This window comes from Lentzea sp. NPDC060358 (assembly GCF_042725365.1).
Lineage (GTDB): Bacteria > Actinomycetota > Actinomycetes > Mycobacteriales > Pseudonocardiaceae > Lentzea.
Map to the genome: position 1 here is coordinate 1 of NZ_JBHXCW010000004.1, position 55,072 is coordinate 55,072.

At 72.7% G+C, this 55,072-nt stretch carries 54 protein-coding genes (1 of these 54 cut by a window edge); 34 read left to right on the plus strand and 20 right to left on the minus strand.

Annotation, left to right across the window (positions count from 1 at the left end):
- Nucleotides 1–163: 163 nt before the first annotated feature.
- From ACFWGZ_RS01525 to ACFWGZ_RS01540, 4 genes are read left to right on the plus strand one after another with little or no spacing between them, the layout of a single operon-like run.
- Entirely contained in the window at nt 164–1,681 is a 1,518-nt protein-coding gene (locus ACFWGZ_RS01525; protein ID WP_382449485.1) for an FAD-dependent oxidoreductase, read from the plus strand.
- Nucleotides 1,678–2,505, plus strand: a complete 828-nt coding sequence (locus ACFWGZ_RS01530) for a carotenoid biosynthesis protein (protein WP_382449486.1) — start codon at nt 1,678–1,680, stop codon at nt 2,503–2,505. The genes ACFWGZ_RS01525 and ACFWGZ_RS01530 overlap by 4 nt, the downstream gene beginning before the upstream one ends.
- Nucleotides 2,502–3,620 (plus strand): glycosyltransferase, encoded by a 1,119-nt coding sequence (locus ACFWGZ_RS01535; RefSeq protein WP_382449487.1) that lies wholly within the window; start codon nt 2,502–2,504, stop codon nt 3,618–3,620. The genes ACFWGZ_RS01530 and ACFWGZ_RS01535 overlap by 4 nt, the downstream gene beginning before the upstream one ends.
- 1 nt (nt 3,621) lies before the next feature.
- A complete protein-coding gene (locus ACFWGZ_RS01540; protein ID WP_382449488.1) occupies nt 3,622–5,094 on the plus strand; it encodes a phytoene desaturase family protein in 1,473 nt (490 codons plus the stop codon).
- Here the strand turns inward: ACFWGZ_RS01540 and ACFWGZ_RS01545 are convergent.
- Nucleotides 5,056–5,778: a CDP-alcohol phosphatidyltransferase family protein gene (locus ACFWGZ_RS01545; protein ID WP_382449489.1), complete on the minus strand. Its 723-nt coding sequence runs from the start codon at nt 5,776–5,778 to the stop codon at nt 5,056–5,058. The genes ACFWGZ_RS01540 and ACFWGZ_RS01545 overlap by 39 nt on opposite strands.
- A 22-nt stretch (nt 5,779–5,800) precedes the next feature.
- On the opposite strand from ACFWGZ_RS01545, the gene ACFWGZ_RS01550 reads away from it, so the two are divergent.
- The 4 genes from ACFWGZ_RS01550 (at nt 5,801) to ACFWGZ_RS01565 (ending at nt 9,700) form a co-directional block, all read left to right on the plus strand.
- On the plus strand, nt 5,801–6,640 hold the full coding sequence (locus ACFWGZ_RS01550; protein ID WP_382449490.1) for a YhjD/YihY/BrkB family envelope integrity protein: 840 nt from the start codon (nt 5,801–5,803) through the stop codon (nt 6,638–6,640).
- A 21-nt stretch (nt 6,641–6,661) separates the two neighbouring features.
- A complete protein-coding gene (locus tag ACFWGZ_RS01555) occupies nt 6,662–7,813 on the plus strand; it encodes a sensor histidine kinase (protein ID WP_382449491.1) in 1,152 nt (383 codons plus the stop codon).
- Complete coding sequence (locus ACFWGZ_RS01560) at nt 7,810–8,469, plus strand: response regulator (RefSeq protein ID WP_382449492.1); 660 nt, start codon at nt 7,810–7,812, stop codon at nt 8,467–8,469. Before ACFWGZ_RS01555 ends, ACFWGZ_RS01560 begins: the two co-directional genes overlap by 4 nt.
- 100 nt (nt 8,470–8,569) lie before the next feature.
- Nucleotides 8,570–9,700: a glycosyltransferase 87 family protein gene (locus tag ACFWGZ_RS01565; RefSeq protein ID WP_382449493.1), complete on the plus strand. Its 1,131-nt coding sequence runs from the start codon at nt 8,570–8,572 to the stop codon at nt 9,698–9,700.
- Nucleotides 9,701–9,739: 39 nt separating this feature from the next.
- Here the strand turns inward: ACFWGZ_RS01565 and ACFWGZ_RS01570 are convergent, their stop codons facing one another.
- Genes ACFWGZ_RS01570 through ACFWGZ_RS01580 form a run of 3 tightly spaced genes read right to left on the minus strand, consistent with a single transcriptional unit; the run spans nt 9,740 to nt 13,374 of the window.
- Nucleotides 9,740–10,618: an HpcH/HpaI aldolase/citrate lyase family protein gene (locus tag ACFWGZ_RS01570; RefSeq protein ID WP_382449494.1), complete on the minus strand. Its 879-nt coding sequence runs from the start codon at nt 10,616–10,618 to the stop codon at nt 9,740–9,742.
- Between the two features lie 14 nt (nt 10,619–10,632).
- Nucleotides 10,633–11,385 (minus strand): IclR family transcriptional regulator, encoded by a 753-nt coding sequence (locus ACFWGZ_RS01575; protein ID WP_382449495.1) that lies wholly within the window; start codon nt 11,383–11,385, stop codon nt 10,633–10,635.
- A 21-nt stretch (nt 11,386–11,406) separates the two neighbouring features.
- On the minus strand, nt 11,407–13,374 hold the full coding sequence (locus tag ACFWGZ_RS01580) for an FAD-dependent oxidoreductase (RefSeq protein WP_382449496.1): 1,968 nt from the start codon (nt 13,372–13,374) through the stop codon (nt 11,407–11,409).
- Between the two features lie 232 nt (nt 13,375–13,606).
- On the opposite strand from ACFWGZ_RS01580, the gene ACFWGZ_RS01585 reads away from it, so the two are divergent.
- The 20 genes from ACFWGZ_RS01585 (at nt 13,607) to ACFWGZ_RS01680 (ending at nt 34,416) form a co-directional block, all read left to right on the plus strand.
- Nucleotides 13,607–15,211, plus strand: a complete 1,605-nt coding sequence (locus tag ACFWGZ_RS01585; protein ID WP_382449497.1) for an ABC transporter substrate-binding protein — start codon at nt 13,607–13,609, stop codon at nt 15,209–15,211.
- Between the two features lie 6 nt (nt 15,212–15,217).
- A complete protein-coding gene (locus ACFWGZ_RS01590; protein ID WP_382449498.1) occupies nt 15,218–17,206 on the plus strand; it encodes an FAD-dependent oxidoreductase in 1,989 nt (662 codons plus the stop codon).
- Between the two features lie 2 nt (nt 17,207–17,208).
- The gene (locus ACFWGZ_RS01595) at nt 17,209–17,589 is read left to right on the plus strand and encodes a carboxymuconolactone decarboxylase family protein (protein WP_382449499.1); all 381 of its coding nucleotides are present in this window, start codon (nt 17,209–17,211) and stop codon (nt 17,587–17,589) included.
- 78 nt (nt 17,590–17,667) lie between these two features.
- Complete coding sequence (locus ACFWGZ_RS01600; RefSeq protein ID WP_382449500.1) at nt 17,668–18,396, plus strand: DUF2848 family protein; 729 nt, start codon at nt 17,668–17,670, stop codon at nt 18,394–18,396.
- The gene (locus ACFWGZ_RS01605; protein WP_382449501.1) at nt 18,396–19,169 is read left to right on the plus strand and encodes a hypothetical protein; all 774 of its coding nucleotides are present in this window, start codon (nt 18,396–18,398) and stop codon (nt 19,167–19,169) included. The genes ACFWGZ_RS01600 and ACFWGZ_RS01605 overlap by 1 nt, the downstream gene beginning before the upstream one ends.
- Complete coding sequence (locus ACFWGZ_RS01610) at nt 19,162–19,881, plus strand: SDR family NAD(P)-dependent oxidoreductase (protein WP_382449502.1); 720 nt, start codon at nt 19,162–19,164, stop codon at nt 19,879–19,881. The genes ACFWGZ_RS01605 and ACFWGZ_RS01610 overlap by 8 nt, the downstream gene beginning before the upstream one ends.
- Nucleotides 19,882–19,895: 14 nt before the next feature.
- Entirely contained in the window at nt 19,896–20,951 is a 1,056-nt protein-coding gene (locus ACFWGZ_RS01615; protein WP_382449503.1) for an ABC transporter permease, read from the plus strand.
- The gene (locus tag ACFWGZ_RS01620) at nt 20,944–21,804 is read left to right on the plus strand and encodes an ABC transporter permease (protein WP_382449504.1); all 861 of its coding nucleotides are present in this window, start codon (nt 20,944–20,946) and stop codon (nt 21,802–21,804) included. The genes ACFWGZ_RS01615 and ACFWGZ_RS01620 overlap by 8 nt, the downstream gene beginning before the upstream one ends.
- Nucleotides 21,804–22,625, plus strand: coding sequence for an ABC transporter ATP-binding protein (locus ACFWGZ_RS01625; RefSeq protein ID WP_382449505.1), 822 nt, complete (start codon nt 21,804–21,806; stop codon nt 22,623–22,625). The genes ACFWGZ_RS01620 and ACFWGZ_RS01625 overlap by 1 nt, the downstream gene beginning before the upstream one ends.
- A complete protein-coding gene (locus ACFWGZ_RS01630; RefSeq protein WP_382449506.1) occupies nt 22,625–23,605 on the plus strand; it encodes an ABC transporter ATP-binding protein in 981 nt (326 codons plus the stop codon). Before ACFWGZ_RS01625 ends, ACFWGZ_RS01630 begins: the two co-directional genes overlap by 1 nt.
- Nucleotides 23,602–24,426: an alpha/beta fold hydrolase gene (locus ACFWGZ_RS01635; RefSeq protein ID WP_382449507.1), complete on the plus strand. Its 825-nt coding sequence runs from the start codon at nt 23,602–23,604 to the stop codon at nt 24,424–24,426. The genes ACFWGZ_RS01630 and ACFWGZ_RS01635 overlap by 4 nt, the downstream gene beginning before the upstream one ends.
- Nucleotides 24,423–25,643: a CaiB/BaiF CoA transferase family protein gene (locus ACFWGZ_RS01640; RefSeq protein ID WP_382449508.1), complete on the plus strand. Its 1,221-nt coding sequence runs from the start codon at nt 24,423–24,425 to the stop codon at nt 25,641–25,643. Before ACFWGZ_RS01635 ends, ACFWGZ_RS01640 begins: the two co-directional genes overlap by 4 nt.
- On the plus strand, nt 25,640–26,494 hold the full coding sequence (locus ACFWGZ_RS01645) for a cyclase family protein (RefSeq protein ID WP_382449509.1): 855 nt from the start codon (nt 25,640–25,642) through the stop codon (nt 26,492–26,494). The genes ACFWGZ_RS01640 and ACFWGZ_RS01645 overlap by 4 nt, the downstream gene beginning before the upstream one ends.
- Nucleotides 26,491–27,927, plus strand: coding sequence for an MmgE/PrpD family protein (locus ACFWGZ_RS01650; protein ID WP_382449510.1), 1,437 nt, complete (start codon nt 26,491–26,493; stop codon nt 27,925–27,927). The genes ACFWGZ_RS01645 and ACFWGZ_RS01650 overlap by 4 nt, the downstream gene beginning before the upstream one ends.
- Nucleotides 27,924–29,402: a dihydroorotase family protein gene (locus ACFWGZ_RS01655; RefSeq protein ID WP_382449511.1), complete on the plus strand. Its 1,479-nt coding sequence runs from the start codon at nt 27,924–27,926 to the stop codon at nt 29,400–29,402. The genes ACFWGZ_RS01650 and ACFWGZ_RS01655 overlap by 4 nt, the downstream gene beginning before the upstream one ends.
- A 69-nt stretch (nt 29,403–29,471) precedes the next feature.
- Nucleotides 29,472–30,101: a TetR/AcrR family transcriptional regulator gene (locus tag ACFWGZ_RS01660; protein WP_382449512.1), complete on the plus strand. Its 630-nt coding sequence runs from the start codon at nt 29,472–29,474 to the stop codon at nt 30,099–30,101.
- A gap of 11 nt (nt 30,102–30,112) precedes the next feature.
- Nucleotides 30,113–30,505: a PPOX class F420-dependent oxidoreductase gene (locus ACFWGZ_RS01665; RefSeq protein WP_382449513.1), complete on the plus strand. Its 393-nt coding sequence runs from the start codon at nt 30,113–30,115 to the stop codon at nt 30,503–30,505.
- Nucleotides 30,506–30,594: 89 nt separating this feature from the next.
- On the plus strand, nt 30,595–31,413 hold the full coding sequence (locus ACFWGZ_RS01670) for an ABC transporter ATP-binding protein (protein WP_382449514.1): 819 nt from the start codon (nt 30,595–30,597) through the stop codon (nt 31,411–31,413).
- 25 nt (nt 31,414–31,438) lie between these two features.
- Nucleotides 31,439–32,392 carry an iron-siderophore ABC transporter substrate-binding protein gene (locus ACFWGZ_RS01675; protein WP_382449515.1) on the plus strand — a complete coding sequence of 318 codons (954 nt, stop codon included), beginning with the start codon at nt 31,439–31,441 and terminating at the stop codon, nt 32,390–32,392.
- 2 nt (nt 32,393–32,394) lie between these two features.
- The gene (locus ACFWGZ_RS01680) at nt 32,395–34,416 is read left to right on the plus strand and encodes an iron ABC transporter permease (protein ID WP_382449516.1); all 2,022 of its coding nucleotides are present in this window, start codon (nt 32,395–32,397) and stop codon (nt 34,414–34,416) included.
- Here the strand turns inward: ACFWGZ_RS01680 and ACFWGZ_RS01685 are convergent.
- From ACFWGZ_RS01685 to ACFWGZ_RS01695, 3 genes are all read right to left on the minus strand, one after another.
- Nucleotides 34,371–35,837: a sensor histidine kinase gene (locus ACFWGZ_RS01685; RefSeq protein ID WP_382449517.1), complete on the minus strand. Its 1,467-nt coding sequence runs from the start codon at nt 35,835–35,837 to the stop codon at nt 34,371–34,373. The two genes, ACFWGZ_RS01680 and ACFWGZ_RS01685, sit on opposite strands and share 46 nt — an antisense overlap.
- The gene (locus tag ACFWGZ_RS01690; RefSeq protein WP_382449518.1) at nt 35,834–36,505 is read right to left on the minus strand and encodes a response regulator transcription factor; all 672 of its coding nucleotides are present in this window, start codon (nt 36,503–36,505) and stop codon (nt 35,834–35,836) included. Before ACFWGZ_RS01690 ends, ACFWGZ_RS01685 begins: the two co-directional genes overlap by 4 nt.
- Nucleotides 36,506–36,680: 175 nt before the next feature.
- On the minus strand, nt 36,681–37,679 hold the full coding sequence (locus ACFWGZ_RS01695; protein WP_382449519.1) for a GlxA family transcriptional regulator: 999 nt from the start codon (nt 37,677–37,679) through the stop codon (nt 36,681–36,683).
- A 41-nt stretch (nt 37,680–37,720) separates the two neighbouring features.
- Here ACFWGZ_RS01695 and ACFWGZ_RS01700 point away from each other — a divergent pair, with 41 nt between their 5' ends.
- The 3 genes from ACFWGZ_RS01700 to ACFWGZ_RS01710 all read left to right on the plus strand — a co-directional run bounded on the left by ACFWGZ_RS01700 (nt 37,721) and on the right by ACFWGZ_RS01710 (nt 39,414).
- Nucleotides 37,721–38,179, plus strand: a complete 459-nt coding sequence (locus ACFWGZ_RS01700) for a heme-binding protein (protein ID WP_382449520.1) — start codon at nt 37,721–37,723, stop codon at nt 38,177–38,179.
- The gene (locus tag ACFWGZ_RS01705) at nt 38,176–38,523 is read left to right on the plus strand and encodes an NIPSNAP family protein (protein WP_382449521.1); all 348 of its coding nucleotides are present in this window, start codon (nt 38,176–38,178) and stop codon (nt 38,521–38,523) included. The genes ACFWGZ_RS01700 and ACFWGZ_RS01705 overlap by 4 nt, the downstream gene beginning before the upstream one ends.
- Before the next feature lie 90 nt (nt 38,524–38,613).
- Complete coding sequence (locus ACFWGZ_RS01710) at nt 38,614–39,414, plus strand: hypothetical protein (RefSeq protein WP_382449522.1); 801 nt, start codon at nt 38,614–38,616, stop codon at nt 39,412–39,414.
- Between the two features lie 2 nt (nt 39,415–39,416).
- Here ACFWGZ_RS01710 and ACFWGZ_RS01715 read toward each other — a convergent pair whose 3' ends face one another.
- The 3 genes from ACFWGZ_RS01715 to ACFWGZ_RS01725 are packed head-to-tail and all read right to left on the minus strand — an operon-like array spanning nt 39,417 to nt 43,184.
- Nucleotides 39,417–40,376, minus strand: coding sequence for an arabinan endo-1,5-alpha-L-arabinosidase (locus ACFWGZ_RS01715; RefSeq protein WP_382449523.1), 960 nt, complete (start codon nt 40,374–40,376; stop codon nt 39,417–39,419).
- Between the two features lies 1 nt (nt 40,377).
- Entirely contained in the window at nt 40,378–41,808 is a 1,431-nt protein-coding gene (locus tag ACFWGZ_RS01720; protein WP_382449524.1) for a family 43 glycosylhydrolase, read from the minus strand.
- 11 nt (nt 41,809–41,819) lie between these two features.
- Nucleotides 41,820–43,184 carry a glycoside hydrolase family 43 protein gene (locus ACFWGZ_RS01725; protein WP_382449525.1) on the minus strand — a complete coding sequence of 455 codons (1,365 nt, stop codon included), beginning with the start codon at nt 43,182–43,184 and terminating at the stop codon, nt 41,820–41,822.
- Between the two features lie 190 nt (nt 43,185–43,374).
- On the opposite strand from ACFWGZ_RS01725, the gene ACFWGZ_RS01730 reads away from it, so the two are divergent.
- On the plus strand, nt 43,375–44,058 hold the full coding sequence (locus ACFWGZ_RS01730; protein WP_382449526.1) for a hypothetical protein: 684 nt from the start codon (nt 43,375–43,377) through the stop codon (nt 44,056–44,058).
- Here the strand turns inward: ACFWGZ_RS01730 and ACFWGZ_RS01735 are convergent.
- The 7 genes from ACFWGZ_RS01735 to ACFWGZ_RS01765 form a co-directional block, all read right to left on the minus strand.
- The gene (locus ACFWGZ_RS01735) at nt 44,043–45,692 is read right to left on the minus strand and encodes a hypothetical protein (RefSeq protein ID WP_382449527.1); all 1,650 of its coding nucleotides are present in this window, start codon (nt 45,690–45,692) and stop codon (nt 44,043–44,045) included. The genes ACFWGZ_RS01730 and ACFWGZ_RS01735 overlap by 16 nt on opposite strands.
- Nucleotides 45,693–45,752: 60 nt before the next feature.
- Entirely contained in the window at nt 45,753–46,613 is an 861-nt protein-coding gene (locus ACFWGZ_RS01740; protein WP_382449528.1) for an SDR family oxidoreductase, read from the minus strand.
- A gap of 104 nt (nt 46,614–46,717) precedes the next feature.
- Nucleotides 46,718–47,161 (minus strand): hypothetical protein, encoded by a 444-nt coding sequence (locus ACFWGZ_RS01745; protein ID WP_382449529.1) that lies wholly within the window; start codon nt 47,159–47,161, stop codon nt 46,718–46,720.
- Nucleotides 47,158–48,045: a WXG100 family type VII secretion target gene (locus ACFWGZ_RS01750; RefSeq protein WP_382449530.1), complete on the minus strand. Its 888-nt coding sequence runs from the start codon at nt 48,043–48,045 to the stop codon at nt 47,158–47,160. The genes ACFWGZ_RS01745 and ACFWGZ_RS01750 overlap by 4 nt, the downstream gene beginning before the upstream one ends.
- The gene (locus ACFWGZ_RS01755) at nt 48,042–48,398 is read right to left on the minus strand and encodes a hypothetical protein (RefSeq protein ID WP_382449531.1); all 357 of its coding nucleotides are present in this window, start codon (nt 48,396–48,398) and stop codon (nt 48,042–48,044) included. The genes ACFWGZ_RS01750 and ACFWGZ_RS01755 overlap by 4 nt, the downstream gene beginning before the upstream one ends.
- A 39-nt stretch (nt 48,399–48,437) precedes the next feature.
- Entirely contained in the window at nt 48,438–49,205 is a 768-nt protein-coding gene (locus ACFWGZ_RS01760) for a phosphotransferase enzyme family protein (RefSeq protein ID WP_382449532.1), read from the minus strand.
- Nucleotides 49,202–50,182 (minus strand): DUF5937 family protein, encoded by a 981-nt coding sequence (locus ACFWGZ_RS01765; RefSeq protein WP_382449533.1) that lies wholly within the window; start codon nt 50,180–50,182, stop codon nt 49,202–49,204. The genes ACFWGZ_RS01760 and ACFWGZ_RS01765 overlap by 4 nt, the downstream gene beginning before the upstream one ends.
- A gap of 66 nt (nt 50,183–50,248) precedes the next feature.
- Between ACFWGZ_RS01765 and ACFWGZ_RS01770 the strand changes: the two genes are divergently transcribed.
- Complete coding sequence (locus ACFWGZ_RS01770; RefSeq protein ID WP_382449534.1) at nt 50,249–51,475, plus strand: MFS transporter; 1,227 nt, start codon at nt 50,249–50,251, stop codon at nt 51,473–51,475.
- On the opposite strand, the gene ACFWGZ_RS01775 is transcribed toward ACFWGZ_RS01770, so the two are convergent.
- Nucleotides 51,393–51,878: a peroxiredoxin gene (locus ACFWGZ_RS01775; protein WP_382449535.1), complete on the minus strand. Its 486-nt coding sequence runs from the start codon at nt 51,876–51,878 to the stop codon at nt 51,393–51,395. The two genes, ACFWGZ_RS01770 and ACFWGZ_RS01775, sit on opposite strands and share 83 nt — an antisense overlap.
- 53 nt (nt 51,879–51,931) lie before the next feature.
- Nucleotides 51,932–52,930, minus strand: a complete 999-nt coding sequence (locus ACFWGZ_RS01780; RefSeq protein ID WP_382449536.1) for an Acg family FMN-binding oxidoreductase — start codon at nt 52,928–52,930, stop codon at nt 51,932–51,934.
- Nucleotides 52,931–53,070: 140 nt separating this feature from the next.
- Between ACFWGZ_RS01780 and ACFWGZ_RS01785 the strand changes: the two genes are divergently transcribed.
- The gene (locus ACFWGZ_RS01785) at nt 53,071–54,744 is read left to right on the plus strand and encodes a GAF domain-containing protein (RefSeq protein WP_382449537.1); all 1,674 of its coding nucleotides are present in this window, start codon (nt 53,071–53,073) and stop codon (nt 54,742–54,744) included.
- A 4-nt stretch (nt 54,745–54,748) separates the two neighbouring features.
- On the opposite strand, the gene ACFWGZ_RS01790 is transcribed toward ACFWGZ_RS01785, so the two are convergent.
- Nucleotides 54,749–55,072, minus strand: the final stretch of a protein-coding gene (locus tag ACFWGZ_RS01790) for a response regulator (protein WP_382449569.1). 333 nt of this gene lie beyond the right edge of the window; only the last 324 of its 657 coding nucleotides appear in the window; its start codon lies beyond the right edge, outside the window — the gene reads right to left on this strand; its stop codon occupies nt 54,749–54,751.

Here is a 55,072-nt window from a genome sequence, read left to right on the forward strand (position 1 = left end):
GCCTCGCCCAGCGGGCGCATGGCGGTGGCCAGTTCCACCAGCCGGGCACCACGACCAGGCACCAGAACCAGGACGCACCGATCGCGACAGCCGCGCACGCGGCCCGTCGCCCGGCGGAGCGCGCTCTGCGCACCGCACGTCCGAAGGCCGAACGGGAGCACCGATGAAGGACCGAAAGGCGGTGCGGATCCCCGCGCCCACCGGACGACCGCGGCTGGACGGCGACGTGCCGGTCGTCGCGGTGGTGGGCGGCGGCATCGCCGGTCTGGCGGCGGCCACGCTGCTCGCGGAGCGGGGCGCGCGGGTCGTGCTGTACGAGCGCGAGTCCTACCTCGGCGGGCGGGTCGGCGGGTGGAGCACGCGGCTCGCCGACGGCAGCGACGTCACGATGACCCGCGGGTTCCACGCGTTCTTCCGGCAGTACTACAACCTGCGCTCGCTGCTGCGGCGCGTCGACCCGGACGGCCGGGCGCTGACCGCGATGCCGGACTACCCGCTGTGGCACGCGCGCGGTGACCGCGACTCGTTCGCCGGCATGCCGACGACGGCGCCGTGGAACGTGCTGGCGTTCCTGCGGCGCAGCCCCACCTTCCGCTGGCGCGACCTGCCCGAGATGAACCCCGAGGCGGCGCTGAAGCTGCTCGACGTGTCGGTGCCCGGCGTCTACGACGAGCTCGACGGCATCGACGCGGCCGAGTACCTGCAACGGGTCCGGTTCCCCGAGGCCGCGCACGCCCTCGCGTTCGAGGTGTTCTCGCGCAGCTTCTTCGCGCACCCCGGCGACATGTCGGCCGCCGAGCTCGCGGTCATGTTCCACATCTACTTCCTCGGGTCGAACGAGGGGCTGCTCTTCGACGTCGCGGCCGACCCGTTCCCGCACGGCCTGTGGGACCCGCTGGGCCGGCGCCTCACCGAGCTGGGCGCCGACGTGCGCACCGGCGTGGACGTGCAGTCGATCGAGCCGGGCGGCACGCGGCGGTTCACCGTGACCACCGGCGACGGCGTGCTCGAGGCCGACGCCGTGGTCCTCGCCGCCGACGTGAACGGGCTGCGCGCGGTCGTGGGGTCCTCGCCGCGGCTCGGTGACGAGAGCTGGCGGGCGCGGGTGGCCGGGCTGCGGACCGCGCCGCCGTTCCTCGTGTCGCGGTACTGGCTCGACCGGCCGGTCGACCGGCCCGGGTTCATCGGCACGAGCGGCTACGACCTGCTCGACAACGTCAGCGTCCTCGACAACTACGAGCACGAGGCCAGGGCGTGGGCCGCGCGCACCGGCGGTTCCGTGGTGGAGCTGCACGGGTACGCCATTCCGTCCGATGTGGACGAAGTGGAGGCGAAGCGGCGGCTCTGGGACCAGCTGAGCGAGGTCTACCCCGAGACCAGGGGCGCCACCGTCGTCGACGAACGGCACGAGTGGCGCGCCGACTGCCCGATGTTCCCCGCCGGCGGCTACGAGGACCGGCCGCGGGTCACCACGCCGGACGACTTCCTCGTGCTGGCGGGCGACCTGGTGCGCATCGACCTGCCGGTGGCGCTGATGGAACGCGCCGCCACGACCGGTTTCGCCGCGGCCAACCAGCTGCTCGGCCGATGGGGTGTCACGGGGACCGACCTCTGGACGGTGCCCGTCGAAGGCCGCGTGCCGCTGCTGCGCGCGGCCGCTCGCCGGCGGCGGTCGGCATGAGCGTCGGCGTGGAGCACCGCGTCGAGCGCCCCGCCCTGCGCAGGGCGCTGCCGGCCGTGGCGTGGGTCTGCGGCGCGCTCGTCGTGCTGGCGCAGATCGTGTACTCGATGACCGCGCCCGAGGACCGGATCTTCACGACGGTCGCCTCGGTGGCCGCGTTCGCGGTGGCGTCCGTGTGCGATGCCCTGGCCCGTTTCGGGCCGCGGGCGGCGGTGCTGCTGGTGGCGGTCGCCGGGGGCGGCGGGCTGCTGGCCGAGACGATCGGCGTGCACACCGGGTTCCCGTTCGGCGAGTACCGCTACACCGGGTCGCTGGGCCTGGAGGTCGCCGGGGTGCCGGTCGTCGTCGCGATGGCCTGGGTGATGATGTGCTGGCCCGCGTTGCTCGTCGGCCGGTCGCTCGCCGCGTGGGCGCGCCCCGACCGTCCACTGTGGCTGGTCGTCGGGATCGGCGCGTGGGCGCTGGCGTCGTGGGACGTGTTCCTCGACCCGCAGATGGTGGACGCGGGCCACTGGGAGTGGGCCCACCCCGAACCCGCGCTGCCCGGCGTCGACGGGATCCCGCTGACCAACTACGCGGGCTGGCTGCTGGTCGCCGTGCTCATGATGGCCGCGCTGCAGCGCACGGTCGGCGGTCCGCGCGTCACCCGCGAGCTCGACCTGCGCTCCGGCCCGGCGCCGGTGCTCTACCTGTGGACCTACGGCTCGTCGGTCTGGGCGCACGCGGCGTTCTTCGGCCGCCCCCTGGTGTCCCTGGTCGCCGGGGTGCTGATGGGACTGGTCGCGCTGCCGTTCGCCGTCGCGCTGTGGCGGGCTCATCGGTGAGGCGGCTGCTGCGCGCGGCGGTGCGCGGCGCCGCCGCCGGGTCCGCGCTGGCCGCGGCACACGCGCTGGTGAACGCCCGGCTGATGAGGGTCCCGGCGGCCGATCCGGCCGAGTGCCGGGAACCGGTGTCGGTCCTCGTGCCCGCGCGGGACGAGGCGCACCGGATCGCGCCGACCGTCGCCTCCCTGCTGGCGCAACGGGGTGTGGCGGACCTGGAGATCATCGTCCTGGACGACGGCTCGACCGACGGCACCGCCGGCGAGGTGCGCCGGGTCGCGGGCGACGACCCGCGCGTGCGCGTCGTGGAGGGGAAACAACCGCGGGACGGGGTGCCGGGCAAACCCCACGCGTGCGCCCAGCTGGCCGACCTGGCCGGGGGCCGCGTGCTGGTCTTCGTGGACGCCGACGTCGTGCTGGCACCCCACGCGATCGCCGCCGCCGTCGAGGTGTTGCGGGACAACGACCTCGACCTCGTGTCGCCGTTCCCGCGCCAGCTCGCCGACGGCACCGGAGCGCGCCTGGTCCAGCCGCTGCTGCAGTGGTCGTGGCTCGTGTTCCTGCCGCTGCGCCTCGCCGAACGCTCACCCCGGCCGTCGCTGGCCGCGGCGAACGGGCAGTTCCTGGTGGTGGACGCGGCGGCGTACGACCGCAGCGGCGGGTTCCGCGGCATCGCCACGGCGGTGCTCGACGACATCGCGTTGCTGCGGGCCGTGAAGCGCAGCGGCGGACGCGGTGTGGTCGTCGACGGTAGCACGGTCGCGGACTGCCGGATGTACGAGGACTGGGCGGAGGTCCGCGACGGCTACGAGAAGTCGCTGTGGTCGGCCACCGGGAGCCCGGCGGGCGCGGTGGCGCTGTCGCTCGTGCTGGCCTGGCTGTACGTCCTGCCGCCGGTCGCCGCGCTCGCGGGCTCGCGCGCCGGTGCCCTCGGCTACGCGGCGGGCGTGCTCACCAGGGTCGTGACCGCACGGCACACCGGGGGCCGGGTGTGGCCGGATGCGTTCGCCCACCCGGTGTCGGTGGGCGTGCTGGTGTCGCTCGTCGGACGCTCGTGGCGCGCGCGGCGGGCCGGGCGCCTGCACTGGAAGGGCCGGTCGTTGGGGGAGAGCAGCTGAGATGGCACGGGTAGCGGTGATCGGCGCCGGCATGGGCGGCTTGGCGGCGGCCGCGCGGCTCGCGAGGGCCGGGCACGACGTCACGGTCTTCGAACAGGCGGCGAGCCACGGCGGCAAGCTCGGCACGTTCCAGCGCGACGGCTTCACCTTCGACACCGGGCCGTCGCTGCTGACGCTCCCGCACGTCTACCGCGAGCTGTTCGCGGCCACCGGGGCGCCGCTCGACGACCTCGTCGAGATCGTCGCGGTGGAACCGACCTGCCGCTACCGCTTCCCGGACGGCTCCGAGGTGGACCTGCCGCACGCCGAGGAGCACTTGGAGGCGGCGCTGACCGACGCGTTCGGGCTCGAGGCCGCGCTGCAGTGGCGCGCGGTGCTGACCGACGCGGAACGGTTGTGGGGCCTGGTCGGCGAACCGGTGCTGCAGAACCCGCTGGGCGGCGTGCGCGACCTGCTGCGCCGCTCGGCGAGCGTCCGCGACCTGATGGCGATCGCGCCGTGGCGCACGCTGCGCGGGGTGGGGGAGCGGCGGTTCACCGACCCGCGGCTGCGCATGCTCCTCGACCGCTACGCCACCTACAGCGGCTCCGACCCCCGGCGCACGCCCGCGTTGATGACGGTGGTCCCGTTCATCGAACAGCGCTTCGGCGGCTGGTACGTGCGCGGCGGGCTGCGCCGTCTGGGCGACGCGCTGTACGGCCGCTGCCTCGACCTCGGTGTCCGCTTCCGGTTCGACGCCCCGGTCACCGCCGTCGAGTCCGCCGGCGGCGGAGTCACCGGAGTGCGCCTGCGGGACGGGGAACGGCACGCCGCCGAGGTCGTCGTGTCCGATGTGGACGCCGAGCACCTCTACGACGGCCTGCTCACCGACAAGCGCGCCCACCGTCCACGGCGGATGCTGCGCAAGACCCAGCCGTCGTTGTCGGGGTTCGTGCTCCTGCTGGCGTTGCGGGGCAGGACGCCGGACCCGGCCCACCACCGCGTGCTGTTCCCCGCCGACTACGACGACGAGTTCGACTCCCTCTTCGGCCGCCACCCGCGGCCGGTGCCGGACCCGGCGGTCTACATCTGCGCACCGGACGACCCCGCTATCGCACCCGAGGGCGACGAGGCGTGGTTCGTGCTGGTCAACGCTCCACGGCAGGGGGACGTCGACTGGACGGAACCCGGCCTCGCCGACTCCTACGCCGACCGCGTCCTGCGGATCATGGCCGAGCGCGGCGTCGACGTCCGGGACCGGTTGCGGTGGCGGGAGATCCGCACGCCGGCCGACTGGGCGCGCGAGACGGGCGCGGTCGGCGGGTCGATCTACGGCTCGTCGTCGAACGGGCCGCGGGCGGCGCTGCTGCGGCCCGCGAACCGCGCCCCGGTGCCCGGCCTGTTCCTCGTCGGCGGCTCGGCGCACCCCGGCGGCGGGCTGCCGCTCGTGGCGATGTCAGCGCGGATCGTGGCCCGGCTCGTCGGACCGGCCTGACGCGAACGGGCCCGTCCACGGCCGGTCGGTCAGCTCGCGCCGGATGCCGGTGACGAGCTGGCCGAACCCGACGGCGGCACAGCCCGCCCACACCAGGGCAGACACCGCGGCCCAGCTCCACCCGGTGACCGGGGTGCCACCCGGCGCCAGACCCGTTCCCGCACAGGCGATCGCGACGACGATCACCCTCGTCGGGCGCTCCGCCGCGGTGATCGCCCCGGCCGACGCCATGCCGACGGCCTGCGCCTTCGCCCGCGCGTACTCGTGCAGCAGCACCGAACCGCCGATGGCCGCGCACCACCACGCCTCGGCGCCGAGCACCAGCAGGACGAGCACCAGCGACAGGTCGGACAGCCGGTCCGCGACCGCGTCGACCACCGCGCCCAACGGCCGCACCCTGCCGGTGCGCAGCGCGACCGCGCCGTCCAGTCCGTCGAGGACACCGGTCGCGATCACCAGCAGCAGCGCGAGCAACGCCCACCGCCCGCCCCCGCCGGCGGCGGCGACCGCGCTCGCCGCGACCACCACGCCGGCCGCCGACAGCACGTCGGGGTGCACGCGGTCGAACGGCCGCGCCAGCGCGTGCACGAACCGCAGCCAGCCGACGACCAGGTTGCTGGCGGACACGTCCTCCCCGTGCAGCCGGGACCACCCGGCGACTGGGTTCGCCTCGTCACCGGTCATGCACACCACCGTAGGTGCAGGGATGAGCGCCCGCAGGTTCGGGTACTTCCCGATCATGCATGTTCTCCGCGCGGTGGCAGCGGCCACGTCGAGCGCGCTGCGCGGCCGGGACCTCCTGCTGTGGGCCGCGGGACTCACGTTCTTCTCCGCGCTCGGCCTGGTGCCGCTGCTGCTGCTCGCCCTGCGCGGGGTGGCGCTGCTGTTCGGCGAGCACCTCGTGGTGGACGGCGCGCGGACGGTGGGCGGCGCGCTGCCGCAGGCGCACGACCCGACCGCCGCGCTGGTCCAGCTCGCGGAGGCGACCACGACCACGTCCTGGCCGTTGCTCGCGGCGTCGCTGTTCCCCGCGACCCTCTACGGCGAGGGGCTGCGCCGCGGGCTCGTGCAGGCGGCCGGGGAGCACGCGACCAAGTGGACCGGCTGGGCGGGCCGGATCACGTTCCTCCCGGTGCTCCTGCTCGCGCCGCTGCTGGTCGCGCTGCCGCTGGCGTTCGCGCCGGACGTCGCCCGCCTCTACGACGCCGGCGGCTGGTCGGCCGTGCTGGGGGTCGCGCTGTCGTTCCACCTCGACCTGGTCCCGGTCTGCGTCACCGTGGGCCTGGTGTTCGCCCTCGTCGGGCCGGTCGCCCTGCCGTGGCGGACCGTCCTGGGGGCCGCGCTGCTGCTCGGCGGCACGCTCACCGGCTTCCTGCACGGGTTCGTGGTGTTCCTCGCGATCCCGGTGGACTGGGCGATCCCGTACGGCGGCCTGGCCGTTCCCGGCGCGGTCGCGGCGATCGGGCTGTGGCTGTTCCTGCTGCACGGCCTGCTGCTGTTCGGCTACCGGATCACGCTGAGCACCCACGACGTGCTGCGCCGCTGACCGACCCGCTACCGTGAGCGGGTGGAACGGCTGCGCGGCACCAGGTCGGCGGTGGCGCGCCGGATCACGGCGACGCACCTGATGGCGGTCGTGTGCTTCCTCCTCGCCATCGTCCCGACCGCCCTGCACCGCGAGGACGGCCTGCACGGCGTGAACCTCGCGTGCGGCGTGGCGACGGTGCTGCCGGTGCTCCTGGCGGCGCGCAACCTCCTGGTGGCGTGGCTGCTGTCCGTGCTGCTGGTGCTGTTCCTTCCCTGGGGCTACGGCGAGCGCACCGGCCCGGAGCTCGAGTGGGGCTGGCCGTGGACCATCGGCCTCACGGTCGCGGTCGGCTTCCTGCTGTACCGGGTCGCGTTGCGGCAGAACGCCGTCGTCGTGGTGGTGGTCCTCGCGGTCACGTTCGTGGCGACCTGGCCGCGCCTCGACGACTGGGGCGACGCGGGCCTGCCCGGCGCGCTCGCGACCGGTGCCGTCGTGCTGGGCTACGCGATCCGGTGGCGCCGGGAGGCGGACGACCTGCGGCACACCGAGCAGACCCGCCTGGTGGCGCTGGAGGAGCGCACCCGCATCGCGCGGGAGCTGCACGACGTCGTCAGCCACCACATGTCCGCGCTGGTGCTGCGCGCCGACGCCGTGCAGTACCGGCTGCCGGGTCTCGCGCCGGAGGTGCTGGCCGAGGTGGACGTGCTGCAGCGGCTGGCCCGCGACGGGCTCACCGAGATGCGGCGGATGCTCGTGGTGCTGCGCGACGGCGACGGCGACGGGACCGCGCCACCGCCCGGTCTGTCCGATGTGGAGGGACTGGTGACCCGGTTCCGCGAGGCCGGCGCGGAGATCACCCTGCGCTGCGACGCCACCGCGGTGCCCGCCGGCGTGGGGCTGTCGGCGTACCGGATCGTCCAGGAGGCGCTGAGCAACAGCGGCAGGCACGCGCCCGGTGGCGCGGTCGCCGTCGAGATCACCGCGGGCGACGACGTGCTGTGGGTCGACGTGCGCAACGCCGCGGCCACCCGGCCCGCGCTCGACAACGACCCCCACCGCCCCCGCCACGGCCTGGCGGGCATGGCCGAACGGGTGCGCGTGCTGGGCGGCGAGCTGACCGCGGGACGCACCCCCGGCGGCGGCTTCGAGGTGGTCGCGGAACTGCCCCTGCGCGGAGAGGAGACCGGGTGACGATCCGGGTGCTGGTGGTCGACGACCAGGCGATGATCAGGGAGAGCTTCCGCGTGGCCCTGGACAGCCAGCCCGACGTGGACGTCGCGGGAGAGGCGGGCACCGGCCCCGAAGCGGTGGCGCTGGCCCGCGACCTCGCACCGGACGTGGTGCTGATGGACGTGCGGATGCCCGTGATGGACGGGCTGGAGGCGACCCGGCGCATCGTCGGCTCCGGTGACGCGCCGCCGAAGGTGCTGGTGCTGACGACGTTCGACCTGGACGAGCACGTCTACGGGGCGCTGCGCGCGGGCGCCAGCGGGTTCATGCTCAAGGACTCCCCGCTGTCCGACCTCATCAACGCCGTGCGCGTGGTCGCCGCGGGACACGCGCTGTTCGCCCCGTCGGTCACCCGGCGGCTCGTCGCGGCCTACGCCGACCGCGCCCCGGTGAAGCCCGGCGACGCGGCGCTGCGGCACCTCACCCCGCGCGAGGTGGAGGTGCTGCGCCTGATCGCGCGCGGACTGTCCAACGCGGAGATCGCGGGCGCGCTCACCATCGCCGAGCAGACCGCCAAGAGCCACGTGAGCCGGGTGCTGACGAAGCTCGGCCTGCGCGACCGCGCCCAGGCCGTGGTGCTCGCCTACGAGTGCGGCCTGGTGGTGCCCGCCGAGTAGTACCGGGGTACGGGCCCGGCCCGGCCGGTACCGGCGGGGCACGTCAGGACACCACCGCGGCGGGACGTGCCCGCGGGCCGCCGCTCCTAGCGTCGGGCGGGTGGTCAAATCAGCGCTCGCACCCGTCCTGGCTGCGGTTCTGTCCTCGGCGGCGGTCGTGTGGTGGGTCTTGGACCGGCCGCTGGGCGTGGACAGCGGCGTGTACCGGGCGGGCGCGCTCGCGGTGCTGCACGGGCAGTCGCTCTACGCCCCGCTGACCGCGCTGCCGGACTGGTCGCCCGCCCTGCCGTTCACCTACCCGCCGATCGCGGCCGTGGTGTTCCTGCCCCTCGCCGTGCTGCCGTTGCAGTGGGGGTGGGGCCTGCTCACGGCCGGCACGGTGCTGGCGCTGGGTACGTGCCTGCGGCTCGCCGGCGGGCCGTGGTGGGTGCTGCCGGTCCTGCTGTGCCTGGAACCGGTCTGGCGGACGGCCGGGCTGGGGCAGGTCAACGTGCTGCTGATGGCGCTGGTGCTCGCGGACGTGCTGGCGCTGCGCGGGTCGCGGTGCTGCGGGGTGCTGATCGGCGTCGCGGCGGCGGTCAAGCTGACCCCGCTGATCTTCGTGGCGCACCTGCTGCTCACCGGCCGGCCGCGCGACGCCGTGCGGGCGCTGGCCGTGTTCGCCGGTCTGGGCGTCGCGGGCTTCGTGCTGATGCCCGGCGACGCGGTGCGGTACTGGACGTCCACGATGCTCGGGGTGAACAAGGCGGGCGGCAACGGGTGGTGGGGCAACCAGTCGGTGAGCGGCCTGGTCGAACGGGTCGCGGACGGGTCGCCGCTGCTGCTGGGCGTGCTCGTGCTCGCGTGCCTGGGCGTGGCGGCGGCCCTGGTCCGCTCTCTGCACCGCGAGGGCGACGCGGTGGGAGCGGTGCTGGCGACGGCGTTCGCCGGGGTGCTCGTCAGCCCGATCTCGTGGACGCACCACTGGGTGTGGGTGGCGCCGCTGTGCGCGGTGCTGCTCGCCCGGCGGCGGTTCGGCCACGCCGCGGCGCTGGTGGCCCTGTGCACCGGGTGGGTGTTCGCGCTGGTGCCGCGCACCGAGGGGCAGGAGCGGCTGTGGACACCGCTGGAGTCGGTGGCGGGCAACGCCTACGTGCTCGCCGCGCTGGCCGTCCTCGCGGTGCTGGGCATCCGGCTCGTCCGCGTTCCGGTGCGGCGCGCGGCCGGCCGCGGGGCCGGGAGGGCCCGGTGAGACCGGCCAGTCCGCGGACCGGCCGCCACGACTGTCCACTCAGGACCGCGCGCGGTCCAGCACCTCCCGCGCCCCCCGCACCACGGCCGGGTCCACCAGGCGCCCGGACGGGTCGACGGCGGTGGCCTGCCCGCGGCGCTGCGCCTCGTCCAGCACGGCCAGCAGGGCGGTCGCCTCCTCCACCTCCCGGGTGGTGGGGGTGAAGACCGAGTTGATCACCCGCACCTGCCGCGGGTGCAGGGCGGTCCGTGCCCGGAAACCCTGGCGCAGCAACACGTTCGTGGTCGCGCGCAGCCGGTCGTCGTCGTGCACCGAGATCTCCACCGGGCCGACCGGCGGGGCGAGGCCCGCGGCCGCGCTCGCCAGCACCACGGTGAGGCGGATGCCGTGCAGCTGGTTCGCCGAGTCGTCGGGGCGCAGCCGCAGCTCGCCCGCGAGGTCGGCCTCGCCGATGCCGAGCCGGACCACGCGCGGGGCCTGGCAGAGCTGTTCCGCGCGCAGCACGCCGGTCGCGGTCTCGACGAGGGCGATCACCGCGGTGGCACCGGCCGGGAGTCCCGCGGCGGTCTCCAGCGCGGTGAGGTGCTCGTCGACCTCGGCCAGCAGCGCGGGTTCGGCCTTGGGCACCCAGACGCCCGCGAGGGCGGGGGACACGACGGCGGCGAGGTCGGCCGCCAGGTGCGCCGGGTGCGAGTTCACCCGCGCCCACACCCGGACCGGTCCCGGCCGGCGGCCGGACAGCAGGCGGGCGCAGGCCGTGCGCGCCTCCTGCTTCGCCTCGGCGGGGACGGCGTCCTCCAGGTCGACGATCACGTCGTCGGCGCCGCTGTGCAGCGCACGTTCGTGGCGGGTGTCGCGGTGGCCGGGGACGTAGAGGTAGCTCCGTCCCGGCAGCGCGGTCTCGGTCTCGTGGGGCATGGCGTCCCTCCCGTTCAGCCGCTGCTGCCTCTGAGCAGGGCGGACATCTTCGCGGCGGCCTCGGTGACCACCGGTCCCAGCGTTTCGGCCACCGCGTCCTTGAGCCGTTCGTGCGGGCCGCAGATGCTGAAGCAGCCGATGGCGCGGTTGCCCCTGGCGACGATCGGCGCGGCGACGGCGGCGGCGTAGGAGTCGCGTTCACCGCGGCTCACCGAGTAACCGCGGCGCTGGTCGACGGTCAGCATCGCGCGCAGCGTCGTCCGGTCGCGGATGGTGCGCTCGGTCAGCGGTTCGAGGTCGACACCGGACAGGTAGGTGTCGAGGTCGGCGGGGGAGAACGTCATCAGGATCGCCCGGCCCGACGCGCCGGCGTAGAGCGGCGCGCGGCGGCCGACCTCGACGGTCATCCGCACGTCCTGCTTGCTCTCCACCTGCGCGACGTACATGCGCTCCTTGCCCACGACGAAGCTCAGCGTCACGGTCTCGCCGACTGCGTCGCGGACGTCCTCCATGATCGGCTGCGAGAGCGTCCGGATGTCCATGGAGCCCAGCGACGCGAGGCTCAGCTCCATCAGCCGGGGGCCGAGGCTGTACTTGCTCCGCTCGGGGTCCTTCGCGAGGAGACCCGACTTCGTCAGCGCTTCCAGGATGCGGTGGACCGCGCTCTTGGGAAGGTTGACCGCCTCCGCGATCTCGGTGACGCCGAGGTCGCGGTTTGACTCGGTGAAGCTCAGCAGCACCGCTGAGACCCGCTCGACCGCCTGCATGGTCGTCCTTCCGGTTCCTGGTCAGAGACGGCCGCGCAGCGCAGCCGCCGCGGCCCGTACGTCGGGGGTGTCCGAGGCGCCGAGTCCGGCGAGCCTGCCCTCGAACGCGGCTTCGAGCGCCGTCCGGGGTGCGCAGGCGTCGCCCACCACGCGCCCACCGGTGTGGCGTGGTGGGGTGCGGGCGGACCTCGGGCCGATGGTGATCACAGCGGAGACATTCTCCAGTTCCCCGTTCTCCCCGGACAGGGGGTCCGCGTAAGTCAGCACGCCGTCGTCCAGGCGCAGCGGTGTGCGCATCAGCACGGCGCTGAAACCGCGGCCGGACAACCGGTGCAGCAGCGCCGGCCGCGAGTAGACGGGCACCCGCCACGACAGGGCGGGCCGGTCGGTCAGCAGCGTGACGCGGCAGCCGCGGGTCAGCAGCAGGTCGGCCACGGCGAGCGCCGTCGTGGTGCCGTCCTCGTCGACCAGGACGACGTGGCCGCCGGTGCTCGACGGGTCGGTGACGGCCGTGTGCAGCGGCAGCGCGGCGAACCGGGTGTCCGGCACCTCCTCGGCGCCGGTGGCGAGGACGACGTGGTCCCAGCCGTCGGCGAGCAGGTCCTCGCCGGCGCGGACCCCGAGCCTGACGTCGACTCCGGCGTGACGTGCGAGGGCCTCCGCCTCGGCGATGAACCGGCCGAACTCCGCCCGCATCGGCAGCGCCGCGGCGAGCCGGAGGGCACCGCCCAGCGCGTCCTCCGCCTCGACGAGGCAGGTGTGGTGTCCCGCCGAGGCGGCGGCGATCGCGGCCTCCAACCCGGCGGGACCACCTCCGACGACGAGGACCCGGCCGGGCTTCGCGCGCCGGGCGGCCGTGCGCAGCGCGTCCCACTCCCGTTCCATGCCGGCCTCGGGGTTGACCACGCAGCTGATCGGCAGGCCCTGCTCGAGCCGGCCCGAGCAGCCCTGGTTGCACGCGATGCACTCCCGCGACGGCCCGGCCACGGCCAGCGCGAGGTTCGGGTTCGCGATGTGCGGCCGGGCGAGCGCGACCAGGTCGGCGTCGCCGTCGTCGACGAGGGCCTGCGCGTTCGCCAGGTTGTCGACGCGTCCCACGGCCAGCACGCCGAGCTGCGGGAACGCCTGCTTGAACGCGCGCGGCAGGTGGCGGAACGGCAGCGGCGGGAAGCTCATGTCGGCCATCTGCGTGGCGATGCTGGCGCTGCCCACGTACGCGGAGTGGCTCACGTGCAGCAGGTCGATCGTGTGCCGGTCGACCACCACGGCGACGGCCTCGAGCATCTCCTCGACGCCGAGCCCGCCCTCGATGAACTCGTCGCCGCTGATCCGCAGGATCACCGGCATCCCGGCGGGCAACGCCGCCGTGACGGAGTCCAGCACCTCGTGGGTCAGGCGCAGCCGGTTGGCGAGGCTGCCGCCGTAGTCGTCGGTGCGCCGGTTCGTCGCGGGGGACAGGAACTGCTGCAGCAGGTGCCCGTGCCCGAGGTGGACCTCGACGGCGTCGACCCCGGCGGTGGCCACCCGGCGGGCGGCGGCACCGAAGGCGGCGACGAGCTCGGCGATCTCGTCCGCGCTCATCTCGTGCGGCACGGCGGCGGTGCCCGACCACGGGATCGGCGAGGCGGCCCAGGCCGGCGTCAGCATGTTGTGCCCGCCGGACTGCCGGCCGACGTGCAGCAGCTGCGCGGCGAGCTTCGCGCCCTCCGCGTGCACGACCCGCACCAGCTCCGTCAGGGACGGGATCACGGCGTCGTCGAACGCGGACACGGTGTTCGTGCGGCCGAGGCTCGTCGGGTGGACCCGCATGCCCTCGGTGATGATCAGGCCGACCCCGCCGGCGGCCCTGGCCCGGTGGTAGGCCAGGTGCCGGGCGGAGAACGCGCCGTCGACCGCGAAGTTGGTCGTGTGCGCTGGCATGACCAGTCGGTTACGCAGCGTAAGACGTCCGCAGTGGACTGTCTCGTGCAGACTCGAACGACCTGTCATCCACCGGCCTCCCGAAACTGTTCTGGATCAAGGAAAATGATGTTGATCGCGACTGTGGACCCTCATTGCCGTTTCAATTAGTTTTCAATGTAGGTCTTGACAGCGCGTCACCGGGTTCTTGAGAGTGGGACAGGAGCGTAGCCCTTTCCCGCTGATCGGAACAAGGTGAGGTTTGATGACTCGGAGATCACTCGCCCCAACCTCTGGAGGCGGCACCTTCAGGTCTGGTGTCGTGCGTCCGGCAGCCCTCGTGGCCGTCGCGGCGCTCGCGGTGTCCGCGTGTGGCGGGGGCGGTGCCGCCCAGGAGAAGCCGAAGGCGGGCACGACCTTCACCTACGCACTCACGGGTCTCCCCACCAGCCTCGACCCGGCCGACTACCAGGGCGACCCGTCGCGCAACATCGGCTTCGAGCTCGGCAGCTCGCTCTTCCGCTGGGGCACGGAGGGCCTGCCGGAGCAGGGGTGCAAGGCCCTCGCGAAGGTCGACCAGATCCAGGGCGAGCTCGCCGAGTCCTTCGAGCGCAGCGCCGACGGCAAGGTCGTCAAGGTCAAGCTCAAGGAGGCGAAGAGCGCCGCGGGCAACGTGCTGACGGCGAACGACGTCAAGTGGACGATCGACCGGCTGATCCAGCTGAAGGTCGGCACGCCCAACACGCTGATGCAGGACGTCGCGGACTACGCGGCCGACCCGATCAAGGTCGTGGACGACCGCAACTTCGAGATCCAGATGGACAAGCCGTCCGCGATGGACATCGCGATCCTGACGTGGTCGCAGTTCCGCATCCTCGACAGCACCGAGATCAAGAAGAACGTCACCGCGCAGGACCCGTGGGGCAAGGCCTTCGTCTCCCGCAACAGCTCCACGTTCGGTCCCTGGACGCACGCCGCCGGCGACTTCGTCTCCGGTGACCGCCTCACGCTCACCAAGAACCCGAACTACTCCGGCACCCGCGGCGACGTCGAGAAGCTCGTGTTCGTCGGTGTCGCCGACCCGGCCAGCCGCGCGCAGCTGCTGTCCACCGGCAACGCCTCCTACGCCACCGGCCTGCAGTACGAGCAGTACGCGCAGCTGCGCGGCAACCCCGCGATCGACGTGCAGACCTGCGTCTCGGCCGACCGCATCCCGCTGGTGCTCAACGCCAAGGACCCGGTGCTCGGCAAGAACGAGGTCCGCAAGGCGATCTCGATGGCCATCGACCGCAAGACGATCGTCGACGCCGTCTACCGCGGCTTCAACAAGCCCGCCGCCGCGACGGTGAGCGCCGCCTACGGCCTCGACCTGCCCAACGCCGCGAAGTACGAGTACAACGTCGACCAGGCCAAGCAGCTGCTCGCCGCGGCCGGCGCGAGTTCGATGTCGATCACGCTGCACATCAGCCCCGCGCGTCCCGGCGCCGAGGCGGAGCAGATCGCGATCCTGCTGCAGAGCCAGCTGCGCCAGGTCGGCATCGAGGTCAAGATCCAGACCCTGGCGAGCGCCACCGAGATCAACACCGTCTTCCACGACGGCAACTTCCAGGCGCTGCTCTACCTCGAGCCGCCCGCCGTGGCCGACCCGTACTACTCGCTCTTCCTCTACAACTCGTCGAAGAGCAAGCTCAACACCTTCGGTTACGTCGACAACGACCTCGACACCGTCACCGCCCAGGTGGGCACGACCAAGCCCGGTCCCGAGCGCGACGCCCTCGTCAAGAAGGCCGCCGAGATCCAGGCCAACCACCCCGGCTTCATCTACCTCGTCGACCGCGACTTCGTGCACGCCGTGCGCAAGGGCCTGACGAACTACCAGCACGCACCGAACGGCGAGATGTTCGCCTACACGCTCAAGCAGGGCTGACGAAAAATGAGTGACTACCCGAACCTGTTCAGTCCGATGCGGATCGGCCCGAAGACGGCCAAGAACCGCGTCTGGATGACCGCCCACAGCACCCAGCTGGTGAAGGACCACAACTTCAGCGACGCGCACGTGCACTACTACGCGGAGCGCGCTCGCGGTGGAGTCGGGGTCATCACCATGGAGGCGATGGCGGTCCACCCCACCACGCAGCCGTACAAGGGCAAGATCTTCGCGTTCGACCGCGCGGTCGTCGACAACTACCGCAAGCTCGCCGCGGCCGTGCACGAGCACGGGTGCCTGCTGCTCGCCCAGCCGTGGCACCGCGGCCGGGAGACCAGCGGCACGGTCAACCGCCTGCCGGTCTGGGCGCCGTCCTCGGTGCCCTGCACGGTCTACCGCGAGATGCCGCACGTCCTCACCCACGCCGAGATCGACGAGCTGGTCAACGGCTACGTGCTCGCGGCGCGGTACGCGGCGGAGGGCGGCCTCGACGGCGTCGAGGTGCACGGCCTGGCGCACGGCTACCTGCTCGGCCAGTTCCTCTCGCCGGCGACCAACCACCGCACCGACGAGTTCGGCGGCAGCTTCGAGAACCGGCTGCGGCTGATCCTCGACATCATCCGCAGGACCCGCGACGAGGTCGGCCCGGACCGCATCGTGGGCGTGCGCATCAACGGCACGGACGGCGACGTCCCGGGTGGACTGACCAACGCGGACTGGACCGAGATCGCGAAGGCGATCACGGACACCGGGCTCGTCGACTACGTGTCGGTCACCGCCGGCACGTACGTCGAGCGCATGAACATCTACGGCGCCACGCCGCAGCCCGCCGGGTTCCAGCTGGAGGACACCGCCCGGATCAAGGCGGCGCTGCCGGACATCCCGGTGGTCGCGGTCGGCCGGATCAACACCCCGGAGCTCGCCGAGGCGCTGCTCGAACGCGGTGACGCCGACATGGTCGGCATGACCCGCACGCTGATCGCGGACCCGGAGTGGCCGAACAAGGCCATGCGCAACGCGGCCACGACGATCCGGCCGTGCGTCGGCTCGAACTGGTGCCTCGCCTCGATCGTCAACTCGCCGCTGGCGTGCATCCACAACCCCGCCGTCGCACGGGAGGCGGAGCTCGGCGTCGGCACGCTGAAGCAGGCGCCGGCCAGCAAGCGCGTCGCCGTGGTCGGCGGTGGTCCCGCCGGTCTGCGCGCCGCGCTGACGGCCGCGCAACGAGGCCACTCGGTCACGCTGTTCGAGCAGAGCTCCGAACTGGGCGGCCAGGTCGCGCTGATGGCGCGGTCGGAGACCTACGCCGAGTGGCAGGGCATCACCGACTGGCTGATCTCGCAGATCGGCGAGACCCAGGTCGAGGTCAAGCTCTCGCACCGGGCCGAGGCCGACGACCTGGCCGGGTTCGACGAGGTCGTCGTCGCCACCGGTTCGACCCCGCTCAAGCACGGCTGGAGCTCGCTGCGGCCGTCCTCGTGGGGCGACGGCACGATCGTGCCGGGCGCCGACCAGTGGAACGTCTACTCGATCAACGAGGTGATGGCCGGCAAGGCCGAGCTGGGCCCGACGGTGTTCGTCTTCGACGACACGGGTGCGCGCCAGGCCGTCGTCGTCGCCGAGCACCTCGCGGACCTGCGCCACAAGGTCACCATCGTGACCCGGCTGCCGCAGGTCGCGCCGGACCTGGAGGCGAGCCGCGACCTCCAGGCCACCTACCGGCGCATCCGGAACAAGGGCGTCAGGTTCGTCACCGACCACGAGCTCGTGTCGGTGGACGAGGACACCGTGACGCTCGCGGACGTGTGGACCGGTGAGTCCACGGCGTACGAGGACGTGGACGCGGTGGTGCTCAGCACCGGCAACAAGGCGGAGGACGCCCTGTTCCACGCGTTGCAGGGCGTGGTGCCCGTGCGCGCGATCGGTGACAGCGTGTCGCCGCGCCGGGTCTTCAACGCCATCTGGGAAGGCGAACTCGCCGGAAGGGAAATCTGAGAATGACCACCACCGAGAACACCGACTCCGAGGCGCTCGCGCAGGTGCGGGCCAAGCGCGGGTACGTGCTGCCGGTGCACGAGCTGCTCGACGAGGTCGACCCGGAGATCCTGAGCCGCTACGACGCCCTCGCGTCCGAGCTGCTCTTCGCCGACGAACCCAGGGCGCTGGAGCTCAAGACCCGCTACCTGGTGCTGGTGGGCGTCGCCACGGCCACCAAGGGCGACCCGGACGGCATCATCCACTTCGCGCGCAGGGCCGTCGCCAACGGCGCCAGCCGGCGCGAGGTGCTCGAGGCGATCTCGCTCGCCGGCCTGCCCGCCGGCATGCCCGCCATCGAGGAAGCCACGCAGGTGCTGCACCGCGTCTTCGACGAGAGCTGACGTCCCGCCGTCCCGCGCCCGCGTCAGCGCGCGGGACGGCACTCTCCCTTGGCACTACTGCGAATCGAGGAACAGCGGGTGACCACCTTCACGCTCGACGTCCTGGGGACGGGCGGGGAACCGCAGACGCTCGTCACGACCCCGCGACGCCTCTACAACCTGGGGTCCGCGACGGTCGACCCGGACGCCGCTCGCGCGCACCAGCAGGAGGTGGCCGACGTCGGGGTGCGGATCGCGTTCGACATCCCCGCTCCCCGGATCTACCCGATGTCGGTGAACTCCGTGACCACCGACGACCGGATCGGCGTGCACAGCGCGACGACCTCCGGCGAGGTCGAGCTGGTGCTCGTCGTCCACGAGGGCGAGGTCTTCCTGGGCGTCGGGTCCGACCACACCGACCGCGTGCTGGAGAAGCACAGCATCATCTGGGCCAAGCAGTACTGCCCGAGCGTGCTCGGCAGGCGGGTGTGGCGCTGGAGCGAGATCGCCCCGAGGTGGGAGCACCTCGTCCTCGAGTGCACCGTGGACGGTGAGCTGTACCAGCGCGTGAACGCGTCGGTGTTCCTCCCGCCCGACCGGATCGTCGAGATCCTGACCGAACGCGTGGGGTCGCTGCCGTCGTCGTACCTCGTCTACTGCGGCACCTACACCAGCGTCGACAACACCATCCGCTACGGCAGCGCCTGGACCGGCAGCCTCCGCGACCCGGGCACCGCAGAGGCGCTCGAGGTCGTCTACGAGACCGTCGACCTGCTCGCCGAGATCAACGACGGGTACCGCGTCCCGCTCGTTCCCGGAGGCAGCTGATGTACGGCCGCAGAGCCCGCGTGGGCATCGTCGTGCCCTCCACGAACACCACCGTCGAACCCGAGTTCGCCGCGTTCCTCCCGCCCGGTGTGGCGGTGTTCTCCAGCCGCGTCGCCGTCGCGGAGGTCTCCTCGGAGCAGGAGAAGGTCGCGAGCCTGCTGGCGATGCACGACCACCTCGACCGCGCCGTCGCCGAGCTCGCCTCGGCCGGGGTGACCGCGATCGCGTACGCGTGCACGTCGGGCAGCTTCCTCGGCGGCCGCGACTCCGACCAGGCGACCTGCGACGGGCTGACCCGGTCCCACGGCATCCCGATCGTGACGACGAGCAGCGCGCTCGTCGCCGCGCTGACGGCGTTGTCCGCGAAGAAGGTCGCGCTCGCGACGCCCTACGTCCGCCCGGTCGCCGACGGCGCGGTCTCCTACCTCGGCCAGGCCGGCTTCTCCGTGACGGCGCGCAACGACCTCGAGATCCTGTCCAACCTGGACAAGGGCCGGCTGGAACCGGCCGCGAGCTTCAAGGCCGCGGCCGCCCTCGACACCTCGGACGCCGACGTGGTCGCGATCAGCTGCACCAACTGGCGCACGCTCGACTCGCTCGTCGCGATCGAGCAGGAGACCGGGCGCCCGGCGATCAGCAGCAACCTCGTCACGCTGTGGGCGCTGCTGCGGCTCGCGGGCCTCGACGAGCCGCTGAGCCCGGACGTCCGCCTGAACACCCTGCCGCTGCCGGAGAAGTCCCGCGCCGAGTGGAACGGAGAGGTCCATGTCTGAGACGGGACATCCGGTCGCGCTCGTCACCGGGGCGGGCGGTGGCATCGGCACCGCCGTGTGCGACGACCTCGCGGCGCACGGCTACGTCGTCGTCGCGGCGGACCTCGGGGGAGCGGCACCGGCGAGCGCGAAGCACGCCGTCGAACTGGACCTGCGGTCCGGTGACTCGTGCCGTGCCGCGGTCGCGGAGGCCGTGGCCCGCGCCGGGACCGTCGACCTGCTGGTGAACAACGCGGGCATCAACGCCAGGGGCGCCACCGAGACCATGCCGGAGGAGGTCTGGCGCGACGTCGTCGAGATCAACCTCAACGGCACGTTCCGGATGTGCCAGGCGATCCACCCGGTGCTGTCGGCCCGCGGTGGCAACGTCGTCAACATGGCCTCGACCGGCGGACTGGTCGCCATCGCGGGTTCGGCGATGTACGGCGTCACCAAGGCCGCGATCATCCAGCTCACCAAGATCCTGTCGCTGGAGTGGGCGGCCGCGCGGATCCGCGTGAACGCCGTGGCGCCGACCATCGTGCCGAGCGCGATGACGGCGGACGTGCTCGACAACGAGACCTACATGGCCGCGAAGCTCGCGTCGATCCCGCTCGGGCGGGTCGTGCGCCCCGAGGAGGTCGCGGCCGCCGTGCGCTGGCTCGCCTCGCCGGACGCGGCCATGGTCACCGGACACACCGTGTGCGTCGACGGAGGGGTGAGTGTGCTGTGACCAGCCCAGGAGCAATGCAGGCCGGACCCGCTCCGGCCGTGGCCAGGGAGAAGAAGCGGCGCCCGCTGCTGCGCTACGTCCTCAAGCGGATCGCCATCGTGCCGGTCTCGCTGTTCGTGCTCGGCAGCGTCTCGTTCTTCCTGGTGTTCCTCATCCCCGGCGAGCCGGCGATCACGATCCTCGGCGACTTCGCGACCAAGGAGCAGATCGCCCACGTCAACAGCCAGCTCGGCCTCGACAAGCCGTTGCTGGAGCGGTACTTCTCCTTCTGGGGCAACCTGCTGCAGGGCGACCTCGGCACGTCGTTCTTCACGAACGAGCCGATCCTGCACGAGATCGGGAAGTTCCTGCCGAACACCCTGGAGCTCGTGTTCTTCGCACTGCTGCTGGCGATCGGCCTGGGCATGGCGATCGGCGTCGTCGGCGCGTACTTCGCCCGCCGCGTCCCGGACCGGATCATGAGCGGTGTCACCTCGGTGCTGCAGTCGGTCCCCGACTTCTTCCTGGCCCTGGTCGGCATCTACGTGTTCTTCTTCCTGCTCGGCTGGGCGCCGGCGCCGATCGGGCGGCTGCCGATCGAGTCGGGCTCGGCGGACGACACGCCGTTCCTGATCATCAGCAGCTTCTTCACCGGTGACTGGACGACGCTCGGCGAGGCGGTCTCGCACGCGGCGCTTCCCGTGCTGTCGCTGGGACTCGTGTACGCCTCGTACTTCGCGAAGACGGCGCGCGGCAGCATGGGCACCGCGCTCACCACCCCGCAGGTCGAGTTCGCCCGCGCCTGCGGCCTGCGCGAACGGACCGTCGTCTACTACGCGTTCGCCGCGTCGCGCACGACTGTCGTCACCTACATCGCGATCCTGTTCGGCTCGCTGCTCGGCGGCGCCGCGATCGTCGAACGCGTCTTCAACTGGCGCGGCATGGGCCAGTGGGCGCTCGACGGTGTGCTCAAGGTCGACGTGCCGATCATCCAGGGCTTCGTCGTCACGGCGGGTCTGCTCACGCTGACCCTGTTCCTGTTGCTGGACCTGGTGGTCCTCTTCCTCGACCCGAGGGTGAGCTATGAGTAACCCGGCCGGGCTCCGGCAGCCCTTCTTCGCGCCGTTCTTCTCCCGCAGCGTCAACTACGTGCGGGCGAGCCCCGGCATCGTGGCGGGCGGCGGACTGCTGCTCTTCATGCTGCTCGCCTCGTTCCTGGCGCCGTTGCCGCACGACCCGATGACGCCCGACCCGACCGCGGTGCTCCAAGCCCCCTCGGGGGAGTACATCTTCGGCACGGACGCCAACGGGTTCGACGTCTTCTCACGGGTCATCGCCGCCGGCCGCAGCGACCTGCCGCTCGCGTTGATGGGCACGCTCGCCTCGCTCGTCATCGGCCTGCTGATCGGCCTGCCGCTGAGCGTGAAGAGCAAGTGGAGCGAGGGCTTCATGCGCGCCCTCGACGCGTTCCAGTCGTTCCCGCTGATCGTGCTGTCGGTGACGATCGTGTCGCTGACCGGCAACGACATCCAGAACATCCTCTACGCCATCGTGATCATCAACGGTCCGCGGTTCATCCGGCTGATCCGCGGTGAGGCGCTGTCCATTCGCGACGGCCGGTTCATCGAGGCCGCCATCGCGACCGGGGCGCGGCCGAGGCGCGTGGTGTTCCGCCACATCATGCCGAACGTCGTGGACGTCTGCCTGGTGCAGTGCTCGCTCACCACCGCCAACGCGGTGATCGTGATCGCGGCGCTGAACTTCCTCGGCATCGGCGTCTCCCCGCCCACCCCCACGTGGGGGTCGATGGTCCAGGTGGGCGCCCAGGCGATCTCGACCGGGCAGTGGTGGATCGCGATCTGGCCCGGTGTGGCGATCTTCATCGCCATCGCGAGCCTCAACATGCTGGCGAACGGCATCCAGCGACAGGTGGAGGGCAGCTGATGCTCAGGGTGACAGGACTGACCTCCCAGTTCCGCGGCCGCGCGGGCGTGGTCAGGGCGATCGAGGACGTGACGTTCGAGGTGCCGGCCGGCGAGGCCGTCGGGATCGTCGGCGAGACCGGGTCCGGCAAGTCCGTGACCATCCGCTCGGTCCTCGGGCTGCTGCCGTCCTACGGCAAGGTGGTGGGCGGCAGCGCGGAGTTCGAGGGCACCGACCTGATCCGGTTGCACCGCAGCCGGTTGCGCGAGATCCGGGGCGCGCGGATCGGGTTCGTCGCGCAGAACCCGTTCGGCTCGCTCAACCCCGTGCTGTCGATCGAGAAGCAGTTCCGCAACGTCGTGCGGGCGCACCGCAAGATCAGCCGCGCGGCCCTGCGGGACCTGGCCGTCGAACGGCTCGAGTCGGTGCAGGTGCGCGGGCCGGAACGGGTGCTGCGCGGGTACGCGCACGAACTGTCCGGCGGCATGGCCCAGCGCGTCGTCATCGCGCTCGCCATGCTGCACGACCCGTCGCTGGTGATCGCCGACGAGCCGACGACGGCGCTGGACGTGACCGTGCAGCGGCAGATCCTCGACCTCATCGACGCCCAGGTGAAGCAGGGCGGGCGGTCGCTGCTGCTGGTCACGCACGACCTCGGTGTCGTCGCCCAGTACTGCCACCGCGTGGTGGTCATGAAGTCGGGGAAGGTCGTCGAGACCGGGCTCGTCGCCGACGTGTTCTCGAACCCTTCGCACGACTACACCCGGCAGCTGCTCGCCGCCGTGCCGCCCGCTCCGTGGGCCGCCGTCCCCAGCCTGTCCGGCCCGGAGGTGCACCGCTGATGAGCATCATGGAACTGCAGGACGTGCGCCAGGTGTTCCGGCGCGGCGGCAAGGAGGTCCACGCCGTCAACGGTGTCTCGTTGTCGGTGGGCAAGGGCGAGACGGTCGCGGTCATCGGCGAGAGCGGGTCGGGCAAGTCCACGCTCGGCAGGGTCGCCCTCGGGCTGATCAAGCCGACCTCGGGCGACGTGGTCTTCGACGGCGTCGCGCTGGGATCGCTGAGCAAGAAGGAGATGCGGGCGCTGCGCTCGCGGATCCAGGTGGTGTTCCAGGAGCCGTACGAGTCGCTCAACCCGCGCATCAAGGTCGGCGACATCGTGGCCGAGCCGCTGCTCATCCACCGGCCGGAGCTCTCCCGAGCCCAGCGCAGGGACGCCGTGGTCGCGATGCTGGAACGCGTCGGCCTCACCGCCGAGCACGCCGGCCGGTTGCCGCGCAACCTCAGCGGCGGCCAGCAGCAGCGCATCGGCATCGCCAGGGCGATCATCACCGAGCCCGAGCTCGTGGTGCTCGACGAACCGACGTCGTCGCTGGACGTCTCGGTGCGGGCGCGCGTGCTCGACCTGCTGCGGGACCTGCAGCGCGAACGGGAGATCTCCTACGTCTTCATCTCCCACGACCTCGCGACCGTCGGGCTGATCAGCGACCGCGTCGCCGTGATGTACCTCGGCAAGGTCGTGGAGCAGGGACCGACGCAGGAGGTGCTCACCAACCCGCGCCACCCGTACACCAAGGCGCTGCTGTCGGCGACGCTGAGCACGGTGGTGGGGCAGCGGCGGGAGCACGTGCCGCTGCGGGGCGAGATCCCCAACCCGTCGAAGGCGCCGACCAAGTGCGTCCTCAGTGGACGGTGCCCGGTCGAGATGCCCGAGTGCTCGACGTGGCCGGTGGACCTGCTGCCGGTGGCCGACCGGCACGACGTGGCGTGCCTGCGCGCGGACGTGGACCGAGAGCCCGCGGAGCTCGGCGGAGCGCGATGAAGGGCGGCTACCTCAGCGCTCCGTGGGGTGCGGTGCACTTCCTCACCGCCGGCGAGCTGCCGCTGTCCACCCAGCTGGCGGCCGGGCTGCCGCCGCTGGTGCTGCTGCACCAGAGCCCGCTGTCGGCGCGCCGGTACCGCAGGGTGCTCGACGGGCTCGCGGAGTTCTGCGTGCCGATCGCGGTGGACACGCCCGGCTACGGCGAGTCCGACCCGCCGCCGCAGGACTGGACCGTCGACGACTACGCGGACGTGGCGTGGTTCGTCGCGGACGCGTTCGGCGCGCACAACCCGTGGCTGTTCGGGCGTGCGACGGGCGCGGTGTTCGCCCTGCACGCGGCGGCACGGCGGCCGGGCGTCGCGAAAGGCGTCGTCCTGCACGGGGTTCCCGTCTACACCGAGGACGAGCGCGCCGATCGCCTGACGTCGTTCGCGCCGGAGTGGACGGCCACCGCCGACGGCGCCCACCTGACCTGGATCTGGAACCGCGTGCTGGGGGAGTACCCGTGGGCGGACCCGGACTTCGTGACCGAGCTCGTGCGGGACTACCTGCACGCGGGCTCGGACTTCGCCCCGTCGTACCGCGCGATCTGGCGGCACGACCTGCGCGACTCGGTGGCGGCGGCGGGCGAGGTCGCCCTGCTGCTGGCGGGCTCCGCCGACCGGATCGCGCACATGCACCCGAGAGCAGTCGAGCTGATCAGGCACCGCAGCGCCGTCGTGGTGCCGGGTGCGACGGACTTCCTCGCGGAACAGGACCCGGAGACGTTCTGCCGCGTCCTGCGCGAGGTCATCGAACCGAGGGGAGCCATGACCGCATGAGCGAGACGACACCCGCTCACAGCGATGGCCCGCTGACCGGGGTAAAGGTCGTGGACGCCTCCACGATCCTCGCCGGTCCGCTGTGCTGCCAGCTGCTGGGGGACTACGGCGCGGACGTGGTCAAGATCGAGCACCCGAAGCGCGGCGACGGGATGCGCGGCCACGGTCCGGCCAAGGACGGGGAACCGCTGTGGTGGAAGGAGATCTCCCGCAACAAGCGCCTCGTGGCGGCGGACCTGTCGAAGCCGGAGGGCGCGGAGCTGCTGCTGCGCCTGGTGGAGACCGCCGACGTGCTGGTCGAGAACTTCCGGCCCGGCACGCTCGAGCGCTGGGGGATCGGGCCCGAGGACCTGTGGCGGCGCAACCCGGCGCTGATCGTGGTCAGGGTGACGGGGTTCGGCCAGACCGGCCCGTACGCCGCCCGTGCCGGCTTCGGCACGCTCGCCGAGGCGATGAGCGGGTTCGCGCACCTCACCGGTGATCCCGCCGGACCGCCGACGCTGCCCGCGTTCGGGCTGGCCGACTCGCTGTGCGGGGTGGCCGCGGTGGGCGCGACGATGATGGCGCTGTGGGAGCGCGACACGAAGTCGCCCGGTGTCGGCCAGGTCGTCGACATGAACCTGCTGATGCCGCTGATGACCGCGGTGGGCCCGGGACCGACGGTCTACGACCAGCTCGGCGTGGTCGAGCAGCGGCGCGGCAACCGGTCGCTCAACAACGCGCCCCGCAACACCTACCGCACCAGTGACGGCCGCTGGGTCGCCGTGTCGACCAGCGCGCAAAGCATCGCCGAACGCGTGATGCGGCTCGTCGGGCACCCCGAGGTGATCGACGAGCCGTGGTTCGCGACCGGCGGGCAGCGGGCGTTGCACGCCGACCTGCTCGACGGCCACGTGTCCGCCTGGATCGGCGAGCGCACCCGTGCCGAGGTGATCGAGCAGTTCACCGCCGCCGGCGCGGCCGTGGCACCGGTCTACGACGCGGCCGACCTCGCGGCGGACGAGCACGTCCGGGCGACCGGCATGTTGCGCAAGGTCGCCGACGACAAGCTCGGCGACGTGCTGATGCACGACGTCATGTGGGGCATGTCCCGGACGCCGGGGCGGATCGGGCGGACCGGCGGCGACCTCGGAGCGGACACCGACCCCGTGCTGAAGGAGCTCGGGTACGAGGCGGCGGAGATCGATGGAATGCGCGAGCGGGGTGTGATCGCATGAGCGTCAACGAGGCGACCAGGGCAGACACGGCGACGTGGCTGGACACCGCGCTGGGAGCGGGAGTCCGGGTCTTCGACCTCGGCCGGCCGCTGTACCGGGGCATGCCGCAGTCGCCCAACCACCCGCCCTACTGGCACACGCTGCCCCGCAGGCACGGCGACATGGTCCGCGCCGACGGCGGGTCCGCCGCGGCGGACCACATCTCGCTCGGCACGCACGTCGGCACGCACATCGACGCGTTCTCCCACGTGTCGCACAACGGTCTGATGTTCGGCGGCGTGCGGGCGGACGAGGCGCAGCGCGGCGGCACGATGAGCTCGCTCGGCGCCGAGACGATCCTGCCCATGTTCCGCCGGGGCGTCCTGCTCGACGTGCCGCGGGCCCTCGGCCTGCCGCGCTGCGACCCCGGCTACGAGATCACCCCGGACGACCTCGCCAAGACCGCGCTGGCGCAGGGAACCGAGGTGCGCCAAGGGGACGTCGTGCTGATCCGCAGCGGGTGGGGTGAGCACTTCACCGCCGGCGCCGAGGTCTACACCGGCCACGACAGCGGGGTGCCCGGCATCAGCGAGAACGGCGCCTACTGGCTCGCCGGGCTGGACGTGCACGCGGCCGGCGCCGACACGATCGCGTTCGAACGCCTGGCTCCCGGCCAGGGACACAGCCTGCTGCCCGCCCACCGCGTGCTGCTCGTCGAGAAGGGCATCCACATCATCGAGACGATGGACCTGGAGGAGCTGGCCTCCGCCGGGGTGCACGAGTTCCTGTTCGTGCTGTCGCCGCTCAAGCTGGTGGGTGCCACGGGTTCTCCCGTCCGGCCGCTCGCCGTCGTGCCGGGGGTGGCCGCGTGACCGCGCCGACGCTGAGCCAGACCATCGCCCGGTTCGCGGTCAAGACCGCCGCCGGCGAGGTGCCGCCGGAGGTCGGGGCGAGTGTGCGGCACCGGATCCTCGACGTGCTGGGGCTGTGCGTCGCGGGCCGCGCGCTCGACACCAGTGCCGCCGCGCTCGCCTTCGTGGCCGAGCAGGGGGGCACGGGGCGGGCGCACGTCATCGGGGACGCCACACCGGTGCCGGCCGCGCTCGCCGCGTTCGCCAACGGCGTGCTTGCGCACTCGCTCGACTACGACGACACGCACCTGCCGTCCGTGCTGCACCCGAGCGCGAGCGTCGTCCCGGCGGCCCTCGCCGCGGCGCAGGAGAACGACGCGAGCGGCGACCTGCTGATCGCCGCCGTCGCCGCCGGGCTGGAGGTCTGCGTCCGCGTCGGCATGGCGGGCTATGACCCGCGGAGCGGCAACTCCGTGTTCTTCGAGCACGGCCAGCACGCCACGTCGATCTGCGGCGCGGTGGGCAGCGCGGTCGCGGCGGCGTTGCTCGGCGGCGCCGACGAGCAGGAGATCGCGCACGCGATCGGCATCGTGGCCTCGCAGTCCGCCGGCATCATCGAGGCGAACCGCACCGGCGGCACCGTCAAGCGCCTGCACTGCGGCTGGGCCGCGCAGGCCGGCGTGACGAGCGCCCGGCTGGCCCGGCACGGCTTCACCGGGCCGCCGACGGTGTTCGAGGGCCGCTTCGGCTTCTTCGAGGCGTTCCTGCGCGGCGAGTACCGGCCGGAGGCCATCACCGACGGGCTGGGCAGCGACTGGGAGGTGCCGCGCATCTTCTTCAAGCCCTACCCGGCCAACCACTTCACGCACACGATCGTCGACGCGGCGGGGATCCTGCGCGAGCAGGGGCTCGCGCCGGGCGACGTCGAGTCGCTGGAGATCGGCGTCCCGGCGCCAGTCGTGCGGACGGTCGGTGACCCGATCGAGAAGAAGCGGACGCCGAGCACCCCCTACGAGGCCCAGTTCAGCGGGCCCTACGCCGCCGCGGTCGGCCTGTTCGGGGGCGGCGGGCTCGGCGCGGAGCTGGCCGACTACGCGCCAGCGCACCTCGCCGACCCCGCGCGGCAGGAGCTGCTGCGCCGCACGACCGTCGTGGCCGACGACGAGTGCACGGCGATCTTCCCGCACCAGTTCCCGGCCGTGGTGCGGGCGAGGTCCCGCGACGGTCGCGAGTGGACGGCGAAGGCCCTCGCCAACCGCGGCGGCGTGGACAACCCGCTGACCGGCGAGGAGATCGCCCGCAAGTTCACCGACAACGCCGCCCCGGTCCTGGGCCGGGTGGCGGCCCAGGACGTGGTCGACGCGGTCGCGGGCCTCGGCGGCACGACCGAAGTGGACCACCTGCTGCGCCTGACGGCACGGCGCGAGGACGAAAGCACGGAGGAGACGAGATGACCGCCTACGACCTGGTTCTGCACAACATCGACCTGGTGCTCCCCGGTGCCGACGAGCCGGTCAGGACCGCGATCGCCGTGCGCGACGGCAAGGTCGCCGCGCTCGGTCCCGAGCTCGCCGCGGCCGACGCCGCGCAGGTCGTCGACGGCGGCGGCAAGCTCGCGTTCCCCGGCGTCGTCGACGCCCACCAGCACTGGGGCATCTACCACGAGCTCGGCGTCGACTCGGAGTCCGAGAGCCGCGCCTGCGCCCAGGGCGGTGTCACGACCGCGCTGAACTACATGCGCACCGGCCAGTACTACCTCAACCGCGGCGGCAGCTACGGCACGTTCTTCCCCGAGGTGCTGGAGACCGTCTCCGGCCGCGCGTGGGTGGACTACGGCTTCCACCTCGCGCCGATGATGAGCGAGCACATCGACGAGATCCCGAACCTGATCAGCGAGCACGGCGTGCCGTCGTTCAAGGTGTTCATGTTCTACGGCTCGCACGGCCTGCACGGGAAGTCGAGCGACCAGAGCGACTTCCTGATGATCCCGGAGGGCGAGCGCTACGACTACGCGCACTTCGAGTTCGTCATGCGCGGCATCCAGGCGGCCCGCGAGAGGTTCCCGGAGCTCGCCGCGGAGATCTCCCTGTCGCTGCACTGCGAGACCGCCGAGATCATGACCGCCTACACCGAGCGCGTCGAGAAGGAGGGCAAGCTCACCGGCCTGGAGGCGTACTCGGCGTCGCGCCCGCCCCACTCGGAGGGCCTCGCGATCACCATCGCGTCCTACCTCGCCCACGAGACCGGCCTGGCCAACATCAACCTGCTGCACCTCACCTCGCGCAAGGCCCTCGACGCCGCGATGAGGATGGCGGAGGCGTTCCCGCACATCGACTTCCGCCGCGAGGTCACGATCGGGCACCTGCTCGCCGACTTCACCACCGCGAGCGGCCTCGGCGGCAAGGTCAACCCGCCGCTGCGCGAACGCGCCGACGTGGACGCGCTGTGGGAGGGCGTCGCCGACGGCACGGTCGACTGGGTGGTGAGCGACCACGCCTGCTGCAAGGACGAGCGCAAGTTCGGCGAGGGCGACCAGCGCGACGACGTGTTCGCCGCGAAGTCCGGCTTCGGCGGTACCGAGTACCTGCTGGCGGGCCTGGTGAGCGAGGGCCGCCGCCGGGGCGTCCCGCTGGGCCGCCTCGCGGACCTCGTCACCGCGGCACCCGCCCGCCGCTACGGCCTGCGCAACAAGGGGAACCTGGAGGTCGGCTTCGACGCGGACATCGCCCTGGTCGACCCCGACCACCGCTGGGTCGTGCGCGCGGCGGACTCCGAGTCGAGCCAGGAGTACACGCCGTTCGAGGGGCAGGAGCTGACGGCCAAGGTCACCGACACGTTCCTGCGCGGCACGCGGGTGCTGCAGGACGGCAAGATCGTCGGCGAGCCGTCCGGGCAGTACCAGTCGCGTCCGGTGGGTGTGACCGGCTGAGGTCTACGGACGAAGTGGAAGAAGAATTCAACTTGGAATTCTTCTTCCACTTGTCTGGTGTCGTGCGGTGTGACCGGAGTTCCCGCACTGCGGCGTGACGCCGAACGCAACCGCCAGTTGTTGCTGCGGACGGCGTTCGAGCTCATGGCGTCCGACGGGCTCGGCGTGTCCTACGAGGACATCGCGCGGGCCGCGGGCACCGGGATGGGCACGATCTACCGTCGTTTCCCGGACCGGCAGGACCTGCTCGACGCGCTCTTCGGCGAGCACCTCGACGTGGTGATCGGGTTCGCGGAACAGGCGGCGGAGCACGAGGACGCGTGGGCGGGGCTCACCTGGTTCCTCGAACGGCAGCTCGAGATCGAGGCGCGGAGCAGGGGGCTGGGGGAGCTGCTGCGCGGCCGCGCCCAGGCCACGGCTCTCGTGCAGCGGGCCCACGAGCGGATGACCCCTCTGGTCGCCGGGCTGATCGACCGCGCCGTCCGCGCGGGTCAGCTCCCGGCCGGAGCGACGCCGGCCGACTTCGCCGCCGTGCACGTCATGGTCGGCAGCGTCCTGGACGCCACCCGTGCCGCCGATCCGCGGCTGTGGCGCCGCGCCCTCCGGATCGCCCTCGCCGGCCTGTGCCACGCCGAGTTGTCCGGCGACCCGCCGGACGCCGCGGTCATCGGCCACCTCTACCACGACCAGCAGAAATGAAGGCCCGCGCCATGACCGCTCTGCCCGCCGACCTCGTCGAGGTCCTCCACGCCAAGGCGATCTGCTTCGTCACCACGCTCATGCCCGACGGGTCGCCGCAGATCTCCCAGACCTGGGCGGGCACCGACGGCGAGCACGTCCTCATCAACACGGTCGACACCCACCAGAAGACCCGCAACCTCCGCCGCGACCCGCGCATCGCCCTCGGCATCGCCGACCCGCAGGCGCCGTCGCGGTACTGGGCGCTGCGCGGCAGCGTCGTGGACGTCACCACCGACGGCGCCCGCGAGCACATCGACGAGTTGTCGCAGAAGTACCTCGGCCGGCCGTACCCCGGTTTCGGCGGTGGCGAGCAGCAGCGCGTCCTGCTCACCGTGAAGGTCGACCGGCTGCACACGCCCTGACCGGCCCTCCCGGCCCGCGGCCGTCCTCAGTGGACGTGCCGTCCGTCACGCTTGAGTCAGGGTAGCCTCACTTAAGTTAGGCTCCCCTCATGTTTGAGGCGGACGGGGCGGTGCTGGCCGGGCGGGACCTGGTGCTCGCCCACCACGAGCACCAGGTCGTGCACGGCGTCTCGGTGGAGATGACGCCGGGTGCCGTCACGGCCCTGGTCGGTCCCAACGGGTCCGGCAAGTCGACGGTGCTGCGCTCGCTGGCGCGTCTGCACAGGCCCAGCGACGGCGAGGTGCACCTCGGCGAACGCGCCGTGTGGCGCGGATCGGCGTTGTCCGGCAAGGAGTTCGCCCGGCACGTCACCCTGCTCACCCAGCAGCGGCCCACGCCCTCCGGGGTGTCGGTCGAGGACGTGGTCGGCTACGGCCGCCACCCGTACCGCTCGGGGTGGCGCGGCGCCGACCCCGGCGGAGCCGCCGCCGTCGCGGAGGCGATGGCGATGACCGGCGTCGCCGAGATGGCCGCCCGCGGCGTCGACGAGCTCTCCGGCGGCGAGCTGCAACGGGTCTGGCTGGCGTCGTGCCTCGCCCAGCAGACCTCGGTGCTGCTGCTCGACGAGCCGACCAACCACCTCGACCTGCGCTACCAGGTCGAGATCCTCGACGTCGTGCGCGACCTGGCCACCGACCACGGCGTGGCGGTCGGCGTGGTCCTGCACGACCTCGACCACGCCGCGATCATCGCGGACCACGTCGTCCTGCTGTCGCAGGGCAAAGCCCTCGCGAGCGGCTCCGTGCGCGACGTCCTCACCTCCGAGCACCTGACCGAGGCGTACGGCGTCGTGGTGCACGTCGCCGACGACCCGGTCACCGGAACCCTGCACTGCCGCCCGGTCGGCAGACACACCCGCCGAGTCTGAACCCCCTCCCCGGAAGGTCTTTTCCATGCGCATCGTCCTGGTCGCGGTCGCCGCGACACTGCTGGCCGCCTGCGGCACCACGGAGGCACCGCAGAGCGGCCAGTCCACCGCGAACGCGGGCGGTTCGGTCACCGTCACCGACTCGCGCGGCAAGGCGGTCGAGCTGAAGTCCGCCGCCCAGCGCGTCGTCGCGCTGGAGTGGGGCGAGGCCGAGATCGTCGCGTCGCTCGGCGTGATGCCGGTGGGCGCGGCCGACACCGCGGGCTACAAGACGTGGGACGCCGCCGTGCCGCTCGACGCCTCCGTCAAGGACGTCGGCAAGCGCGGTGAGCCGAGCGTGGACTCGATCGTGGCGCTGAACCCGGACGTCGTCGTGATGGCCGCCGAGCGCGACTCGACGCTCGTGCCGCAGCTCGAGAAGTACGTGCCGGTCGTCGTCACGAAGTCGAGCGACGCCGCGCGCAACTTCGACCGGCTGCGCGAGGACGTGAAGATGATCGCCCAGGCGATCGGCAAGACCGCCGAGGCGGACGAGCTGCTGTCCGGAATGGACGCGAAGCTGGCCGAGGGCAAGAAGGCGCTGGCCGCCAAGGCCGGCACGCCGTTCTTCATGGCCGACGGCTACCTCGAGGGCAGCACGGTCAGCATCCGCCCGTTCGGCAAGGGCTCGCTCGTCTCCGACACCGCCGAGGCGCTCGGGCTGAAGAACGCGTGGACCGGCCAGGTCGACCCGCAGTGGGCGCTCGGCCAGACCGACGTCGAAGGCCTGACCGCGCTCACCGACCCGAACACCGCGCTGTTCTACAGCGCCTCCGAGGACGACGTCTTCACCACCGGCCTCGCGCAGAACCCGGTGTGGCAGCGGCTCCCGTTCGTGGCGTCCGGGAAGGTCCACAAGTTCGAGCCCGGCACGTGGACCTTCGGCGGGCCGAAGTCCGTGGAGCGCATCGCCGACCAGTTCGTGAAAGCACTCGCCTGACCGTGCGCAACGCCGTCGCCGCGGCGGCGAGCCTGGTGGTCATCGCCCTGCTCGCCGCCGTCCACCTCACCCAGGGCACCGCCGGCACCGGCGTGCTCGACGTCCTGCGCGCCGCCGTCGGCGCCGGTGACGAGCAGACCTACGCGGTCCTGACCGGGTCCCGGATGCCGCGCCTGCTCACGGCTCTGCTGCTCGGCGTGGCGCTGGGCGTCGCGGGCGCGGGCATGCAGTCCGTGGCCCGCAACCCGCTCGCGGCGCCGGACACGCTCGCCGTGAACGCCGGCGCCTACCTCGCGGTCGTCGCCACGTCCGCGCTCGGGCTGTCGCTCGGCACCCTGCCCTCCGGCGCGACCGCGTTCGCGGGAGCGCTGGCCGCCGCCGTCGTGGTGCTCGGCCTGTCCGGCGCCGGGTCGGCGACCCCGCGGCTGGTCCTGGTCGGCTCGGCCGTCACGCTGGCGCTGCAGTCGATCACCATCCTGCTGCTGCTGTTCTACGAACAGGAGACGTCGGGCCTGTTCGCCTGGGGCAGCGGGTCGCTGAGCGTCGCGAACCTGGACGCCACCGCACGGATGGCGCCGGTCGTGCTCGCCGCGACCGTCGCGCTGATCGCGATGGGGCGGTCGCTCGACGTCCTGGCGCTGGGCGACGACAACGCGACCGTGCTCGGCCTGAAGGTGCGGCGCACGCGGATCGGCGCCGTGCTGCTGACCGTGGCACTCACGGCCGCCGCGGTGACCGTCGCCGGACCCGTCGGGTTCGTCGGCCTCTGCGCGCCGGTGATCACCCGCCTGGTCCTGGCGCGCGAAGGCCGCCACCGCGTCCTGCTGCCGCTGTCCGGACTCGTCGGTGTCGTGCTGGTGCTCGGCGCGGACGTGCTGCTGCGGGCCGTGATGGGCTCCGCCGCCGCTCTGCGCGTGCCGACCGGTGTGATCACCTCCGTCGTCGGTGCCGTCGTCCTCGTGTGGCTGGCCCGCCGCAGCCGTCCGGGCGGCACGCGCCGCCAGCCCCCGGCGGGACGCGTCGGCGTGGCGGGCTCGCGGCGCCGGCTCGTGCTGATCAGCGCGCTCGTCGTGGTGCTGCTGGTGGCCGCCCCGATCGCCGGCATGCTGTTCGGCGATCGGCTGGTCCTGCTGGGCGACCTGGTCAACTGGCTGTCCGGGCGCACCGGCACCGCGCTGACGTTCGTGCTCGACCAGCGCCTGCCGCGGGTGCTCGCCGCCCTGGTCGCGGGTGCGGCGCTGGCGGTGTCCGGGTGCGGCATCCAGTCGGTGAGCCGCAACCCGCTCGCCGAACCGGGCCTGCTCGGCATCACCGCGGGCGCGGGCCTGGGCGCGATCGCGCTGATCACGTTCGTGCCGCTGGCCGGCGTGTGGCAGATCGCCGGTGCGGCGGGCGCGGGCGCGACGGTCGCGTTCGCCCTCGTCTACGGCCTCGCCTGGCGGTCGGGCCTGGACTCGGACCGGCTGGTCGTCATCGGCATCGGCCTGTGGTCGGGCGGGATGGCGCTGATCACGCTGATGATCGTCACCTCGGACCCGTGGAACATGGCCAAGGCGCTCACGTGGCTCTCCGGCTCCACCTACGGCCGGACGCTGGACCAGGTGGTGCCCGGCCTGATCGCGCTGGCGGTGCTGACCCCGCTGCTGTGGTCACGGCACCGCGAGCTCGATCTGCACAGCATCGACGACGACACCCCGCGCGTCCTGGGCCTGCGCCTGGAACGCTCCCGCCTGGTGGTCCTGGCCGCGTGCGGTGTTCTCGCCGCGACGGCCGTGGCCGCGATCGGCGTGGTGGCGTTCGTGGGCCTGGTCGCGCCGCACCTGGCCCGGTCGCTCGTCGGCGGCCGGCACGCCCGCGTCCTCCCGGTGGCCGCGGCGATCGGCGCGATCCTGGTCAGCGCCGCGGACACGCTGGGGCGCACCGTCATCGCGCCGGCGCAGATCCCGGCGGGTCTCGTCATCGCGCTGGTCGGAACGCCCTACTTCGTGCTGGTGCTCTGGAGGACCAGGGCCACGCGGGCCTGACCGTCCCGGCGCACCGGCTGGTGCTCGCCGAAGATCAGGCCCCAGTCCAGCGCGGGCGCGGGAACCGCGCGGGGCTCGGCGACGAGGCCGTGCGCCGGGACGATCGCACCGTTGAGGAACTGCCACACCTCGTCGCCCACACGCTGCTGGGCGGGGGTGGCGGTGGCCTGGCGCGGCTGCGGGATGCCGGTCGGGATCGTTGCCACGAAACGGATCCCGCGGAACCCCTCGGCGTCGGTCGCCTCCAGCGTGCCGTGGTGGCGGGTGGCGATCCGGCGGGCGATGGCGAGCCCGAGGCCCGCACCGCCCGCGGCACGGGTGCGGGCCTCGTCGAGCCGGGTGAACCGGTCGAAGACGCGTTCCCGGTCCGCCTCGGGGATGCCGGGACCGTCGTCGATCACCTCCAGCGTCGCCGCCGTCCCGCCGCGCAGCCGCACCACCACCTCGGTGCCCGCGTGGCGTTCGGCGTTGTCGAGGAGGTTGCCGAGCAACCTCGACAGCTGCGCGCGCCGGCCGGGGACCAGCACGTGCTCGTCGGTCTCCAGCGTGACCCTCGCCCGGCGGGAGACCTCCTTCCGCGCGAGGGCGGCGAGGTCGACGGTGTCCTGCTTGTCGAGCGCGTCGGCGTCGAGCCTGGCCAGCAGCAACAGGTCCGTGGTCAGCTCCTGCACCCGCTCGGTGTCCTCCAGCGCCGCCTTCACGACCGTCGGCCAGTCCGCCATCTCCGGGTGCGACAACGCGATCTCGAGCTCGGCCCGCAACGCGGCCAGCGGGCTGCGCAGCTCGTGCGAGGCGCCCCCGACGAACCGGCGGGTGTCCTCGACGGAGCGGTGCAGCCGGTCGAGCGTCTCGTTCACCGCGGCGCCTAGGCGCGCGATCTCGTTGTCCGACGACGGCACCGGCACCCGCCGCGTGAGGTTGTTCTCGTTGATCTCCGCCACCTCGGCGCGCATGGCCTCCACCGGCCGCAGCACCCGGCTCACCGCCGCCAGCACCGTGACCCACACCAGCCCGGTGATCGCGGCGAGCACGCCGAACAGGATCAGCACCGCGTTGCTGAGCTGCTGCTGCGCCTGCGCGGCGATGCCCCGCGCCACGTCCTCGGAGGGCGGCGGCCCGTCACCGACCACCTGGTAGCGCGTGTCGTCGACCGGGGAGAACGGCCACAGCGACAGCTCGGGCCGCACCTCGCTCGTCACGTGCTGGAACCAGGTCACGTATCCCGTCACGCCGACCTGCGCGGACCCGTCGAGACGCCGGCACCCCAGGCTGGAGCAGATGTGGTGCACCCGCGAGTCGTCCGCGGTCCGCACGGTGACCTGCCGGCGCTGCGACTCGAGCAGGAGCACCCCGGCGAACCCGACCAGCAGCGCGGTGGCCACCGTCGCCAGCACGGTCACCTTGACCTGCAAGGACTTCACCGGTCCACCAGCCGGTAGCCCACACCCCGCACGGTGGTGATGCTCCGCCGGTCGAACGGCGTGTCGATCTTGCGGCGCAACGAGCTGATGTAGACCTCGACCAGGTTGGGGTCGGGGTCCTGCGCCGAGTCCCACACCCCGTCGATGATCTCCGACTTGGTGACGACCTCACCCGCGTGCCGCAGCAGGAAGTTCAGCACGGAGAACTCCTTCGCCTTCAGGTCGATGAGCGTGGTCCCGCGCCGGCACTCCCGGCTGACGGGGTCGAGCACGAGGTCGCCCGCCCGCAACAGCACCGGCTGCGCCGTCCGCGACCGCCGCCCGAGTGCGCGCAGCCGCGCCACCAGCACCACGTACGAGAACGGCTTGGTGAGGTAGTCGTCCGCCCCGGTGTCGAGCCCCTCGGCCTCGTCGAACTCGCCGTCCTTGGCCGTGAGCATCAGGATCGGCGTCCACACGCCGGCGTCGCGCAGCTCCTGGCACACCCGGTACCCGTTGAGGCCGGGCAGCATGATGTCGAGGACGATCACGTCGTACGGGTGCTCCCGCGCCCGCCACAGCCCGTCCGTGCCGGTGCGCTCCACGTCGACGGCGAACCCCTCGGCCGTCAGGCCGCGGGTCAGCAGATCGGCGAGACGGGGGTCGTCCTCCACCACGAGCACGCGCATGGGGGCAGAGTGCCGCATCGGCCCCGGTCACGTCCTGAAATCCGGTTCAGGATCGTTCAGCGTCGTTTCAGGTTCACCCTGGCAGGCTCTGTGCTGTGGGTGAGGGGGGTCCACGGCCGGGGGAGAGGATGGCGGCGCCGCTGGGGGGCGGCGCTGCCACCTTCTGGCTCCGCGGTCAGGCGCCCGGCGGCTGGAACGTCCGCCGGTAGGCCGTGGGCGTGACCCCGACGCTCGAGTGCAGGTGCTTGCGCAGCAACGTGGAGCTGCCGAACCCGACCTGCCGGGCCACCTCGTCCACGTGCAACGCCGTCGTCTCCAGCAGGGCGCGCGCCCGGTCGACCCGGCGCTGGATGATCCACTGGGCCGGGCTGGTGCCGACCTCGGCGTGGAACCGGCGGCCGAACGTCCGCACGCTCATGTGCGCGTGCTCCGCCATGTCCGCCAGCGTCAGGGAGCTCCCCAGCCGGGTGAGGGCCCACGCGCGGGTGGGCGCGGTCGAGCTGTGGTCGTCGCGGGGGAGCGGGTGCTCGATGAACTGCGCCTGCCCGCCGTCGCGCCACGGGGCCACGACGCACCGCCGGGCGGCCGCGTTCGCGACGTCGGCACCGTGGTCGCGGCGGACGAGGTGCAGGCACAGGTCGATGCCCGCCGCGCCGCCCGCCGAGGTGAGGATCCGGCCCTCGTCGACGAACAGGACGTCCGGCCGCACGTGCACGGCGGGGAACAGCCTGCGGAACCGGTCCGTGAGCGCCCAGTGCGTGGTGGCCGCGAGCCCGTCGAGCCATCCCGCGGCGGCGAGGACGAACGCCGACGTGCAGAGGCTGACCACCCTCGTCCCCGGCCGGATCAGGTCCAGGGCCCGTGCGACGGCGTCGTCCAGCACACCGGACTCCAGCAGGTCCCCGGTGGGCTTCTGGGTGGCGATGACGACGGTGTCCGCGCCGGCGAGCAGGCGTTCGTCGTGGTCCACGGTGACCGAGAAGTCGCCATCGGTGCGCACCGGCAGGCCGCCCAGCGAACAGGTGCTCACCGAGTAGAGGCGTGCGCCGTCGGCGTCGAGGGCTTCCAGCAGGACGCGGCTCGCGATCCCGAGGTCGAACGGCATGACGCCGTCGAGGGCGAACACGGCGACCTTGTGCGGCATGGCGTGATTATTACGGATGTTGTCATTCACGCCAATCGACCGCCGCGGCAGCGCTGGCGAGACTTCCTCCCATGAACACCACACAGGTCACGACCGGCTCCACCGTCGTGACGTCGCAGTCGATCAGCCGGGAAGCCGCCCTGGCGCTCGTCCAGGCCGCGATCAGCGCCTCCGCCGACGAGGGGGTCGCGATGGCCGTCGCGGTGACCGGCTCGAGCGGCCACCTCAAGGCGTTCGCCGCCATGGACGGATCGCCGTTCCTCGCGACCGAGGTGGCCGTGGACAAGGCGTGGACCGCCGCCGCCTTCGGCCTGCCGACCCACACGTGGGCGGAGATCGTCGCCCAGCCGGCGACCGCGCAGCTCGCCCACCGCCCGCGGCTCGTCGCGGTGGGCGGCGGCTTCCCGATCGTCTCCGGCGGCGTCGTGGTCGGCGGGCTCGGCCTGTCCGGCGGCACCGCCGAGCAGGACGCCAGGGCGGCCGTCGTGGCCCTGCGCGCCCTCGGCTTCGACGGGGGAGAAGACCGATGACCGACTTCGAGAGGACTTCCGGCGTGTTCTACGAGATCCGCCGCTACCAGGCCCGGCCAGGGCTGCGCGACGAGTGGGTCGCCTACATGGAGTCGGTCGTGCTGCCGTTCCAGGAGTCGCTCGGCATGGACGTCACCGCGTCGTTCGTCGACGAGGAGGACCCGGACGGCTACGTCTGGATCCGCCGGTTCACCGGCGAGGCGAACCGGGAGGAGCTGTACGCGAAGGTGTACGAGCACCCGCGGTGGATCGACGAGATCCGGGTCGAGGTGGCGCGGCTGATCGACCTGGACCGGATCACGGTGACCCGCGCAATTCCGACGAGCGCCTCGGGGCTGAGCTGACGGGCACCGCGGCACCGGGCTGAACTCCGCGCCACGGGCAGGCGTATCCCTCGGTGAGCGAGCACCAGGGCCACCGACGGAGGAGCACGGATGAACCCCTCAGCCCAGATCGCGTTCCGCCTGGCCGTCGCCTTCCTGGTCATCGGGCTGAGCGGCGCGTCGGTCGCCGCGGTGGTCGGGCTGGTGCTCAACAACGCCGTGTCCTCGGCGACGGCCAAGCTGTGCGCGAGAGACGCGGTCGCTCCGGCCGGCGGCAAGGACTACCTCGCGCAGAACAACGTGTGGGGTGCCGAGACGCCGCAGTGCGTCACCGTCGGGGACCAGTCGTTGCGGGTCGAGAGCGCGGAGCACCACGTCCCGCCCGCGGGCGCCCCGGCGTCGTCGCCCTCGCTGTTCCGCGGGTGTCACTGGCAGGAGTGCACGGACGTGGGCGACCTGCCGGTCCAGGTGTCGGCGATGCCGCGCATCACCAGCGACTGGGTCAGCCGGCAGGTCGACACCGGGGTCTTCAACGCCGCCTACGTCGTGTGGTTCCACAGCAAGCCCGTCGCCGACGGGACTCCGGACGGCGCGGAGGTGGTGATCTGGCTCCGCAGCCGCGGCGGGGTGCGGCCGGGCGGGACGCTGCTGGCCGGGGAGGTGCCCATCGCGGGTGCCCGGTGGAACGTGTGGCTCGCCCGCGACCAGGACCGGGTGCGCCTCACCTACGAGCGGCTCGGCGAGGTCACCGAGGTCCGGGGGCTCGACGTCAGCGCGTTCACCGAGGACGCCGTCGGGCGCGGGCAGATCTCGCTGGACTGGTACCTGGTCGCGGTCGAGGCCGGGTTCAACCTGTGGAGCGGGGGTGCCGGGAACGCCATCGAGGAGTTCTCGGTGTCCGTGGACGAGTGACCTCACCGCAGGAACGGCCAGCCCGCCGAGTCGTAGGACAGCAGGTTGATGCCGAGCCGCGACGCGCCGGAGTCGGTGTAGTAGTGGTAGAGCAGGACATCGCCGTCGACGTCGGCGAGGACGTCCTGGTGCCCGGTGCCGTGGACGCTGCCCTGCCCGGCGAGGACCTCCGTGCCGCCGCCGGAGGTCAGGGCGGTGCCGTCGCGGGCGACGTACGGGCCGGTGACGCTCGTGGAACGCCCGGCCACCACCCGGTACGTGCTGGCCGCTCCCCGGCAGCAGTGGTCGAACGAGACGAACAGGTAGTAGTACGCCCCGCGCTTCACGATGTTCGGCGCCTCGATCGGGCCGCCGTTCCTGCCCGCGAGGGACCGCACGGACGAGTCGGACCGCAGACCGGTCGAGGGGTTGAGCGCCACCATCTTGATCCCCGACCAGAACGAGCCGAAGCTCAGCCACCAGCGGCCCTGGTCGTCCACGACGAGGTCCGGGTCGATGGCGTTGAAGTTGTCGGACGCCGACGACTCGACCACGAGCCCGCGGTGGGTCCACGTGCCGGCGTCCCCGGTGGGGCTGGTGGCGAGGAAGATCGCCGACCGGTTCGAGCCGAACGTCGAAGCCGAGTAGTAGAGCCAGTACCGGCCGTCGCGGTAGGACAGGTCCGGCGCCCACAGGGTGCCGCTGCCGCCGGTGTAGGGGCTCGTCCACGACGCACCGCCGGGGAACGCCGATCCCGCGGTGCGGAACGCGATCCGGTCGGTGGAGGTCTTCAGGGAGATGCCGGTGCCCGTGTGCGCGACCAGGTAGCTCCCGTCCGCGCGCCGGACCGCGCTCGGGTCGTGCACACCGACGTCCCCGGTGACCCGGCCCGGCAGGGGGTAGGCCGAGGCGGGGGGAGCCGTGGTGATCGTGGCGGCCAGGACCGCCAGCAGGACCAGTGCGGATTTCCGCGAAGTGCTCATGTCACTCCAATGCGAAGGTCGCGTCCGCCCGTCCCTGTGCGTCGCTCACCGCTTGCAGGACGAGCAGTCCGTTGGCGGCGCGCAGGTACAGGCCGGGGAAGTTCAGCGACTCGAACGACACCGCGCCGGAGCCGGCCAGCCCCGCGCGCTGGGTGAAGCTCGCGTCGTTGCGGAACAGGGTGCTGCCGTCACCGCGCTCGACCCACAGCTCGTTGTTGCGGTGCCGCAGGTGGTAGCCGGGGAAGTTGGTCGACTCGAACGAGGTCGTGCCGGAACCGGCGAGTCCCGCGACGAGCTTGAACTGCGAGTCGGCCAGCGGGGACACGTTCGCCTCGACCCGCGCGCGGTACTCCCAGTGCCGCACGAACCGCTCCGGGCCGGCGTAGGTCTTCAGCCGCACCGGCGTGGGGCCGTCGGGGACCGGGATGCCGAAGTCCGGCGTGCCGTCGGACCGGTAGTGGACCTTCTGCACCCGCGTGCGGCGGTTCGGGTCGTTCAGCGGATCGCCGCTGATGTCGCGGTAGTTGCGGTCGTGGTAGACCATGACGTCGCTGGTGCCGTCCTCGGACACGGTGAACGAGTTGTGTCCCGGCCCGTACTGGCCGGTCGCGGCGTTGGTGGCGAAGACGGGGCTGGGGCTCTTGGTCCACGACGCCGGGTTGAGCAGGTCCGCGGACGCCGGGGCGGTCAGCATGCCGAGGCAGTAGTTCGCGTCGGTGGCGCTGGCCGAGTAGGTGAGGAAGATCTTCCCGTTGCGCTGCAGCACGGTCGGTCCCTCGGCGACCTTGTAGCCGCGGGTCTCCCAGGACAGCGCCGGCACCGTCAGCCGGGTCACGGAGCCGGTGATCGTCCACGGGGTGGAGCCCATCCGGGCGAGGTAGACGTTGGAGTTCGTGGAGATGCCCGGCTCCTGCTGCGCCCACGTCAGGTAGCGCACGTTGTTGTGCACGAACGTGGACGCGTCCAGCGAGAAGGTGTCCCACGGCGTCGTGATGCGGCCGCGTTCGGTCCACGACCCCGTCACGGGATCGGCGCTGGAGCTCTCCAGCACGTACATCCGGATGCGCCAGACGTCGTCACTGCGCCCGGCAGCGAAGTAGACGTACCACTTCCCGTTGATGAAGTGGATCTCCGGCGCCCAGATGTGGGCGGCCATCTCACCACTGGAGTGCTTGCGCCAGATCACGGTCTCGGCCGCCGACGCGAGCCCCTGGATCGTGGTCGCGCGGCGCAGCACGATCCGGTCGTACTCCGGGACGGTCGCGGTGAAGTAGTAGAAGCCGTCGGTGTGCTTGAAGACGTGCGGGTCGGCACGCCGTTCCGCGATCGGGTTGGTGTAGCGCGCCGCGGGCGTCGCACTCGCCTGCGGCACGGGGATCCACGCCGAGACGGCGAGCACCAGCACGGCCAGGCGGAGGAACGCGGTCTTCATCGACTGTCCTTTCAGGCCAGTGGCGCGGCGACGGTGAACGACGCGTCGCCGGCGAACCCCGAGTCGGAGGTGCGCCAGTCGACGCGCAGCTCGTAGTTCTGGTGCCGCAGGAACCGGCCGGGGTGCGAGTAGGACTCGAACGACGTGCTCCCGCCGCCCGCGAGTCCGGCCCGCCCGCAGAACGTCGCGTCGCGCGCGAAGGTCGCATCGCCGGCGTTCACGTCCAGCCGCACCCGGAAGCCGTAGTGCCGCAGGTAGCGGTCCGGGAAGTTCGTCGAGCGCAACGAGTGGCAGCTCGCGTTCGCGAGCCCCGGCACGACCGTGAACGTCGCGTCCTGCCGCACCGCCAGGGCACTGGACGAGCTCACCGGGTCCAGATGGCCGAGGTTGTCGCGGTGCCGGACGTAGCGGTCGGGGGAGTTGACCGACCGCAGCGACCGCGCGCCGGTGGCCACCGCCGTGCCGTCGCCGGAGTCCTCCCGCAGCACCGTGAAGTGCCGCGCGGTGCCCGACAGCCCGCTCAGCTCGACCTTCGCGCCGAAGCTCGACAGGTTCGTGCTGTCGGCGTAGAAGTACCGGCGCTGGCCGTACTGGTCGAAGTAGATCCGCCAGCGCCCGTCGGGCAGCTGCACGAGCGCGGGTCCTTCGAGCCCGGCGCCCCAGCCCGCCCAGTTGCCGGTGCCGACGAACGTCCACGGCCCGGTCAGCGAGGTGGCGGTCGCGTGCTCGACGTACTTCGTCGTCTCGTTCTTGAGGAAGTTGTGGTAGGTGCCGCCGACCTTGACGAGGAAGCTGTCGATGTAGTTGGCCGGGATGCCGAGCGGCACCGGGCTGGTCCACGCCGACAGGTCCGCGTTCGCCGCCGTGATCCGGTAGGGCCGGAACTGCCCGGCGGTCCCGGCCGTGGACGCGGAGAAGACCACGTGCACGCTGCCGTCGGAGTCCTTGAACCACTCCGGTGCCCACGTGCTGCCGGTGGCCCCGTTGAGCCCCACCCGGACGGTGCGCAGGAACGTCCAGTTCACGTAGTCCGCGCTGCGGGCGAAACCGATGGTGTCGCCGGTCCAGTTCGTCGTGTGGACGATGTAGTAGTAACCGTCGGTGTGCCGCAGGACGCTCGGGTCGCGGATCAGGCCGGACGGCGGCGTGTAGGCGTTGGCCCGGACCTGGCTGAAGCCGGTCGCGTCCGCCGAGTCGTAGACGTTCATGTTCGACTCGCTGCTGTTCGTGAACGCGGTCATCAGGTAGTGCGGGACGGGTCCGGCGGCCCGGGCGGCCGGTCCGGCGGTGACGAGACCCGCCGCGGTCAGCACCGCTGCCACGACGGCGATCAGCACGTGCCTTCCACGGGAGGCACGCGGCAGGGAGAAACGCATGGACCGACTCCTTGCGCCAGTGAGAGGGGGTCCGCAGGGTGAGCGTTAACACTATGTGGCACGGCTGTGGTGAGTGGCAATGATGGCTCCCGCTGGTTTGTCGAAGTTAGCGATAACACTTTTCATGCGGGCGATTTTCCGTGTCGAATTCGATTCGAACGCCATTCGACGATCGTGCTTGGATGAGGCTGTGACCGATCAGGACGTGGGCGGGACCGTGCGAGACGTGGCCGGTCGCCTGCCCGGCATCCCGGAACTGCGGGCGCTGTGCCGTGCCCTGGCCGCGCTGGACGTCGTGCTGGATCCCGGCAGCGAGCAGCGCCACCACCTCTACGACACCGCCTGGGCACCGGGCCAGGAGCACGCGTCCAAGTACGACGGCGCCGGCAACGACTACTCGGTGGTGTTCGGTGCCGCGGGCGCGTACGTGCGCGGGTTCGACCACGAGTCGCCGATGAGCCCGTACGCCACGGACGACGGGGAGCCGTGGCCCGGCGTCCTCGACTCCGTGCCCGAGGTGTTCCGCGAGCACGTGGAGGAGCCGGCGTTCTCCGACGAGTCCGGCACGCCGAACGTCACGGTGTGCCTGTGGCGCGAGCACGGTGACACCGCCTGGCGGCACGGGGACGTCGCCGTCCCGGCCGGTGGCGGGGACGGGGCCGGCTGGCTGTTCGCGCTGCTGACCGACCACGGGCCCGAGGCGTTCCGGGACTGGGCGCAGGACTACTACGAGCAGCCCGTCGACCTCGAAGCCGTGCGGCACGTCTACGCCGGGAAGCCGCTGACCGAGGCCGTCGTCACCGCGCTCAACCCGGCCACGACGCTGGCCGCCGTCGCCGGCGAGGTCGCCGGGACCGGTTATCCGGTCGGCTGACCGTCGAGCGGGGGACGGCTCCCGGCCGGCAGCCCCTCCGCCAGTTCGCGCAGCAGGGGCAGCGGAACCGCGGAGTACTCCGGAAACCGGTGGTAGGGCTTGACCATCGGGTGGAACCGGCCGGGCAGCCCGCCGGACCGGGCCAGCGCCACCAGCGCCGTGCCGATGCGCTGGGCCGGCACGCGGAACGCCAGCTCGTGACCGTCCAGTTCGGACACCCGCGGCAGCCACTCGTCGAGGAAGGCCTCCGCCTGCTCCCGGTGGCCGGCGAGCGCGTCGGCGAAGACCGAGCACAGGGCCGACGCGGCGGTGTCGTCGCTGCGGGACCGCACGGTCAGGCTGATGGTCTCGTTCGTGTCGCCCGGCCGCCGGATGGCGAACACCTCGCCGAGCGCGGCCCACGGGTCGGCCTCGGCCAGCGCGGCGAGGGCGGACTCCCGGTCGTCCCGCCCGAGCAGGCCGTCCTCCAGCACGAACCACAGCGGGCCCCGGGACGTGCGGCGGGTCAGTTCGCCGGTCGCGGTGCCGAGCAGCCGGTGCGCCGCGGCCACCGTCGCGGGGACGTCGACCCCCAGGTAGGTCGCGTCCACCCCGGTGATCGCCTCGGGCGCGGCGCGCAGCGCGGTCTCCAGGGTGGTGCGCTGGGCCGGCGTCACCTCCTCCGGCAGCAGCGGCCGGTAGGTCTCGCCGCTGGGGCGGAACTGGCGCGCCATCCGTTCGAGCAGACGGGAGTGGAGGGTGGGCAGCGCGTCCTCGGACTCCACCAGCAACGTGTCGTCGTCGGTGCCGAAGAGCCACGCCGCCGCGGCCAGGTCGGCGAGGTCGGCCGTCCACGCGTCCTGCACCGGGTACTCGCCCTGCGCCAGGTGGCGGAGCAACGCCCGTGAGTCGTCGTCGGCGAAACCCGAGTGGACGAGACATGCCGCCGCGGCGCCACGTACGTGCAGCGACGGGCTCCGGGTCATCAGATCCCGTGCCGCCGCAACGTGATCCACCCTCGTGTCAGCGCGTCTGGTGCCGCCGGGCACGACGCCGTTGGCCCGCGCCGCGAGGAAACCGCGGGCCAGGCAGAGACCCGCGGTCGCGTCCGGCGTGAGGGCCGGCAGCCCGCGCGGCTCCCGGCCCAGCAACACCAGCAACCGCAACGCTTCCTCGTCACCGGTGCGGTCCCACATCGCCTCGATCTCCGCGGCGTGCTCCGCCACCGCGGCCGTGCACTCCCGCACCACCTGTGCGACGTGGTCGGGCCGCGTCACGAAGTGCGTCTCGCCGAACGCGATCCTGGCCAGGAACATCAGCGCCCACCCGTTGTCCCGGCGGACCAGGTCGACCAGGAACGGGATCGCGGCCTCCGACGCGGTGAACACCGAACCCTGGTGCGTGGTGGCCGAGTAGAGGCCGTAGACGCCGAAGGCGCGGTCCGCGTCGTCGTCGCTCGTCAGCGCCTCGATGAACAACGGCGTCCGATCGGCCGTGCCGTAGGCGTCTTCGAGGGAGGCCCAGTCCACGTCGTGCAGTCCGGCGGGGGGCGCCGTGGTGCCGCGCAACGGCGGCCGTTCCAGGCCGTCCCCGTCGTCGTCCTCCTCCTCGAAGTCGGGGAACTCGAAGTCTGGCAGGTCGTCAGCGTCGAACACGGTCCGTCCCGGCGGGTCGAGGGCAGTGGGTGCCGAGGCTAGCGCCGCCGGGCACGCGGCTCAGGTGATCGGGTCGCCACCGGTCACGCCGAGGACCTCGCCGGTGACGTAGCCGGACTCCTGCGACGCGAGGAACACGTACGCGGGCGCCAGTTCCGCGGGTTGCGCGGCCCGGCCCAGCGGCGTCCTGGTCCCGAAGCCGCCGATCCGGTCGGCGGGCATGGTCGCGTGGGTCAGCGGTGTCCACACCGGACCGGGCGCGACGGAGTTGACCCGGATGCCCCTGCCGACGAGGTCGGCCGAGAGGTTCTTCGTGAAGTTGACGACGGCGGCCTTGCTCGCCGCGTAGTCCATGAGCACGGGCAGGGGAGCGAAGGCCTGGATCGACGAGGTGTTGATGATCGCGGAACCGGGGCGCATGAACGGCACCGCGGCCTTGCAGAGCCAGAACATCGCGTAGACGTTGATCCGGAAGATCGCGTCGATCTCGTCGCCGCCGACGGCGAGCAGGCCTTCGCCGCGCGCCATCTGGTGCCCCGCGTTGTTCACCAGCACGTCGATCCGCCCGAACTCCTCCCGGGCGCGCTCGGCGACCTGGCGGCACATCTGCTCGGTGCGCAGGTCGCCGGGGACGAGCACGGCCCGGCGGCCGGCCTCGCGCACCAGTTCGGCGGTGCGCTCGGCGTCCTCCTGCTCGTCGTCGAGGTAGGACAGCAGCACGTCGGCGCCCTCGCGCGCGAACGCGATCGCGACCGCCCTGCCGATCCCGGAGTCGCCGCCGGTGATCACGGCCGCGGTGTCCGGCAGCCGTCCGCTGCCGCGGTAGGTGCGTTCGCCGTGGTCGGGCTCCGGAGCCGTGCGGTCACCGGGGCGGGGGTACTGGGTCCGGGGGTCCTGGCGGGTGTACTGGTCCTCGGGCATCTCTGGCCACCTCGTGACGACGGGACGCGAACCGGTCGAGCCAGGGTCTCACAGCGGCGCCGCCGCAGGGCGCCACCGCCGTGGAGACCGTTCCGCCCGGTCGCTCAGAACGCGTCCTCGGTGAAGTCGCTCGGCAGGTCGTCGTCGAAGTCGCCGCGCGACCGCCGGGTCCGCTGCTGTCCCGCCGCGACGACCTCGTCGAGGTCCTGTCCCTCCCGGATCGCCGTGTACGCCCGTTTCAGCGAAGGCGCGCTGGTCTGCACGGCGCGCTGCACGTCCGGGTCGCCGACGGCCCTGCCGGAGGCGATGTCGCGCCAGGACAGCAGGCCGGCGTCGACCTTGCGTTGCAGGTCCCTCAGCGCGTTCGGCGCGTCCTTCGACCGGGCGTGCTTCTCGATCGCGGCGATGTCCGCGGGGGACAGGTCGGTGCCGCGCGTCCGCACCCTGGTCGCCTCGAGCGCCACCTGCTCCAGCCGCGCGCCCCTGGCGTCGAGGTCCTGCCGCCACGCCTCGAGCTGCCGGCGGGCGGTGTCGTGGGGGAACGTCATTCGGCACCCCCGGCGGGCGGCGCCTTCGGGTCCGCCCAGTGCTCGGCTCCGGCCGCCTTGCCGAACTTGGTGTGCGCCTTGTAGCCGCTCTTCGCCGCACCCCACGCCCCGCTGCCGGCGGCGGACGCGCCGTCGCCGAACTTCTCCCTGCCGTCCTGCCAGGTGTCGACCACGTCGAAGAAGTCGTTGGCGTCGCGCACGTCCGGGATCCGCGACAACGCGGTGCCCATCTGCTTGATCCCGTTGATCATGCCCTGCACGCCCTCGATCAGCGTCTGCATCGACTGGATGAGCTTGCGCACCTGGTCGGCTATGTTGACCACGTCGTAGACCATCCACACGGCACGGCCCCAGCCGACGATCGGGATCCACGCCGTCATCGCGGCCTTCATCAGCTTGTCGCAGATGGTGTCGAGCAGCGTCAGCGCGAGCTTCGCGGCCGAGCGGCACGAGCTCGCCATGTTCTTGAACCGGTCGCCGATGAACTTCGCGATCTGCGAGTCCCACTCGATCGCCGTGGTCCAGGTGCGGCGCATCCGGTGCTCGAAGCTCTGCGCGGCACCGCCGTCCCAGTGCGGCGACAGCTCCTCGACGCCGTTGTTCACGTTGTGGCGCACGGTGTCGAGCGCCTTGGCGACCCGGTCCCACGCGGCGGCGTTCGCGTCGATCTTCTCGAAGTCGCCCGCCAGCGGCATGACGAGGTCGCGGACCAGGTCGTCGCCGGTCACCTGCTGGTAGATCCAGTTGACGCCCTGGATCTTCCACCCGGCGGCCTCGATCAGCTCCTTGACCGTCTGCCGGCCGGGCCGGTCGTCGGGCACGGCGCGCAGCGCGACGTGCGGGTCCTCGACGTCCTGGTAGCCGTTGCAGACCCCCGCGCTCACCGGTCCACCCCCAGGAACCGCTCCAGCCAGGACGGCGGTTCGGCGTTGCGGCCCGCCGTGTCGATCAGGCGCAGGCCCACCTCGTCCGCCTTCTCGTACACGTGCGCCGACTTGGCCAGCGCCTCGGCGTCCTTCCCCATCTTCTCGGCGGCGACGCCGAGCGTCTCGCCGTAGAGCTGCGCGACCCCGGTGACGACGGGGTCGAGCAGCGACAGCAGCCCGGTGAACCCGGACGTGTCCCCACCCCTGAGAACCGCGTGCTCCCGGATCGTCAGGAAGTGCCGCGCCTGACGTTCGAGGAGCCCGCCGCAGCCGCGCAGTTCGTCCGGCACGACGTGGAACTTCTCTCCCATGGCGGATGACTGTAATTTGCGGTTCCGTCACATTTGGCGTTATAGACAAGATGAATCGCGACCCGGCGGGACGACCGCGCGGACCTCAGCGAGCCGCTCGACCGAGTGGTCGTCGTTCCAGCACACCGCCGCCTCCCACGCCGCGTACGCCTGCGCGGCGATGTCGTGGGCGGTGTCGTCCAGGCCCGCGGCGTTGAACGGCAGCACGAGGTCGAGGTCGGGGACGTCGACGTGCGCCTCGTCCCAGTCGATCAACGCGACCCCGCGCGCGGTGACGCGCACGTTGCCGGGGTTGGGATCGCCGTGCACGACGCAGGACGGGCGACCCGCGAGCCGCGCCCACGCCGCCCGGCAGCGGGCCACGCCCTCGGGCGGCATGGCCGTGAGGTCCACCCTCGTGCCGGACTCGGCGTGCAGCAGGTCGGTCGACGACCGCCACCCCGGTCGCTGCGGCCGGCCCCGGGTCAGCCGGTGCAGCTCGCGCAGCGCGGCGGCGACGCCTCGCCAGTCGGCGCTCGACGAGGGCGGCTCTCCGTCCAGGTAGGTCGTCACGACCAGACCGTCCGCGAAGAACCGGCCGTCCTCGGCCGGGATCGGCACCGGAACGATCAGCCCCGCGCGGTCGAGGTGGCGCAGGAGGTCCGTCTCCCAGGCGAGGTCGGCGTCGCTGCGCGTGCCGAGCCGGCCGACCGCCCGGCGTCCGCCGACGCGCACGGTCCACACGTCGTTGGCGGCCCCGCCGGAGAGCGGCTCGACGCGGACGGCGTCCGCGCCCCACCGCCGCAGCGCGTCCCAGCCGGCGGTCACCGCTGGGCCGCCAGGGCGTCGCCGAGCGGCGTCCGCCGGTAGAGCACCGACCGGCCCGACCGCGCCTTGCTCAGCAGACCCGACCGGAGCAGGACGGTGAGGTGGTCGCCCACGGCGCCGGGAGCCATGCCGAGGCTCCTCGCGAGCTGCGTGGTGCTGGCCGGTTCGTCCAGTTCGGACAGCAGCTGCGCGCGGGAGCGCCCGATGAGGTCGCCGATCGCGCCGGGGTCGGCGGGCGTGCCCGGCTCCCACAGCGCGGAGATGCCGCGCGCCGGGTAGACCAGCGCCTTCGGCCACGGCTGCTCGGTGTAGGCGGACACGTTCGGCCAGCCGAACACCGACGGGATGAGCAGCAACCCGGCGCCGCCCAGGTCGATCGTCCCGCTGGCCGCCCGCAGCTGGATCTCGATCGCGCCGTCGTGCCACCGCGTCCGGGGGTCGAGCCCGGCGATCGCCGCCGCCCAGCCCTCGCGGCTCAGCAGGCCGGCGCGGTGCACCACGTCCCGTTCGCAGATCGCCCGCAGCCGCGCCCAGTCGGCGGCGAGCAGCTCGTGCCAGGCCACCTCGAGCACGTCCGCGACGCGCGCGACGACGTCGCGGCCGCGCAGGACCGACAGCACCCGCACGTCGTCGGTGGGCCGGCGCCGCAGGCACTCGGCGATCTCCCTGCGCGCCAGCGGCAACGGCGTGGCGCGCACCCTGGCCAGGTCGTCGCCGACCGTCTGGGCCAGGCCGTGCGGTGGCGGCGCGACGAAGTCGGCGCCGTAGTCGGGAGCGCACAGCGCCAGCACCGCGTCCAGCTCGGTCTCCGCGCGCAACCGGCGGTAGACCGGGCGCAACCGCTCGGACCAGTCGCGCGGCAGCGGCCTGCCCGCGCGGCCGGACAGCCTGCGCAGCAGCTTGTCCAGCTCGAGCAGGGGAGCGATGGCGAACCTGCTCGCCAGCAGGTCGTCGGCTCCGGCGGTGAACCTCAGCACGCACCGACCCTACGTCCAGGAACGTATCTTTGGCGGCGCCGAGGGCGGCACGCGGACGCTGACGGCATGCCGTCCACCACCACCCGCGCGACCTTCGGCCACGTGCTGACCCGCCCGGTGTTCCGGGAGCTGCTGGCCACCCGCGTGGTCGCGATCGCCGCCGACGTGCTGCGCACCGTCGCGCTGTCGACCGCGATCTTCCGCAGCACCGGCTCACCGCTGCTGGCCGCGCTCGCGTTCGGCCTCGCGTTCGTGCCGCAGGCGTTCACGGGAGTGCTGTTCGGCCCGCTCACCGACCGCGTCCGCCCGCGCACCCTGATCGTCACCACCTACCTCGCGACCGGCGCCGCCACGGGCCTGCTCGGGCTGGTCATGCCGCCGACGTGGGTCGTGCTCGTGGTGATCACGCTCGTCGGCTGCCTCGGACCGGCGCTCAACGGCACCGCCGGGCGGCTGATGGCCGACGTGCTCGACGGGGACGCGTACGTCATCGGGCGCTCGGTGATGTCGATGGCGATGTCGTTCGCCCAGCTCGGCGGCCTGGCGTTCGGCGGGCTCGCGGTGGCCGCCCTCGGCGCGCGGGACGCGCTGCTGATCAGTGCCGGCGCCGTGCTCGCGACCGCGGTGGCGGCACGCCTGCTGCTGCCGGACCTGCCCGCCGCGCCGGGTTCCGGGAACGTCGTGCGACAGGGCTTGTCGGGCACGAGACAGCTGCTCGCGAACCGCACGACGAGGGTGCTGCTGCTGACCCAGTGGCTGCCGCCCGCGTTCGTCGTCGGCGCGGAGAGCCTGATCGTCTCCTACGCCCTGAGCCGCGGCTTCACCACCGGCGCGGCCGGCCTCATGCTCGCCGCCCTGCCCGTCGGCATGATCATCGGCGAGTTCCTGGTCGCGCGGTTCCTGGGCCCGGACGCGCGGCGCCGCGCCGTGCCGGCCCTGATCGCCCTGCTCGGCGTGCCGCTGCCGGGGCTCGCGTTCGCCCTGCCGGTCGCGGCCTGCTGCACGCTGCTCGTGGCGAGCGGCGCGGGCTTCGCCTACACCCTGGGCGTGGCGGCGCCGTTCCGCGACGCCGTGCCGGAGGCCCGGCGCGGCCAGTCGTTCACCGTGCTGTCGGCGGGCCTGATGACCGCGCAGGGCGTGGGCCCGGCGCTGTGGGGAGCGCTCGCCGAGCTCGTCCCGATCGGCCACGCCATCGCGGCCGCCGGGATCGTCACCGCGCTGACCGCGGCTGCTCTCCACCCCGCTCTGCGCGCTGCCGCAGCACCGCGAGCGCCTCGTCCGCGTGGACGGTGAAGCGCAGCTCGCTCTTGACCACCCCGAGGACCCGGCGGTCGGTGTCGATGACGAACGTGCGCCGCCGGGCGTGCAGCGGGCTGAACCGCCGCCAGGCGCCGAACTGCCGGGCCACCACGCCGTCCACATCGGACAGCAGCGGGTAGTCGAACCCGTTCGCGGCGGAGAACGCGCGCTGCGTCCCGACCGCGTCCGGGCTGATCCCGACCCGGTGCGCGCCCACCTCGGCGAACTCCGCCGCCAGGTCGCGGAAGTGGCAGCTCTCCGCCGTGCACCCGCCGGTCATCGCGGCGGGGTAGAAGAACAGCACGACCGGCCCGGAGGCCAGGAAGCCGGACAGCGAGCGGGGCTCGCCGCCGTCGTCGGGGAGGGTGAAGTCCGGTGCCGTGTCGCCTCGTTCCATGCCCGGTGTTCGGAGCCGCGGCCGGGCCGGATTGGTCGCGGCCGAGACCTGCGCTAGCAGGCGGCGTGCTCGTCGGACCCCGTCAGCAGCTCGGCGACCGGCCGCCGCGGCGTCGCCGGGACCGGCGTGCTGAACCCCAGGCGCAGCACCGTCTGCGGCACGAGCATGCCGCCGAGCGAGCGCCGCAGTTCCTCGCGCACCTGCCGCACCTCGACCGGCTGGGACAGGAACGACGCGGACAGCCCGCGCGTGCCCGCGGTGAGCAGGACGCGCTGCATCGCCTGGCCCGCCTGCAGTTCGCCGAGCGGTCCGTCGTAGAACGAGCAGAGCACCACGACGAGCGGATCGGACTCGTAGTCCTTGCCGGGCCGGCGTTCGGGGCCCCGGAAGTCGCGGAACGCCCACTCGTCCTGCATCGCGGGCCGCACGCCCGCCGAGGCCGGCGGCACGCCGTCGGACGCGCCGGGGCGGGGGCCGGTGAACGCGGCGAGCTCGGCCTGCACGCCCGCGTCGGCGAGCTGGATCTCGTGCGCCCGCCGGACGAGCCGCTTGATCTGCGCCCGGTCCCGGGGCGTCGTGATCACGTGCAGCCACGAGCGCTCCAGCTCCGCCGCCCGCACGAGGGCGTGGCGCTGCTGCGGGTCGACCGGCGCCTCCAGGAACGGCCTGCGGTTCGTGCGGCGGTGCGGCACGGCGTCGAGCAGGGCGCGGTTCTCGGCGGTGATCCTCATCGCCCCGCCGCGGCGCACCACGGCGAGCGCTCCCGGCGCGTCGTGGCCGGGCAGCACGGACACCAGCGGCCGCACGCCCTCGGCCTCGAGCGCCAGGCGCAGGTTGAAGAGCGCGGCCCCGCACGACAGCCGCAGCTCGCGGTCCTCGGGGTCGGTGGCCGCCAGCCTGCGGCGCGGGTCCGCGTGCAGCTCGATCCGGTCCCGCCGCACGAGGAACCGCCAGGGCTGGGTGTTGTGCACGGACGGCGCGAGCGACGCCGCGGCGAGCACGCCCTCGACCTGGTCGGGCCCCAGCCCCAGCGCCGCCGTCACCTGGACCATGTCCTTCACCCCATCGTGTTGCCCGGTCGAACCTGTGGTCGTTCCACCTTCCGCGCCGCCCGCGGGCCGACCCACTGTCGAAGGTCCCGACCTGACCGGGACCGCTTGGCGTGGCCCGGGGTGCGTGAAAGGCTTGATCCATGGGAGGTCCGGAGGAGCGGCCGTCCCGCAGCCTGCTGAGCGGGTTGCGGCTCGACGACCTGCTCGACGAGATGCGCGACCGGCTCGCCGAGATCGGGTCGACCAGGGACAAGATGCAGAGCCTGCTCGACGCGGTGCTCGCGGTCGGGGCGGGCCTGGAGCTCGACTCGACGCTGCAGCGCATCGTCCAGGCCGCGGTGGAGCTGGTGGGTGCCCGCTACGGCGCGCTGGGGGTGCTCGGCTCGCGGCACAACCTCGCGCAGTTCGTCCACGTCGGCATCGACGCGCCGACCCGGGCCGGGATGGGACACCTGCCCGAGGGGCAGGGCCTGCTCGGACTGCTGATCGAGGAACCGCGGACGATCCGGCTGCACGACCTGTGCGAGCACGCCGCCTCGGTCGGGTTCCCGGCGAACCACCCGCCGATGCACAGCTTCCTCGGCGCTCCCGTGCGGGTGCGCGACGAGGTGTTCGGCAACCTCTACCTGACCGAGAAGCAGGACGGCGGCGACTTCACCGCCGACGACGAGGTCGTGCTGGAGGCGCTGGCCGCCGCCGCGGGCGTCGCGGTGGAGAACGCCCGCCTGTTCGAACGGTCGCGGATGCGGGAGAGGTGGCTGGAGGCGACCGCCGAGATCAACGCCCAGCTGCTCACCGGCGCCACGGCCGAGGACGCGCTCCGGCTGATCGCCCAACGGGCCGTGGAACTCGCGTCGGCGTCATGGGTGGCCGTGCTGCTGCGTGACGACAACGAGCTGCGCACCGCCGCACGGGCCGGCAGCGACGCCGCGCCGGACACCTTCAAGGCCGACGCCCCGGTGCTCGCCCAGGTCCTGGAGACGGGTGCGCCGGAACTGCTCGAGGACGTGGACGGACGGCTCGGCGACGTGTCCGGCGGGGCCGGTGCCGCGGTGGTGCTGCCGCTGCGCGCGGGCACGGCGGTGACCGGGGTGCTGGTCGCGGTGCGGGACAAGGGCGCGGCCGCGTTCGGCGCGGACCTCATGCCGCTGCTGGCGTCGTTCGCCGACCAGGCCGTCGTCGCGACCGAGTTCGCCGAGAACCAGAACGCCCGGCGCCTCGTCGACGTGCTCGAGGACCGCGACCGGATCGCCCGCGACCTGCACGACCACGTGATCCAGCGGCTCTTCGCCACCGGCATGAGCCTGCAGGGCTCGCTGACCTGGGTGACCCACCCCGAGGCGCGCAGGCGCGTGCAGAAGGCGGTCGACCAGCTCGACCAGACCGTGCTGGAGATCCGCACGTCGATCTTCGACCTGCAGGCGGACTCCGGTGACACCGGGTTGCGGCGCCGGTTGCTGAACATCGTCGCCGAGATCACCGAGGACGCGGAGCTCAGCCCGGCGATCCGGATGTCGGGCACCATCGACAGCCTGGTGCCCGACCACATCGGTGAGCACGCGGAAGCCGTCGTGCGGGAGACCGTCGGCAACGCGCTGCGGCACGCCCGCGCCACCGAGCTGACGCTCACCGTCGAGGCGGGCGACGCGCTGATCATCACGATGGTCGACAACGGCCTGGGCATGCCGCCGGAGGTCGCCCGCAGCGGCCTGCGCAACCTCGAGCAGCGCGCGGCCGAGCTGCACGGCGCGCTCACCGTCGCCGGCGAACCGGGGGGCGGCACGCGGGTGACGTGGCGGGTCCCGCTCGGCTGACGCCTCAGCCGGTCTCGTTGTCGTGCGCCGGCCTGCGCAGCTGCGAGGACAGCACGGCGGCCTGGGTGCGGCGTTCGAGGCCGAGCTTGGCGAGCAGGTGCGAGACGTAGTTCTTCACGGTCTTCTCCGCGAGGAACATCCTCTCGGCGATCTGCCGGTTCGTCAGCCCGTCGCCGATGAGGTCGAAGACGGTCCGCTCCTGCTCGGTGAGCGCGCGCACCGGGTCGCCCTGCTCGCGCTCGCGGCGGATGCGGTTGAGCAGCGCGGCGGTCGAGCGGGCGTCCAAGAGGGACTGCCCGGCCGCGACGGTCCTCACCGCCGTGGTGAG

What these genes read in the sequence shown, in the direction of transcription:
- ACFWGZ_RS01525 (WP_382449485.1), top strand. Translation starts at nt 164, where the DNA reads ATGAAGGACCGAAAGGCGGTGCGGATCCCCGCGCCCACCGGACGACCG.
- ACFWGZ_RS01530 (WP_382449486.1), top strand. Translation starts at nt 1,678, where the DNA reads ATGAGCGTCGGCGTGGAGCACCGCGTCGAGCGCCCCGCCCTGCGCAGG.
- ACFWGZ_RS01540 (WP_382449488.1), top strand. Translation starts at nt 3,622, where the DNA reads ATGGCACGGGTAGCGGTGATCGGCGCCGGCATGGGCGGCTTGGCGGCG.
- ACFWGZ_RS01545 (WP_382449489.1), bottom strand. Translation starts at nt 5,778, where the DNA reads ATGACCGGTGACGAGGCGAACCCAGTCGCCGGGTGGTCCCGGCTGCAC.
- ACFWGZ_RS01550 (WP_382449490.1), top strand. Translation starts at nt 5,801, where the DNA reads ATGAGCGCCCGCAGGTTCGGGTACTTCCCGATCATGCATGTTCTCCGC.
- ACFWGZ_RS01570 (WP_382449494.1), bottom strand. Translation starts at nt 10,618, where the DNA reads ATGCCCCACGAGACCGAGACCGCGCTGCCGGGACGGAGCTACCTCTAC.
- ACFWGZ_RS01575 (WP_382449495.1), bottom strand. Translation starts at nt 11,385, where the DNA reads ATGCAGGCGGTCGAGCGGGTCTCAGCGGTGCTGCTGAGCTTCACCGAG.
- ACFWGZ_RS01580 (WP_382449496.1), bottom strand. Translation starts at nt 13,374, where the DNA reads ATGACAGGTCGTTCGAGTCTGCACGAGACAGTCCACTGCGGACGTCTT.
- ACFWGZ_RS01590 (WP_382449498.1), top strand. Translation starts at nt 15,218, where the DNA reads ATGAGTGACTACCCGAACCTGTTCAGTCCGATGCGGATCGGCCCGAAG.
- ACFWGZ_RS01595 (WP_382449499.1), top strand. Translation starts at nt 17,209, where the DNA reads ATGACCACCACCGAGAACACCGACTCCGAGGCGCTCGCGCAGGTGCGG.
- ACFWGZ_RS01605 (WP_382449501.1), top strand. Translation starts at nt 18,396, where the DNA reads ATGTACGGCCGCAGAGCCCGCGTGGGCATCGTCGTGCCCTCCACGAAC.
- ACFWGZ_RS01610 (WP_382449502.1), top strand. Translation starts at nt 19,162, where the DNA reads ATGTCTGAGACGGGACATCCGGTCGCGCTCGTCACCGGGGCGGGCGGT.
- ACFWGZ_RS01615 (WP_382449503.1), top strand. Translation starts at nt 19,896, where the DNA reads ATGCAGGCCGGACCCGCTCCGGCCGTGGCCAGGGAGAAGAAGCGGCGC.
- ACFWGZ_RS01620 (WP_382449504.1), top strand. Translation starts at nt 20,944, where the DNA reads ATGAGTAACCCGGCCGGGCTCCGGCAGCCCTTCTTCGCGCCGTTCTTC.
- ACFWGZ_RS01625 (WP_382449505.1), top strand. Translation starts at nt 21,804, where the DNA reads ATGCTCAGGGTGACAGGACTGACCTCCCAGTTCCGCGGCCGCGCGGGC.
- ACFWGZ_RS01630 (WP_382449506.1), top strand. Translation starts at nt 22,625, where the DNA reads ATGAGCATCATGGAACTGCAGGACGTGCGCCAGGTGTTCCGGCGCGGC.
- ACFWGZ_RS01635 (WP_382449507.1), top strand. Translation starts at nt 23,602, where the DNA reads ATGAAGGGCGGCTACCTCAGCGCTCCGTGGGGTGCGGTGCACTTCCTC.
- ACFWGZ_RS01640 (WP_382449508.1), top strand. Translation starts at nt 24,423, where the DNA reads ATGAGCGAGACGACACCCGCTCACAGCGATGGCCCGCTGACCGGGGTA.
- ACFWGZ_RS01645 (WP_382449509.1), top strand. Translation starts at nt 25,640, where the DNA reads ATGAGCGTCAACGAGGCGACCAGGGCAGACACGGCGACGTGGCTGGAC.
- ACFWGZ_RS01655 (WP_382449511.1), top strand. Translation starts at nt 27,924, where the DNA reads ATGACCGCCTACGACCTGGTTCTGCACAACATCGACCTGGTGCTCCCC.
- ACFWGZ_RS01665 (WP_382449513.1), top strand. Translation starts at nt 30,113, where the DNA reads ATGACCGCTCTGCCCGCCGACCTCGTCGAGGTCCTCCACGCCAAGGCG.
- ACFWGZ_RS01670 (WP_382449514.1), top strand. Translation starts at nt 30,595, where the DNA reads ATGTTTGAGGCGGACGGGGCGGTGCTGGCCGGGCGGGACCTGGTGCTC.
- ACFWGZ_RS01675 (WP_382449515.1), top strand. Translation starts at nt 31,439, where the DNA reads ATGCGCATCGTCCTGGTCGCGGTCGCCGCGACACTGCTGGCCGCCTGC.
- ACFWGZ_RS01690 (WP_382449518.1), bottom strand. Translation starts at nt 36,505, where the DNA reads ATGCGCGTGCTCGTGGTGGAGGACGACCCCCGTCTCGCCGATCTGCTG.
- ACFWGZ_RS01700 (WP_382449520.1), top strand. Translation starts at nt 37,721, where the DNA reads ATGAACACCACACAGGTCACGACCGGCTCCACCGTCGTGACGTCGCAG.
- ACFWGZ_RS01705 (WP_382449521.1), top strand. Translation starts at nt 38,176, where the DNA reads ATGACCGACTTCGAGAGGACTTCCGGCGTGTTCTACGAGATCCGCCGC.
- ACFWGZ_RS01710 (WP_382449522.1), top strand. Translation starts at nt 38,614, where the DNA reads ATGAACCCCTCAGCCCAGATCGCGTTCCGCCTGGCCGTCGCCTTCCTG.
- ACFWGZ_RS01715 (WP_382449523.1), bottom strand. Translation starts at nt 40,376, where the DNA reads ATGAGCACTTCGCGGAAATCCGCACTGGTCCTGCTGGCGGTCCTGGCC.
- ACFWGZ_RS01720 (WP_382449524.1), bottom strand. Translation starts at nt 41,808, where the DNA reads ATGAAGACCGCGTTCCTCCGCCTGGCCGTGCTGGTGCTCGCCGTCTCG.
- ACFWGZ_RS01725 (WP_382449525.1), bottom strand. Translation starts at nt 43,184, where the DNA reads ATGCGTTTCTCCCTGCCGCGTGCCTCCCGTGGAAGGCACGTGCTGATC.
- ACFWGZ_RS01740 (WP_382449528.1), bottom strand. Translation starts at nt 46,613, where the DNA reads ATGCCCGAGGACCAGTACACCCGCCAGGACCCCCGGACCCAGTACCCC.
- ACFWGZ_RS01745 (WP_382449529.1), bottom strand. Translation starts at nt 47,161, where the DNA reads ATGACGTTCCCCCACGACACCGCCCGCCGGCAGCTCGAGGCGTGGCGG.
- ACFWGZ_RS01755 (WP_382449531.1), bottom strand. Translation starts at nt 48,398, where the DNA reads ATGGGAGAGAAGTTCCACGTCGTGCCGGACGAACTGCGCGGCTGCGGC.
- ACFWGZ_RS01770 (WP_382449534.1), top strand. Translation starts at nt 50,249, where the DNA reads ATGCCGTCCACCACCACCCGCGCGACCTTCGGCCACGTGCTGACCCGC.
- ACFWGZ_RS01775 (WP_382449535.1), bottom strand. Translation starts at nt 51,878, where the DNA reads ATGGAACGAGGCGACACGGCACCGGACTTCACCCTCCCCGACGACGGC.
- ACFWGZ_RS01780 (WP_382449536.1), bottom strand. Translation starts at nt 52,930, where the DNA reads ATGGTCCAGGTGACGGCGGCGCTGGGGCTGGGGCCCGACCAGGTCGAG.
- ACFWGZ_RS01785 (WP_382449537.1), top strand. Translation starts at nt 53,071, where the DNA reads ATGGGAGGTCCGGAGGAGCGGCCGTCCCGCAGCCTGCTGAGCGGGTTG.